At 65.6% G+C, this 56,196-nt stretch carries 54 protein-coding genes (2 of these 54 only partly in view); 21 read left to right on the forward strand and 33 right to left on the reverse strand.

Annotated features, from left to right (window positions below):
• On the reverse strand, positions 1 to 291 hold the 5' portion of the coding sequence (gene orn / locus FB548_RS10485; protein WP_142124734.1) for an oligoribonuclease. The gene continues 273 nt to the left of window position 1, outside the view; the window shows 291 of its 564 coding nt (coding positions 1–291); it begins with the start codon at positions 289 to 291; its stop codon lies beyond the left edge, outside the window.
• A gap of 100 nt (positions 292 to 391) precedes the next feature.
• Here orn and FB548_RS10490 point away from each other — a divergent pair, with 100 nt between their 5' ends.
• Positions 392 to 862: a DUF2721 domain-containing protein gene (locus tag FB548_RS10490; RefSeq protein ID WP_142124735.1), complete on the forward strand. Its 471-nt coding sequence runs from the start codon at positions 392 to 394 to the stop codon at positions 860 to 862.
• Here FB548_RS10490 and tadA read toward each other — a convergent pair.
• Positions 859 to 1,326, reverse strand: a complete 468-nt coding sequence (gene tadA / locus FB548_RS10495; RefSeq protein WP_255470498.1) for a tRNA adenosine(34) deaminase TadA — start codon at positions 1,324 to 1,326, stop codon at positions 859 to 861. The two genes, FB548_RS10490 and tadA, sit on opposite strands and share 4 nt — an antisense overlap.
• A gap of 224 nt (positions 1,327 to 1,550) precedes the next feature.
• Between tadA and FB548_RS10500 the strand changes: the two genes are divergently transcribed.
• Positions 1,551 to 2,417: a right-handed parallel beta-helix repeat-containing protein gene (locus FB548_RS10500; protein WP_185742083.1), complete on the forward strand. Its 867-nt coding sequence runs from the start codon at positions 1,551 to 1,553 to the stop codon at positions 2,415 to 2,417.
• Positions 2,418 to 2,486: 69 nt separating this feature from the next.
• Here the strand turns inward: FB548_RS10500 and guaA are convergent, their stop codons facing one another.
• The 3 genes from guaA to folD all read right to left on the reverse strand — a co-directional run bounded on the left by guaA (position 2,487) and on the right by folD (position 6,620).
• Positions 2,487 to 4,052, reverse strand: a complete 1,566-nt coding sequence (guaA, locus tag FB548_RS10505; protein WP_142124737.1) for a glutamine-hydrolyzing GMP synthase — start codon at positions 4,050 to 4,052, stop codon at positions 2,487 to 2,489.
• A gap of 60 nt (positions 4,053 to 4,112) precedes the next feature.
• Complete coding sequence (guaB, locus tag FB548_RS10510; RefSeq protein WP_142125045.1) at positions 4,113 to 5,570, reverse strand: IMP dehydrogenase; 1,458 nt, start codon at positions 5,568 to 5,570, stop codon at positions 4,113 to 4,115.
• A gap of 192 nt (positions 5,571 to 5,762) precedes the next feature.
• Entirely contained in the window at positions 5,763 to 6,620 is an 858-nt protein-coding gene (folD, locus tag FB548_RS10515) for a bifunctional methylenetetrahydrofolate dehydrogenase/methenyltetrahydrofolate cyclohydrolase FolD (RefSeq protein WP_255470499.1), read from the reverse strand.
• 136 nt (positions 6,621 to 6,756) lie between these two features.
• Between folD and FB548_RS10520 the strand changes: the two genes are divergently transcribed.
• On the forward strand, positions 6,757 to 7,053 hold the full coding sequence (locus FB548_RS10520; protein ID WP_142124739.1) for a DUF1244 domain-containing protein: 297 nt from the start codon (positions 6,757 to 6,759) through the stop codon (positions 7,051 to 7,053).
• Positions 7,046 to 7,840, forward strand: coding sequence for an alpha/beta hydrolase (locus FB548_RS10525; RefSeq protein ID WP_255470500.1), 795 nt, complete (start codon positions 7,046 to 7,048; stop codon positions 7,838 to 7,840). Before FB548_RS10520 ends, FB548_RS10525 begins: the two co-directional genes overlap by 8 nt.
• Positions 7,841 to 7,849: 9 nt before the next feature.
• Here the strand turns inward: FB548_RS10525 and FB548_RS10530 are convergent, their stop codons facing one another.
• The 3 genes from FB548_RS10530 to FB548_RS10540 form a co-directional block, all read right to left on the reverse strand.
• The gene (locus tag FB548_RS10530; RefSeq protein WP_142124740.1) at positions 7,850 to 9,691 is read right to left on the reverse strand and encodes a monovalent cation:proton antiporter-2 (CPA2) family protein; all 1,842 of its coding nucleotides are present in this window, start codon (positions 9,689 to 9,691) and stop codon (positions 7,850 to 7,852) included.
• A 31-nt stretch (positions 9,692 to 9,722) separates the two neighbouring features.
• Positions 9,723 to 10,028 (reverse strand): hypothetical protein, encoded by a 306-nt coding sequence (locus FB548_RS10535; protein ID WP_221625946.1) that lies wholly within the window; start codon positions 10,026 to 10,028, stop codon positions 9,723 to 9,725.
• A gap of 64 nt (positions 10,029 to 10,092) precedes the next feature.
• Positions 10,093 to 10,866, reverse strand: coding sequence for an SDR family oxidoreductase (locus FB548_RS10540; protein WP_142124742.1), 774 nt, complete (start codon positions 10,864 to 10,866; stop codon positions 10,093 to 10,095).
• 112 nt (positions 10,867 to 10,978) lie between these two features.
• On the opposite strand from FB548_RS10540, the gene FB548_RS10545 reads away from it, so the two are divergent.
• Positions 10,979 to 11,929 carry an AraC family transcriptional regulator gene (locus FB548_RS10545; RefSeq protein WP_142124743.1) on the forward strand — a complete coding sequence of 317 codons (951 nt, stop codon included), beginning with the start codon at positions 10,979 to 10,981 and terminating at the stop codon, positions 11,927 to 11,929.
• On the opposite strand, the gene moeB is transcribed toward FB548_RS10545, so the two are convergent.
• The 9 genes from moeB to ndk all read right to left on the reverse strand — a co-directional run bounded on the left by moeB (position 11,930) and on the right by ndk (position 21,062).
• Complete coding sequence (gene moeB, locus FB548_RS10550) at positions 11,930 to 13,066, reverse strand: molybdopterin-synthase adenylyltransferase MoeB (protein WP_142124744.1); 1,137 nt, start codon at positions 13,064 to 13,066, stop codon at positions 11,930 to 11,932.
• A gap of 36 nt (positions 13,067 to 13,102) precedes the next feature.
• On the reverse strand, positions 13,103 to 14,320 hold the full coding sequence (gene glp, locus FB548_RS10555; RefSeq protein WP_142124745.1) for a gephyrin-like molybdotransferase Glp: 1,218 nt from the start codon (positions 14,318 to 14,320) through the stop codon (positions 13,103 to 13,105).
• Positions 14,317 to 15,717: a ribosome biogenesis GTPase Der gene (der, locus tag FB548_RS10560; RefSeq protein WP_142124746.1), complete on the reverse strand. Its 1,401-nt coding sequence runs from the start codon at positions 15,715 to 15,717 to the stop codon at positions 14,317 to 14,319. The genes glp and der overlap by 4 nt, the downstream gene beginning before the upstream one ends.
• Before the next feature lie 181 nt (positions 15,718 to 15,898).
• Positions 15,899 to 17,086, reverse strand: a complete 1,188-nt coding sequence (gene bamB, locus FB548_RS10565) for an outer membrane protein assembly factor BamB (protein ID WP_142124747.1) — start codon at positions 17,084 to 17,086, stop codon at positions 15,899 to 15,901.
• Positions 17,083 to 17,718 carry a tetratricopeptide repeat protein gene (locus FB548_RS10570; protein ID WP_142124748.1) on the reverse strand — a complete coding sequence of 212 codons (636 nt, stop codon included), beginning with the start codon at positions 17,716 to 17,718 and terminating at the stop codon, positions 17,083 to 17,085. Before FB548_RS10570 ends, bamB begins: the two co-directional genes overlap by 4 nt.
• 61 nt (positions 17,719 to 17,779) lie before the next feature.
• The gene (locus tag FB548_RS10575) at positions 17,780 to 18,595 is read right to left on the reverse strand and encodes a helix-turn-helix domain-containing protein (RefSeq protein WP_142124749.1); all 816 of its coding nucleotides are present in this window, start codon (positions 18,593 to 18,595) and stop codon (positions 17,780 to 17,782) included.
• Complete coding sequence (gene pilW, locus FB548_RS10580; RefSeq protein WP_142125048.1) at positions 18,592 to 19,413, reverse strand: type IV pilus biogenesis/stability protein PilW; 822 nt, start codon at positions 19,411 to 19,413, stop codon at positions 18,592 to 18,594. Before pilW ends, FB548_RS10575 begins: the two co-directional genes overlap by 4 nt.
• Entirely contained in the window at positions 19,403 to 20,590 is a 1,188-nt protein-coding gene (rlmN, locus tag FB548_RS10585) for a 23S rRNA (adenine(2503)-C(2))-methyltransferase RlmN (protein WP_142125047.1), read from the reverse strand. The genes pilW and rlmN overlap by 11 nt, the downstream gene beginning before the upstream one ends.
• 46 nt (positions 20,591 to 20,636) lie before the next feature.
• Positions 20,637 to 21,062: a nucleoside-diphosphate kinase gene (gene ndk / locus FB548_RS10590; RefSeq protein ID WP_142124750.1), complete on the reverse strand. Its 426-nt coding sequence runs from the start codon at positions 21,060 to 21,062 to the stop codon at positions 20,637 to 20,639.
• Positions 21,063 to 21,281: 219 nt separating this feature from the next.
• On the opposite strand from ndk, the gene FB548_RS10595 reads away from it, so the two are divergent.
• Genes FB548_RS10595 through FB548_RS10605 form a run of 3 tightly spaced genes read left to right on the forward strand, consistent with a single transcriptional unit; the run spans position 21,282 to position 25,540 of the window.
• Positions 21,282 to 21,923, forward strand: coding sequence for a TetR family transcriptional regulator (locus FB548_RS10595; protein WP_142124751.1), 642 nt, complete (start codon positions 21,282 to 21,284; stop codon positions 21,921 to 21,923).
• Between the two features lie 15 nt (positions 21,924 to 21,938).
• Positions 21,939 to 24,311 (forward strand): 3-hydroxyacyl-CoA dehydrogenase/enoyl-CoA hydratase family protein, encoded by a 2,373-nt coding sequence (locus FB548_RS10600; RefSeq protein ID WP_142124752.1) that lies wholly within the window; start codon positions 21,939 to 21,941, stop codon positions 24,309 to 24,311.
• Between the two features lie 23 nt (positions 24,312 to 24,334).
• A complete protein-coding gene (locus FB548_RS10605) occupies positions 24,335 to 25,540 on the forward strand; it encodes an acetyl-CoA C-acyltransferase (protein ID WP_142124753.1) in 1,206 nt (401 codons plus the stop codon).
• Between the two features lie 70 nt (positions 25,541 to 25,610).
• Here the strand turns inward: FB548_RS10605 and FB548_RS10610 are convergent, their stop codons facing one another.
• From FB548_RS10610 to cmk, 10 genes are all read right to left on the reverse strand, one after another.
• Entirely contained in the window at positions 25,611 to 25,955 is a 345-nt protein-coding gene (locus tag FB548_RS10610; RefSeq protein WP_142124754.1) for a tRNA-binding protein, read from the reverse strand.
• Between the two features lie 5 nt (positions 25,956 to 25,960).
• On the reverse strand, positions 25,961 to 27,259 hold the full coding sequence (locus tag FB548_RS10615; protein ID WP_142124755.1) for an FAD-binding oxidoreductase: 1,299 nt from the start codon (positions 27,257 to 27,259) through the stop codon (positions 25,961 to 25,963).
• Between the two features lie 60 nt (positions 27,260 to 27,319).
• Positions 27,320 to 28,222, reverse strand: a complete 903-nt coding sequence (galU, locus tag FB548_RS10620) for a UTP--glucose-1-phosphate uridylyltransferase GalU (protein WP_142124756.1) — start codon at positions 28,220 to 28,222, stop codon at positions 27,320 to 27,322.
• Positions 28,219 to 30,132: a nucleoside-diphosphate sugar epimerase/dehydratase gene (locus tag FB548_RS10625; RefSeq protein ID WP_142124757.1), complete on the reverse strand. Its 1,914-nt coding sequence runs from the start codon at positions 30,130 to 30,132 to the stop codon at positions 28,219 to 28,221. Before FB548_RS10625 ends, galU begins: the two co-directional genes overlap by 4 nt.
• Before the next feature lie 18 nt (positions 30,133 to 30,150).
• Positions 30,151 to 31,125 (reverse strand): lipopolysaccharide biosynthesis protein, encoded by a 975-nt coding sequence (locus tag FB548_RS10630; protein WP_142125049.1) that lies wholly within the window; start codon positions 31,123 to 31,125, stop codon positions 30,151 to 30,153.
• A complete protein-coding gene (gene lapB / locus FB548_RS10635; protein ID WP_142124758.1) occupies positions 31,125 to 32,303 on the reverse strand; it encodes a lipopolysaccharide assembly protein LapB in 1,179 nt (392 codons plus the stop codon). The genes FB548_RS10630 and lapB overlap by 1 nt, the downstream gene beginning before the upstream one ends.
• 3 nt (positions 32,304 to 32,306) lie before the next feature.
• Complete coding sequence (locus FB548_RS10640; RefSeq protein ID WP_142124759.1) at positions 32,307 to 32,588, reverse strand: LapA family protein; 282 nt, start codon at positions 32,586 to 32,588, stop codon at positions 32,307 to 32,309.
• A gap of 71 nt (positions 32,589 to 32,659) precedes the next feature.
• On the reverse strand, positions 32,660 to 32,965 hold the full coding sequence (locus FB548_RS10645) for an integration host factor subunit beta (protein WP_142124760.1): 306 nt from the start codon (positions 32,963 to 32,965) through the stop codon (positions 32,660 to 32,662).
• Between the two features lie 97 nt (positions 32,966 to 33,062).
• Positions 33,063 to 34,754: a 30S ribosomal protein S1 gene (gene rpsA, locus FB548_RS10650; RefSeq protein ID WP_142124761.1), complete on the reverse strand. Its 1,692-nt coding sequence runs from the start codon at positions 34,752 to 34,754 to the stop codon at positions 33,063 to 33,065.
• 155 nt (positions 34,755 to 34,909) lie between these two features.
• Positions 34,910 to 35,587: a (d)CMP kinase gene (gene cmk / locus FB548_RS10655; RefSeq protein WP_142124762.1), complete on the reverse strand. Its 678-nt coding sequence runs from the start codon at positions 35,585 to 35,587 to the stop codon at positions 34,910 to 34,912.
• A 174-nt stretch (positions 35,588 to 35,761) separates the two neighbouring features.
• Here cmk and ykgO point away from each other — a divergent pair, with 174 nt between their 5' ends.
• The 8 genes from ykgO to FB548_RS10695 all read left to right on the forward strand — a co-directional run bounded on the left by ykgO (position 35,762) and on the right by FB548_RS10695 (position 42,537).
• Entirely contained in the window at positions 35,762 to 35,887 is a 126-nt protein-coding gene (gene ykgO / locus FB548_RS10660) for a type B 50S ribosomal protein L36 (protein ID WP_010342887.1), read from the forward strand.
• A 110-nt stretch (positions 35,888 to 35,997) separates the two neighbouring features.
• Positions 35,998 to 36,327 (forward strand): hypothetical protein, encoded by a 330-nt coding sequence (locus FB548_RS10665; RefSeq protein ID WP_142124763.1) that lies wholly within the window; start codon positions 35,998 to 36,000, stop codon positions 36,325 to 36,327.
• Between the two features lie 28 nt (positions 36,328 to 36,355).
• Complete coding sequence (locus FB548_RS10670; protein WP_142124764.1) at positions 36,356 to 37,387, forward strand: agmatine deiminase family protein; 1,032 nt, start codon at positions 36,356 to 36,358, stop codon at positions 37,385 to 37,387.
• 126 nt (positions 37,388 to 37,513) lie between these two features.
• The gene (locus tag FB548_RS10675) at positions 37,514 to 38,476 is read left to right on the forward strand and encodes an aldo/keto reductase (protein WP_142124765.1); all 963 of its coding nucleotides are present in this window, start codon (positions 37,514 to 37,516) and stop codon (positions 38,474 to 38,476) included.
• 4 nt (positions 38,477 to 38,480) lie between these two features.
• Positions 38,481 to 39,788, forward strand: coding sequence for an MFS transporter (locus tag FB548_RS10680; protein WP_142124766.1), 1,308 nt, complete (start codon positions 38,481 to 38,483; stop codon positions 39,786 to 39,788).
• An 84-nt stretch (positions 39,789 to 39,872) separates the two neighbouring features.
• On the forward strand, positions 39,873 to 40,757 hold the full coding sequence (locus tag FB548_RS10685; RefSeq protein ID WP_142124767.1) for a carbon-nitrogen hydrolase: 885 nt from the start codon (positions 39,873 to 39,875) through the stop codon (positions 40,755 to 40,757).
• A 9-nt stretch (positions 40,758 to 40,766) separates the two neighbouring features.
• The gene (locus tag FB548_RS10690; RefSeq protein WP_142124768.1) at positions 40,767 to 41,297 is read left to right on the forward strand and encodes a GNAT family N-acetyltransferase; all 531 of its coding nucleotides are present in this window, start codon (positions 40,767 to 40,769) and stop codon (positions 41,295 to 41,297) included.
• Positions 41,298 to 41,301: 4 nt separating this feature from the next.
• Positions 41,302 to 42,537, forward strand: a complete 1,236-nt coding sequence (locus FB548_RS10695; protein ID WP_142124769.1) for a TraB/GumN family protein — start codon at positions 41,302 to 41,304, stop codon at positions 42,535 to 42,537.
• Positions 42,538 to 42,594: 57 nt separating this feature from the next.
• Here FB548_RS10695 and FB548_RS10700 read toward each other — a convergent pair whose 3' ends face one another.
• Genes FB548_RS10700 through FB548_RS10710 form a run of 3 tightly spaced genes read right to left on the reverse strand, consistent with a single transcriptional unit; the run spans position 42,595 to position 50,350 of the window.
• Positions 42,595 to 45,705: an efflux RND transporter permease subunit gene (locus tag FB548_RS10700; protein WP_142124770.1), complete on the reverse strand. Its 3,111-nt coding sequence runs from the start codon at positions 45,703 to 45,705 to the stop codon at positions 42,595 to 42,597.
• Entirely contained in the window at positions 45,702 to 49,211 is a 3,510-nt protein-coding gene (locus FB548_RS10705; protein WP_142124771.1) for an efflux RND transporter permease subunit, read from the reverse strand. Before FB548_RS10705 ends, FB548_RS10700 begins: the two co-directional genes overlap by 4 nt.
• A complete protein-coding gene (locus FB548_RS10710) occupies positions 49,208 to 50,350 on the reverse strand; it encodes an efflux RND transporter periplasmic adaptor subunit (RefSeq protein WP_142124772.1) in 1,143 nt (380 codons plus the stop codon). The genes FB548_RS10705 and FB548_RS10710 overlap by 4 nt, the downstream gene beginning before the upstream one ends.
• A 370-nt stretch (positions 50,351 to 50,720) precedes the next feature.
• On the opposite strand from FB548_RS10710, the gene FB548_RS10715 reads away from it, so the two are divergent.
• Positions 50,721 to 51,119 carry a c-type cytochrome gene (locus FB548_RS10715; RefSeq protein ID WP_142125050.1) on the forward strand — a complete coding sequence of 133 codons (399 nt, stop codon included), beginning with the start codon at positions 50,721 to 50,723 and terminating at the stop codon, positions 51,117 to 51,119.
• 6 nt (positions 51,120 to 51,125) lie between these two features.
• Positions 51,126 to 51,584 (forward strand): cytochrome c, encoded by a 459-nt coding sequence (locus FB548_RS10720; RefSeq protein ID WP_142124773.1) that lies wholly within the window; start codon positions 51,126 to 51,128, stop codon positions 51,582 to 51,584.
• 158 nt (positions 51,585 to 51,742) lie between these two features.
• On the opposite strand, the gene FB548_RS10725 is transcribed toward FB548_RS10720, so the two are convergent.
• Both FB548_RS10725 and FB548_RS10730 read right to left on the reverse strand, forming a co-directional pair.
• Positions 51,743 to 53,398 carry a hypothetical protein gene (locus tag FB548_RS10725; protein ID WP_142124774.1) on the reverse strand — a complete coding sequence of 552 codons (1,656 nt, stop codon included), beginning with the start codon at positions 53,396 to 53,398 and terminating at the stop codon, positions 51,743 to 51,745.
• 15 nt (positions 53,399 to 53,413) lie between these two features.
• Entirely contained in the window at positions 53,414 to 54,010 is a 597-nt protein-coding gene (locus FB548_RS10730; RefSeq protein ID WP_142124775.1) for an NfuA family Fe-S biogenesis protein, read from the reverse strand.
• A gap of 92 nt (positions 54,011 to 54,102) precedes the next feature.
• Here FB548_RS10730 and FB548_RS10735 point away from each other — a divergent pair, with 92 nt between their 5' ends.
• The 3 genes from FB548_RS10735 to FB548_RS18990 all read left to right on the forward strand — a co-directional run bounded on the left by FB548_RS10735 (position 54,103) and on the right by FB548_RS18990 (position 55,276).
• Positions 54,103 to 54,450 (forward strand): 4a-hydroxytetrahydrobiopterin dehydratase, encoded by a 348-nt coding sequence (locus FB548_RS10735; protein WP_142124776.1) that lies wholly within the window; start codon positions 54,103 to 54,105, stop codon positions 54,448 to 54,450.
• The gene (locus tag FB548_RS10740) at positions 54,450 to 54,863 is read left to right on the forward strand and encodes an energy transducer TonB (protein WP_142124777.1); all 414 of its coding nucleotides are present in this window, start codon (positions 54,450 to 54,452) and stop codon (positions 54,861 to 54,863) included. Before FB548_RS10735 ends, FB548_RS10740 begins: the two co-directional genes overlap by 1 nt.
• Before the next feature lie 242 nt (positions 54,864 to 55,105).
• Positions 55,106 to 55,276, forward strand: a complete 171-nt coding sequence (locus FB548_RS18990) for a DUF1761 domain-containing protein (protein WP_255470524.1) — start codon at positions 55,106 to 55,108, stop codon at positions 55,274 to 55,276.
• Positions 55,277 to 55,285: 9 nt separating this feature from the next.
• On the opposite strand, the gene FB548_RS10750 is transcribed toward FB548_RS18990, so the two are convergent.
• Positions 55,286 to 56,196: the 3' portion of an RluA family pseudouridine synthase gene (locus FB548_RS10750; protein WP_142124779.1), read on the reverse strand. 88 nt of this gene lie beyond the right edge of the window; the window shows 911 of its 999 coding nt (coding positions 89–999); its start codon lies beyond the right edge, outside the window — the gene reads right to left on this strand; its stop codon occupies positions 55,286 to 55,288.

A 56,196-nucleotide genomic window follows, 5' to 3' on the forward strand; every position in this document is an offset into this window, starting at 1 on the left:
GTTGAGGAACGCAACCGTATGCGCCTCGGCCTGGCCCAGGGTCACCTGGCTTTCCACCACGCGCTTCCACAAGCCCGACCTGCCATGCTGGTTGCGGTTCCAGTCGTCCATCGCCTCCAGCACCGCGACCGGGTGCGCGATCGCGAACTCCGGCCCCTCGGCGAGTACGTTCAGGCGGGAATCGGTGACCACGGTGGCGATCTCCAGGATCGAATCGCGATCGGTGTCCAGACCGGTCATCTCCAGGTCGATCCAGATCAGGCGGTCGTTGTGCGTGTTTTGCGATGCCATGCAGCAGTCCGTGACGGAAAGAAGGCCCGGATATCCGCACCGGGGATGCGGGCATGCCGCATCATGTCATCATAACGCAGACCCTTCCCGCGACCGGCCCATGAATCCGACCACCGACCACACCGTGCTCACCGCGATGCTGGCGCCGGCGTTCTTCCTGACCGCGACCGCCTCACTGCTGCTGTCAGCCAACAACCGTCTCGCACGTATCATCGATCGGGCGCGCACGCTGCTGCGTGAGCTGGCCGAGATGGAAGAAGACGCGGGGCGTGAACTGCTGGAAAAGCGGATCGCGCTGCAGCGCCAGCGCAGCCTGATCATCCTGCGCGCGGGCCAGCTGCTTTATGGCGCGATCAGCTGCTTCGTCGGCACCAGCCTGGCGGTGGCGGTGGATACGTTCACCGGGCACAGGCTGGGCTCGCTGCCTACCTGGCTCGCAGCATTGGGCGTGGTGGCGATGCTGGCCGCAAGCCTGCTGCTGGCCCGTGAATCGACCCTGGCCGTCACCGCAATCAACGAAGAGATGGACCACCGCAAGGTGAAGCGGAAGATGCCGGTCTCATCGAACTAGACCAGCGGACGTCCTCGCTTGGCGCGAAAGTAGTTGGTCAGGCGGCGACCGGCTTCGTCGCCCAGCACGCCACCGACAACCTCGACGCGATGGTTGTGGCGCGGATCCGCGACCAGATCGAACACGCTGCCGCATGCGCCGGTCTTGGGATCGGAAGCGCCAAAGACCAGCCGCGCGACCCGCGCATGCACCAGCGCCATCGCGCACATGGCGCAGGGCTCGAGCGTGACGTACAGCGTGCAGCCGACCAGCCGGTGATTGCCCAGCGCCCCGCCTGCCTGCCGCATAGCCACGATTTCGGCGTGCGCGCTGGGATCATGGTCGGCGATGTTGCGGTTCCAGCCTTCGCCCAGTACCTGTCCATCGGCGCCGATGAGCACGGCGCCGACCGGGATCTCGTCGAATTCGCGCTCGGCGCGGTCGGCCAGCGCGAAGGCGTGGCGCATCCAGTATTCGTCATCCACGTCTTCGCGTCCTGATCGCCCGTCCCATGCCAGCTCAGGGATTGTCGCCTGCAGCTCCCTCGACGCACAACGGTGAGGTGCACGGGAACATGGCGCTCGTCACAGCGATTGAGACGACATTGAATAGAATCGTCGTGGGGACTCCGCCGATACCACCGACTCGCCTTTTCAAGTGGAGGGCTAGCGCGTGCCCCATTCCATCAATCGATCACAAGGATGCGCAAATGTTCAACAAGTTCATTGCAGTGCTCGCCCTGGCCACCTTCGGCGCCCCCGCCCTCGCGCAGGAGGGGGGTACGACCACGTGCTCCACCATCATCACATCCCTGCCATACACGATCACCGCGCCCGGCAACTACTGTCTGCGCAATGATGCTGTCATCCAGAGCCACTACGGCGTCCACATCGCCTCCAGTGACGTGGTACTCAACTGTCGGGGCCGTAGCATCCAGGCAGAGACGCTGTCGGCCGGCTCGGACGGTATCGCTGGCATGCCCGGACTGGAGAACGTGACCGTGCAGAATTGCGTGGTAAGGAACTTCGACCGTGGGATCACCGCGGGTTACGAGGGTCGCAATACCCAAGTCCTCAACAATCGCGTCGAGAACGTGCTGTCCAACGGCATTGCGGTCTGGGGTCACGACGCCCGCGTGGTAAACAACCGCGTGTCCAACATCCTCCCCGACACCGCCTACCAGGTTGTCGGGATCAGCCTGTTTCCCTTTTCGCCCGAAGTTTCAGCCACCGGCCAGGAAGCCATCAACAACACCATCGCGGGCCTGACGGCCGATTACATGCTGGTGGGCATGATGATCTCCGGCTCGACCAACCCTCGCCTGGTCAACAATCATGTCCTTGATCTGCGTCGCCGCACGGACACGAACGCCATCGGAATCTGGTTCACCGGCTGGGCGCAGGGCGCGTCCACCACGGGCGGCCAGTTGATCAACAATGCATTGATGATGCGCGAGCCCGGGGTCTCGGGACTCTCGGGCCAACCCGCACTTTGCAAGGGAAACACCTCGGTAGGCATCGCCGTGTCGGGCTTCGAGTCCTGCCTGGTGCGCGCAGACAACACCACCATCCAGTGACGCGTCAGACCGCCGGAAGAGATTCCGGCGGATTTCCTCGCGGCGGCGGCCATGCGCCGCCGCCATCCATCATTCCCACTCGATCGTCGCGGGCGGCTTGCCCGAGATGTCGTAGACCACGCGCGACACGCCACGCAGTTCGTTGATGATGCGATTGCTCACCGTGCCCAGGAAGTCGTACGGCAGGTGCGCCCAGTGCGCGGTCATGAAATCGATCGTCTCGACCGCGCGCAGCGCGATGACCCATTCGTACGCGCGCGCGTCGCCGACCACGCCCACCGACTTCACCGGCAGGAACACCGCGAAGGCCTGCGAGGTCCTGTCGTACAGGTCAGCCTTGCGCAGTTCGTCGATGAAGATGGCATCCGCCTTGGCCAGCAGCTCCGCGTACTCGGGTTTAACCTCGCCGAGAATGCGCACACCCAGGCCCGGACCCGGGAACGGATGGCGGTAGACCATCGTGCGCGGCAGGCCGAGCTCGACGCCAAGGCGGCGCACTTCGTCCTTGAACAGCTCGCGCAGCGGCTCCACCAGGCCCAGCTTCATGTGCTCGGGCAGGCCGCCGACGTTGTGGTGGCTCTTGATGACGTGCGCCTTGCCGGTCTTGCTGCCGGCCGACTCGATCACGTCCGGGTAGATCGTGCCCTGCGCCAGCCACTTGGCGTTCTTCAGCTTGTTCGATTCCTCTTCGAAAATCTCGACGAACAGGTTGCCGATGATCTTGCGCTTGGCTTCCGGGTCGGCAACCCCTTCCAGCGCCTTGAAATAGCGGTCCGCCGCGTTGACGCGCACGACCTTCACGCCCATGTGCTCGGCGAACATCGCCATCACCTGGTCGCCTTCCTGCCAGCGCAGCAGGCCTGTATCGACGAACACGCAGGTCAGCTGGTCGCCGATGGCCTTGTGCAGCAGTGCCGCAACCACAGAGGAATCGACACCACCGGACAGGCCAAGGATCACTTCATCGGAACCCACCTGCTCGCGCACGCGGGCGATCTGGTCCTCGATGATGTTGGCGGCCGTCCACAATGTCTTGCAACCGCAGATGTCGGCAACAAAGCGGCGCAGCAGCGTCTGGCCCTGCTTGGTGTGCGTCACTTCCGGATGGAACTGCACGCCGTACCAGTGCTTTTCTTCCAGCGCCATCGCCGCGACCGGGATACGGTCGGTGGTGGCGGTGATCGTCCAGCCCGGCGGCGCCTTCGCGACGTGATCGCCATGGCTCATCCACACATCGATGCGCGGCTCACCCTGGTGGTCGCTCAGGCCGCCCAGCAGCGCGTCGTGTGCAACCAGCTGCACTTCGGCGTGGCCGAATTCGCGCGCGTCCGCGGCCTCCGTCGCGCCGCCCAGCTGTGCGGCCAGCGTCTGCATGCCATAGCAGATGCCCAGGATCGGCAGGCCGCTGTCGAATACCTGCTGCGGCGCGGCGGGGGCGCCATGCTGGGTGGTCGATTCCGGGCCGCCCGACAGGATGATGCCCTTGGCGCCGAACTTCGCGATTTCGTCCGGGTCGTGGTCCCACGCCCAGATCTCGCAGTAGACGCCGATCTCGCGGATGCGGCGGGCGATCAGCTGCGTGTACTGCGCGCCGAAGTCTAGGATGAGGATCTTGTCGGTGTGGATATTCGTCATGGTGTCCTGCGGCTATAAACGAAGAAGGGAAACGCTGGCGTCTCCCTTCTCTGGCAACGATCAGCCCATCCGATAATTCGGTGGTTCCTTGGTGATCTGCACATCGTGCACGTGGCTCTCGCGCTGGCCGGCGCCCGTGATCACCACGAACCTCGGCTTGGCGCGCATCTCCTCGATGGTGGCGCAGCCCACGTAGCCCATCGTGGCGCGCAGGCCGCCGACGAGCTGGTGGATGATGCCGCCGACCGAACCGCGGTACGGCACGCGGCCCTCGATGCCTTCCGGCACCAGCTTGTCGGCATCGCTGGCGTCCTGGAAATAGCGGTCCTTCGACCCCTTCTCCATCGCGCCCAGGCTGCCCATGCCGCGGTAGCTCTTGTAGCTGCGGCCCTGGAACAGTTCGACTTCGCCCGGCGCTTCCTCGGTGCCGGCGAACAGGCCGCCGATCATCACCGTGGATGCGCCAGCGGCGATCGCCTTGCCGATGTCACCGGAGTAGCGGATGCCGCCGTCGGCGATCAGCGGGATGCGGTCCTGCAGGGCTTCGGCCACCATGTCGATGGCGGTGATCTGCGGCACGCCCACGCCCGCCACCATGCGGGTGGTGCAGATGGAGCCCGGGCCCACGCCCACTTTCACCGCGTCGGCGCCGGCGTCCATCAGCGCCAGTGCGGCATCGCCGGTGACGATGTTGCCGCCGATGATCTGCAGATGCGGGAAGCGCTTCTTGACCCAGCTGACGCGGTCGAGCACGCCCTGCGAGTGGCCGTGCGCGGTGTCGACGATGATGACGTCGACGCCCGCGGCCACCAGCGCTTCGACGCGCTGGTCGGTGTCGCCGCCAACGCCCACCGCGGCGCCGACGACCAGGCGACTGGCGCTGTCCTTGGCGGCGTTGGGATTGTCGGTCTTCTTCTGGATGTCCTTGACGGTGATCAGGCCGCGCAGGTCGAAGGCGTCGTTCACCACCAGCACCTTCTCGATGCGGTGCCTGTGCAGCAGCTGCAGCACTTCGTCGTCGCTGGCGCCTTCCTTCACCGTGACCAGGCGATCCTTCTTGGTCATGATGTGGCGCACCGGATCGTCGAGCTTCTTCTCGAAGCGCATGTCGCGGCTGGTGACGATGCCGACCAGCTGGCCACCGTCGACGACCGGCACGCCGGAGATGTTGCGCGCGCGGGTGAGCTTGAGCACTTCGGCAATCGTGGTTTCGGGCCCGACGGTGAAGGGCTCCTTGATCACGCCGGCTTCGAACTTCTTGACCTTGGCCACTTCAGCGGCCTGCTGTTCGACGGTCAGGTTCTTGTGCAGGATGCCGATGCCGCCCAACTGGGCCATGGCGATGGCCAGGCGCGCCTCGGTGACGGTGTCCATGGCGGCCGAAACGATCGGCAGCTTCAGTCGCAGGTCGCGCGTGAGGCGCGTTTCCAGGCTGACATCCTTGGGCAGGACGGTGGAATGGGCGGGGACGAGGGAAACGTCGTCGTACGTCAGTGCTTCAGCCTGGATGCGCAGCATCGGCGGGCCCGGATAGTTGGGGAAGCGCGGCATTATACCCTGATCGGCGGGGCTTCCGCCTGCTGCGGCAACTGGAACGATGCTTTCCCGTTGCCTGTCATGGGCACGTGGGAGCGACGTCAGTCGCGATAGGGCCACCGGTAAAGCCCCATCGCGACTGACATCGCTCCCACAAAGCCCCTCGGCCGCCTTTCAGGCGCGTGCTTCAGCCGCTTCCAGCGTGTTCTGCATCAGCGTGGCCACGGTCATCGGACCCACCCCGCCCGGCACGGGCGTAATCCAGCTGGCGCGCTCGACGGCCGCCTCGAAGCCGACATCGCCCACCAGTCGGCCATCGTCCAGCCGGTTGATGCCGACATCGATCACCACGGCCCCGGGCTTGACCCATTCGCCCGGAACAAGGCCAGGCTTGCCCGCGGCGACCACCAGGATGTCGGCATCGCCGACCCGGGCCTGCAGCACGTCGCGCGGGGTGAACTTGTGGCAGCTGGTGACGGTGCAGCCGGCGATCAGCAGTTCCAGCGCCATCGGGCGGCCGACGTGGTTGCTGACGCCGACGATGGTGGCGTTGCGGCCACGCACCGGCTGGTCGGTATACCCGAGCAGCGTCGTGATACCGCGCGGCGTGCACGGCCGCAGGCCGAACTGGCGCAGGGCCAGGTGGCCGACGTTGGCTGGATGGAACCCGTCCACGTCCTTGCGCGGGTCGATCCGTTCGATCAGGCGCGTGGCGTCCGGAATGCCCGGCAGCGGAAGCTGCACCAGGATGCCGTGGATCTTCGGATCCGCATTCAGCTGGTCGATCAGGCCCAGCAGCTGCGCCTCGGAGGTACCTTCCGGCATGTCGTAGTCGTAGGCGGCGATGCCTACCTTTTCCGCCGCGCGGCGCTTGTTGCGCACGTAAACGGTGGAAGCGGGATCTCCGCCCACCAGCACCACGGCCAGGCCGGGGCGCGCCTGGCCCGCGGCCACCCGCGCGTCCACCCGGACCTTCAGTTGGTCGAGCAGGTTTTCGGCGATGCGGCGGCCGTCCAGAATTCGGGCAGTCATGGGGAGGTGCGATGTAGAGTCGGTGCACATTGTCCCCGATTCCATCCCCATGTTGTAGGAGCTCCCCATGGGCGCGATGCTGTTCCCCTTCGCCTCAAAGGCATCGCGCCCAAGGGGCACCCTATGGAACAAGGCCATGACTGACACCACCGCACTGGAAGCCGCCGCGTTCCGGCGCCTGCTCAAGCACCTCAACACCGACCGCACCGATGTGCAGAACATCGACCTGATGATCCTGGCTGGCTTCTGCCGCAACTGCCTCGCGGACTGGTACCGCGAAGCGGCCGCAGAGTCGGGCATCGAGATGGACAAGGAAGAGGCGCGCGAGCGGGTCTACGGCATGCCGTTCGCCGACTGGAAGGCGCGACACCAGGCGGAGGCGACGCCGGAACAGCTGGCCGCGTTCAAGGCAGCGCAGGAACGCCATGGCTGAACATCGCGTCCGTCGCATGGCCCTATGGATCGCTGCGCTCGCGATCGCCGCCTATCTCGCCTTCTGTGCCCTGCTCTATCTGCAGCAGCGCCGCCTGATCTACTACCCAGAGTTCACCCGGGTCGCTCCGGAGCAGACGGACTTCGTCCTCGCGCGACCGGATGCGGTCCTGCGGGGCTGGGTGATCAATCCCGGCCGCAAAGATGCCGTGCTGTACTTCGGCGGCAATGCAGAGTCTGTGCAAGCCAACCGTGACGCCTTCGCCCGTTGGCTGCCGACGCATACCGTGTACCTGGTGGCCTACCGGGGATACGGCGCAAGCGACGGCGAGCCGTCGGAGGCCGCACTGCTCGCCGATGCCTTGGCGCTGCATGACGACGTCGCCAGGCGCCACCCCGCCGGCATGATCGCCGTCACGGGTCGCAGCCTGGGGAGCGGCATGGCGGTCCACTTGGCAGCCGAGCGCGACGTCGCCAACCTGATCCTGGTCACGCCATTCGACAGCCTGGTGGCGGTCGCCCAGTCGCATTACCCGATGTTCCCGGTCCGCCTGCTGCTGAAGGATCGCTACGATTCCGTCGCACGGCTGCCCGCATACAAAGGAAGGGTGCTGGTGCTGCGCGCCGGACAGGACGTGGTGGTGCCGTCGCCGCACACCGACCGCCTGCTGGCATCGTTCAAGGGGCCGGCGCAGGTGGTGGACTTTCCGCTCGCAGGCCATGACGACCTGTCGGCGGATCCCGCCTACTGGCCGGCGATCCGCGACTTTCTCACGCGCGCCGACTGATCCGGAACGCTATTCCTCTTCTTCCTCTCCGATGATCTCGGCGGCTTCCTCGTTCAGTGCCTTCGCCTCGCGCTTGGGCTTGGTGAACGGGGTCGGCGTGGGCTTGGTGGGTTTGGCGTTGCCGTAGAGCGCCGGGATGCCTGACCTGAGGTCGCCGCCCGCGATCTCCAGTTCGAGGCGCTCGGCATCCCGCCGACGGATTTCCAGTGCGATCGTCTCGGCATCTTCGCGCGACATGCCCACGCTCATCAACGCGGCCTGACCGAACTCCACCGCGGATTCGAACGTCTCCCGGATCTGGAAATCCACGCCTGCGGCGATCAGCGCCAGCGAGTGCTCGCGATCGAACGAGCGCACCAGCACCTGCGCCTGCGGGAACTCGTGCTTGACCAGTTCCACGATGCGGCTCGCCGCGTCCTTGTCGTCGATGCAGATCGCGATGGACTGCGCCGTCTGTGCGCCGCACGCGCGCAGCACATCCAGCCGCGTGCCGTCGCCGTAGTAGATCTTGAAGCCGAATTCCTCCGCGCTGCGGATCATTTCGATGTCGGTATCGATGATGGTGACGTCCACGTCGCGTGCCAGCAGCGACTGGCTCATCACCTGGCCGAAGCGGCCGAAGCCGATGATCAACACGCTGCCGCTGAGGCCTTTCGCTTCCTCGATACCTTCCATCGAGGGTTGCTCCGGATGGGTGAACCGGCGCATCAACAGCACGAACAGCGGCGTCAACGCCATCGACAGCACCACGATCGCGGTGAGGTTGGCATTGACGGTGGCATCGATGACGCCGGCCGCTGCGGCGGCAGCGAACAGCACGAAGGCGAACTCGCCGCCCTGCGCCATAAGCACCGCACGGTCGAGCGCTTCGGCATGCGAACTGCGGGTGACGCGCGCGACCATGTAGATGCAGGCGGCCTTCACCACCATCATCGCAAGCACTGCGCTGACGATGAGCGGCCAGTTGGCCGCCACCACGCCCAGGTCCAGCGCCATGCCCACGCCCAGGAAGAACAGTCCCAGCAGGATGCCGCGGAAGGGTTCGATGTCCGCCTCGATCTGGTGGCGGAACGTCGACTCGGAAAGCAGCACGCCCGCGAGGAACGCACCCATCGCCATCGACAGGCCGCCCAGTTGCATCAGCAGCGCCGCGCCCAGCACCACCAGCAGGGCCGCCGCCGTCATCACCTCCCGCGCCCTGGCCGCGGCGAGGATGCGGAAGAACGGATTCAGCAGCCAGATGCCGGCGGCGATCAAGCCCGCCAGCGATGCCACGCCGATGCCGATCGCCATCCAGCGCGAGCCCTCCTCAGGCTGCACCACCTGGGGAGACATGAAGGCCACCAGCACCAGCAATGGCACGATCAGCAAATCCTCGAACAGCAGGATCGACACCACCTTCTGGCCATGCGGCAACGCGACGTCGCCGCGCTCCGCCAGCAACTGCATGACCACCGCCGTCGAGGTCAGCACGAAGCCCATGCCACCGATGAACGAAACAGCCAACGGATAGCCAAAGGCCAGTCCCACGCCGGTCAGCAACACCGTACACACCGCGATCTGCAGCGTTCCCAGGCCGAAGATCTGCTTGCGCAGGCTCCACAGGTGGCTGGGCCGCATTTCCAGGCCGATCACGAACAGGAACATCACCACGCCGAGCTCGGCAACGTGCAGGATGGACTGCGGATCGGAGAACCACTTCAGGCCGAAAGGGCCGATCGCCAGACCGGCGGCAAGATAGCCCAACACCGATCCCAGGCCCAGGCGCCGGAAGATCGGTACGGTGACGACGGCGGCACCCAGCAGGGCGACGACACTGACCAGTTGGCTGGCACCGGATTCTGCACTCATGCGGGCAGTCTACCGGATGGACGCGCCTACCCTAACGACGCGGCGCCTTCATCGCCAGCCATGCACCTGCTCCCACAGGTATCGCGAAGATCAACAGCTGGATGGGCAACTCTTCTTGCAGCGAGTAACCGTGCGACATGCCCGTACGCAGGTTCCAGAGCACGGCGAGCAACCAGCCCAGGCTGAATAACACCGCCGCGGCACGACGTTTGGCCGGCCTGGCCAGCCACATGGCGAAGCCCGCGATCAGCAGGCCCACGACGATGAAGATCAAGGTCCGCACGGTGTAACCCTCCCCGGCAGGTGATTCGCGCGGGCCAGCCCCGCGCGCCAACATTACCGCAATCCATTACCAGACTTTCGATCCGGGAACGGGCCGCACAGCCCGCTCCCGGCCGCCCTCACTTGGTGGTGTAACCACCGTTGACGAGGATGGTCTGCCCGGTGATCCACCAACCATCGCTGACGAGGTGCCGGATGAAAGGCACCACGTCCTGGATGTCAGTCAATCCAGTCTTGCTGAAAGGCGACAGCGCTGCAGCAGTCTTGTGATACGCCACTGCATCCTCGCCCTCGGCCGGATAGAAGAACGGCGTATCCATTGGACCGGGGCCTACCGCGGTCACAGAAATGCCGCGTGCACCGAACTCCTTGGCCGCGGCACGGGTGAAGTGTTCCACCGGCGCCTTGGTGCCTGCGTACGATGCATAGAACGGCGTGAAAGCGCCGAGCAGCGAGGTCACCAGCGTGACCACCTTGCCGTTGTCGTTGACGTGCTTGCCGGCCTCCTTCAGGAAGAAAAACGCCGCCTTCGAGTTGACCGCCGCCATCTCGTCGTACTCGGCTTCCGAGATGTCGGTGATCGGCTTCTTCAGCACTTTGCCCACCGTGTTGATCGCGATGTCCGGCCGACCCACCATCGCGACCGTATCGGCGAAGAGCCGCTCGACGCCACCCGCGGTAGTCAGGTCGCCCTGCAACGCGACGGCGCGGGCACCGGCATCGCGGATCGCGGAAAGGGTCTTTTCGGCGTCGGCATGGCTCGCATCGCTGTTGTAGTGGATGGCGATGGCGACAGCACCTTGCGCAGCAAGGTCGCGGGCGATCAGGCCGCCGAGGTTCTTGGCGCCGCCGGCGATCAGGGCGACTTTGCCCCGGATGGAATGATCAGTCATGGGAATGCTCCTGGCTTGGGACGGAACCTCGCGGCGATGCCCAACAACAGGATGGGCAAGCGCCGCGAGGCGCGTCTAAGATGAGGTGAACGCACCCCGGCGGGCTTTCACGATGTCCCATCCGCTGTCAAATTCTCCGGCTTCAACTCACATTACTGAGCCGCACGCTGCCCTAGCGACCACTGCCGATCCGGAACCCGGCCAGACGCCGCAGTACCGCGTGCTGGCGCAGGCGCACTGGCCAGGCGTTGAGGTGCTGCTCTGCAAGGAAGACATCCGGCAACGCACGCTCTGGGCCATCGACGAGCCGCGCCATACCGTCATCGTCCATCTCGGCGGCACCATGCGCGAACTGGATACCGAGATCGATGGGGTCGGCGCCACCCACACGCCCCCCTCCCCGGGCGACATCTGGCTGGTCCCCGCCGGGAAACGCTATGCCAGCCAAGCGTCCGGCCAGATCATCACCTACGCAGAACTGCGCGTGTCTCCCGCCGCGGAGGTGGACGTGGGCACCGACCGGCGCGCCGCGATCGATGGCCTGATGCCGAGGCTCGGCCATCGCGACGAATTCCTGCATTACAGCGTTGCCCGCTTGGGGCGACTCAGCCAGCAGGACGACGACCTGTCGGCGATGATGGCCGAGCGCCTGCAGTTGCTGCTGCGCCAGCACCTGTATGACGTCTATCGGCTGCCCGCCACGCCAGCCACCGCGTCGATGGTGTTGTCGCCCCATATCGCACGACAGCTCAGCGACCACATCGAAAGCGCCCTGGGCGAACGCATCGCACTGTCCACGCTCGCGGCGCTCGCCGGCATGAGCGTGCACCAGTTGCTGATCGCATTCCGCCGCACCTTCGGGACCACGCCTGCGCAATACATCCTCGCGCAGCGGCTGCGCCGTGCGCGCTGGTACCTGCTCAACCGCAACGACGACATCACGGACATCGCCCTCGCCTGCGGCTTCGCCAGCCACAGCCATCTGAGTGCTGCCTTCAAGCGCGATGCCGGCATCACGCCCCGCCAGTTCCGCGACGGCCTGCGGATGCGTCCGCTGGATTGACTATCCGCTGCGGCAGAACGCCGCGTAATCGATGTAACCGGGGAACGGCCGGCCAGCGGCGCAGACCGGGCAGTCCGGATCGTGGCGCAGGCGGGTTTCGCGGAAGCGCATGGCGAGCGCATCGAAGTGCAGCAACCGGCCCGCCAGTGTTTCACCCGCACCCAGCAGCAGCTTGATCACTTCGGTGGCCTGCAACAGGCCGATCACGCCGGGCAGCACGCCCAGCACGCCGGCCTCGGCGCAGTTGGGTGCGAACTCCGGTGGAGGCGGTTCCGGGAACAGGCAGCGATAACACGGCTGCTTGCCACGATGGCGACCGGCGTCGAACACGCTCACCTGCCCTTCGAACCGCTGCACGGCGCCGTACACCAGTGGCTTGCGCAGCTTCACGCAGGCGTCGTTGAGCAGGTAGCGGGCCGGGAAGTTGTCGGCGCCATCCAGCACCACGTCCACGCCGTCGAGCAGCCGCTCGACGTTCTCTGCCGTGACGCGCTCCTCTACCGCTTCCACCTTCGTGAGCGGATTGAGTGCCGCCAGCGTCGCCTGTGCGGACGCGACCTTCGGCTCGCCGATACGGGCCTCGGTGTGCAGGATCTGGCGCTGCAGGTTGCTGCGGTCGACCACGTCATCGTCCGCGATGCGCAGGTGCCCGACACCGGCGGCGGCAAGGTAGAACGCCGCCGGCGATCCCAGTCCGCCCGCGCCGATCATCAGCACGCGTGCCTGCTGCAGGCGCTGCTGCCCTGCGACGCCGACTTCGGGCAGCAGCAGGTGGCGCGAATAACGTTCGTTGAAGTCGCGCGCTTCCTGGGACAGTGCCGGCACCACGATCACGCGACGCTCTTCGATCCAGCGCGAGGTTCCCCCGGCGACGGAAGCCAGGCGGGTATAGCCCGCCGCCGCCAGCACGCGCGCGGCTTCCAGCGATCGCCCGCCCTTCTGGCAGATCAGGATTATGTTGGCATCGCGGTCCGGCAGGTGTTCGGTGGGATCGCGCTCGAGCACACCCTTGGCGATGCCGCGTGCGCCTTCCGCCTGACCGGTGGCGCGCTCGTGGTCCTCACGGACGTCGATGAACACGCTGCCCTGCGCCAGCAGTGCGGCAACGTCCCGGGGTTCGATTTCACGGATGGCCATGCGGCGATTATCGCGCAAGTCGCCGTGCGGCCCGCCTCAGCAGCCGATCACGTCGACCACGTCGCCCGCGCGATACTCGCGTGCGCCCTCGGGAAGCACGATCAGCGCATTGCTGTCGGCCACCGCGCGCAGCTGGTGCGAGGCATCGGCGGCATTCGGCACCACCTGCAGCCGTCCGTCCGGCGTGCTGTCCAGCCAGCCGCGCAGGAATTCAAGGCGTTCGTGCGTCTTCCGCCAAGGGGTGGCAAGGACCGCCGTCCATGACGGGCGCGGCTCGCGTCGGCGCTGCAGCCCATCCAGCAGGTCCCGACCCAGCGCCAGGAACGTCGCCAGTACCGAGACCGGGTTGCCGGGAAGGCCGAGGAACAGCGCACGGTCCATCTCGCCGAACAGCACCGGCATGCCGGGCTTCATGCGCACTTTCCAGAAATGGATGCTGCCATGGATCGCGAGCAGGCCGGGAACGTGGTCCTTCTCGCCGGCCGACACGCCACCGCAGGTGATGACTACGTCGAACGCCGCCGCGGCATCGGTCAGCACGGACTTCATGCGCTCAGGATCGTCTGGCAGGGTCGGCCATGCCGTCGGTTCGAGGCCCTCCGCTCGCAGCAGGCCCATGAGCAGGTCGCGGTTGCTGTTGTAGATCTGGCCCGGCGCCAGCGGCAATCCGGGCTCCACCAGTTCGTCACCGGTGGTGAACACGGCCACGGTCGGGCGCTGCGTGACGGCCAGCGATGCGATACCCAGCGCCGCAGCCAGCGAAACGCGGGCCGGCGTCAGCCACTGTCCTTCCTCAAGGACACGGACGCCCGCCTGCACGTCCTCGCCGACACGGCGGACATCCGCACCCGGCGCGATGCCGGCAGGCACGCGGACCGCATCCGCCTCCTCGGCGCAATCTTCCTTGATGGCGATCGTATCGGTGCCGCGCGGCAACGGTGCACCGGTCGTGATGCGGACGCACTCACCGGCACCGACCTCCAGGTCCTGCAGTCGCCCCGCGAACTGCTGGCCTATCAGGCGCAGCGTGGTCGGACCCTCCTTCGACAAGCTGGCATGCGCAAACGCAAAGCCGTCCATGCGGCTGTTGTCGAACAGCGGGAGCGCGATGGGCGACATGATGTCCTCGGCCAGTACGCGACCGCTGGCACGCGTCACCGGAACCCGCTCCGCCTTCAGCATCCGGTTGCCGGCGACCCCGCGGACGATGTCGCGAGCGGAAGCGAAATCGATGCGGGTCGGGTAAGCCGTCACTTGCCGCGCTTGACGTGACGGATCAGGCGGCGCTTCTTGGCGATCTGCTTCTCGGTCAGCACGTTCTTCTTGCCTTCGTACGGGTTGCTGCCTTCGCGGAAGATGAAGCGTACCGGCGTGCCGACCAGCTTGAAGCGCTTGCGGAAGAAGTTCTCCAGGTACCGCTTGTACGATTCCGGCAGCACCTTCAAGCGCGTGCCATGGACGATGAAGGTCGGCGGATTGGCGCCGCCCGGGTGCACATAGCGCAGCTTGGAGACATGGCCGCGGATGCTCGGCGGCGGGTTGGTTTCGTACGCGACTTCCAGCGCCTTGTTGACCTCGCTGGTGCCGAACTCTTTCGTCGCCGACGCATGCGCGCGATGGATAGCCTTGAACAGTTCGCGCAGGCCGGAACCATGCAGCGCGGAAATGCGCACCACCTCGGCCCACTCGACGAATCCCAGCTTGCGGGCGAGCAAGGCTTCGGCCTGTTCGCGCTGGTAAGTGGTCAGTCCATCCCACTTGTTGATGCCCACCACGAGCGCACGGCCGGCGTCGAGCACGGCGCCCAGCACGCTGGCGTCCTGGTCGGTGACGCCTTCGGTCGCATCCAGCAGCAGCACGGCCACCTGGCATTGTTCGATGGCCTGCAGCGTCTTGACCACGCTGAACTTCTCGACGGCCTCCTCCACCTTACCCTTGCGTCGCAGGCCGGCGGTGTCGATCAGGCGGTACTGGCGACCGTCGCGCTCCATGTCCACGGCAATCGAGTCGCGCGTGGTGCCCGGCACTTCGGACGCGATCATGCGTTCTTCGCCCAGCAGGCGGTTGACCAGCGTGGACTTGCCCACGTTGGGACGGCCTACGAAGGCCACCCGCATGCGGTTCGGATCGTTGTCCAGACCGGCTGTCGCGCCTTCTTCGGGAAGCCGCTGGTGGACTTCCTCCAGCAGGTCGTCGATGCCCTGTCGGTGCGAAGCCGAGATCGTGATGACGTCGGAGAAGCCGTAGCGGGCGAAATCCGCGAGCGCGGTGGTCTCGTTGATGCCATCGATCTTGTTGATGACCAGCAGCGTCGGGCGCGCGGCCTTGCGCAGCCAGGCCAGGATCTCGTCGTCGAGCGCGGAAGCGCCCTCACGGCCATCGACGATGAACAACACCAGGTCGGCCTCTTCGGCCGCCGCACGCGCCTGGCGTGCCGTGGCTCCCGCCAGGCCCTCTTCCTCACCGGCGATGCCGCCGGTATCGACGACCAGGAAAGGGGCGTCCTCATCGAGGCGGCAGACGCCGTAGTTGCGATCACGCGTCACGCCGGGCTGGTCATGCACCAGAGCGTCACGACTGCGGGTCAGCGCATTGAACAGGGTGGATTTGCCGACGTTGGGACGACCCACCAGGGCGACGAGGGGCAACATGCAGAGGCAACCGGAAAGGAAAATGTTGCCGGAGGCGTGTCGCCGCGCGCGGGGCACGGCCGCTCCGGTCTGGCAACGGGCCGCCATGGTATCGGAATACGTCCCCTTCCGCGAAAAAGGGCCGCAATGCGGCCCTTTCCAGCAAGACCAGGAGTGGGCCGACCCACTCCTCCGGCTGGGGTTACTTGAACCCGAAGGCGGTCAGGCCGCCCTCCACATCCTGTACCAGCAGGATGCCGTCGGCGACGACAGGCTTGCCACGCAGGGCTTTGCCCCCCACGCGGGCGCGCGCCGCGACCTCGCCATTGTCTGTCTTCAGCCAATGCAGGTAGCCGTCGTAGTCACCGACCACGGCGTAATCGCCATGGATGGTAGGTGCGGTCAGCGAGCGTCGCGCCAGCGTGGTGTTGGACCACAAGGCGCTGCCGCTGTACTTGTCCAGCGCCCAAACGGTACCCGCCGGATCGGCCACCATGACCGCGCTGCTGGTGACCGCCAGGCCACCCGCGCCACCGTTGTCCCGCGTCCACAAAGGACGGCCCGAAGGGCCTTCCAACGCAACGGTCTCCATCTTGTAGCTGGTGGCATACAGGGTGGTGCCTTCCAGCACCGGAGCGCCATCCACATCGGCCATGCGCTCGAGTTCGCTGCGACCTTCCGGCGTACCTACCGCCTGCGTCCACATGGGACGACCATCGCCCGCCGACAGTGCGGTGACCGTGCCGTCATCGCTGCCTGCGAACACGACGCCCGGACCGACCACGACCGGCGCGTTGCCGCGAACGGTCAGGCTGGGAAGCTCGTTGGTCCAGAACCAGCGGCGCTCGCCGTTTGCGGCGCTCAATGCGGTGACGCGGCCGTCATTGCTGCGCACGAAAACCAGATCCGTTCCAATCGACGGCGCCGCGATGACTTCGTTCGGCACCTTCACCTGCCATTTCTCGGCACCAGTGGCGGCATCAAGGGCGATGACTTGACCGTCCAGCGTGCCCACCACCACGAGCCCCTGGCCCGCGCCCGGCCCACCCGACAGTCGCAAATCGGACTTGTACTGCCACACCTGCTTGCCCGTCTGGAGATCGAAGGCACGCACGCCGCCTTCGACTGCAGCGGCATACACGCGGCCCCCTTCCACCACAGGCGCTTGCTGGATGCCCAGTCGATCCTCGCCTTTGCCGGCGTTCGCGCTCCAGAGCTTGGACACAGACACAGACTGCGTGATGTCGACCAGTTCCGCTGGATCGGTGGGCTTCTCGTCCGGCTTGTCGTCGCCGTCGAACCAGCCCTTTACCGTACTGCAGCCCCCCAGGGCGGCGATCAGGAGTGCTGCCGTCAGGAGACGGACGGGAAAACCATGGGTAAGCTTCATGCGGCGTCTCCGCTCTTGGGCGGCGTGCCGCCGGCGTGGATGAGTTTCAGCTCCACGAGCCGACGCTGGGGGGATACCACATCGAGCGTCGTCAACGCGCGCGTATAGGCATCCTGTGCTTCCTTCAACTTGCCGGCAGCCAGCAGCGCGTCGCCACGGACTTCCAGGCTGGATGCATCATCGGCCTTGTCCAGCAACTTCAACGCTTCATCGTGCTTGCCGGTATCGATCAGCAGGCGCGCCAGGCGCAGGTTCACAAGCGGCCGCAGCGAATCGACAGGCGTCAGGCCGCGCAATGTGGCGATGGCGGCATCACGCTCACCCGCCTGGATCTGCGCCTTGGCCAGTTGGAGACCGGCCACATCGGCGTACAGCTCGTCTTCCTTCATGAGCGAATCCACGGCGCCCTTGGCCTGCTTCAGGTCGCCCTTCGACAGATCCTCGACAGCCGCTTGGTACGCCTGGTACGCCTGTTCCTTCTTGCCCGCTTGGCTCTTCTGCCACCACTGCCAGCCGAAGATGACACCCAGCCCCAGGATCACGCCCCCCAGAAGACCGGCACCATTGTTACGGAGCCAGCTACGGACGCGTTCGCTTTGTTCGTGCTCGTCGAGCAGATCATCAATCGCCATGCGCTCTCTTGCCCCGTCGAGGCGGGGTCTTGGTCTTTGTTGGACAAACCCGTCGCGCGGGTCAGTCTCCGACCGGCGCTAAGGAACCCTCAGAGGATACCGTAAAGCGTGCGACATTCGCTCGCTGGTACGGCGCCAAGCTCACCGTACTACCGGCATGCTGAACCTCGACCGCCGTGGCATCACCCAGTTTGACGCGCCCCACCTCGCCCTTCGCATACCTGCGTTCTTCGCCCGCCCGGACGAGCGCATGCTCTACTTTGCGGCCATCGGGATCATTGACCTCGACCCAGCTGTCTCCCTTGAACGTGAGCGTCAGCCAGGATGTCGTCGCACGCGGAATTGGCGCCATTGAAGCGACATAGGGCGTTGCCTGCGGCCTACCGACCGGGCGGGTGCCTTCCGCCGTGTCTGGCGAATATTGCACGCTCGGGACGATGTCTAACGATGCCGTCGCAGCATCCGGCGCAGGGCCCGATGCTGGCCGCAAGGCCATCCATACCGGGGTTGCGATGACGAGCGTCAGCACCACGTAAACCGCGCGCCGCTTGAGGCTCTCGAAGAAGTACTGGAAACGCGGTGTATGACTATGACTGACCAGTTCTGCCGGCTTCGACACCACCGCCTCCGCCTGCTGCAGGAACGGTTCGACGTCCACCTTCAGCAGGCGGCCATAACTGCGCAGCTGACCGCGCACGAACACTGCCCCGCCCGACTGGTCCCACTGCCCGCCTTCGAGGGCGTGCAACACCTTCAAGGGCATCTTGAGGCGCTGACTGACCTCCTGCAAAGACAGGCCGGCCTGCTCACGCGCCACCTTCAGCGCCTCGCCGCACCCCTGCGACGGCGCCACTCCCCCACCTACCGTGTCCATCATGGCCCTGCATTTCCCCCAGAGTTGACGTCCTGCGCGTCGGGGAACTCCGCCCGAATCCGCTGAACATATCGACTGGCAGCGGCCTTGTCGCCGAGTCTATCCTCGATTTGTGATGCGAGTTTCAACACCACGGCACTGGCGGGTCCCGAAGCCAGCCTGCGCTCGATGAAGGCACGTGCCGACAGGTAGTGCTGCCGGTTGAATTCGAGCTCCGCCATCGCGCCAAGGGCGGTTGTATTGGATGGGTCGCGCGACAGCGCCAGACGCAGATCGCGTTCGGCCCGCTCGGTCTGTCCGGTGGCTAGGGCGCAACTGCCGGCATTCGCCATGGCCAACGCTGGCGTCGTGTAGCCAGGCGCCCGCACGGCACGGTCGAACCAAACCAGCGATTCGGCCGCCGCCCCGTTACTGCACAACCATGTGCCGTAATTGTTCTGGGCCCCACCCTGTCCGGGCGCCAGCTCTGCGGCACGCCGATACAGCTGGCCCGCCTCCTGCACCCGCCCGCGCCGATCTTCGATCACCGCCAGGAGCGTTGTTGCATCCACCGAGACGGGATCCAGTTTCAGAGCAGCGCGCGCATCCTTCTCCGCTGCATCGAGCTCTCCGGCATGCAGACGCTGCGTGGCACGAGCGAGCATCGTCTGCACAGACTGGCGGCGCTTGACCTCGGGACTGTCCTTGACCGAGTACTCAGGCGCTATCTGCTGCCCGGAGAGATGCTCCATCTTGCCCTTGGGGCGTACAAAGGTCAGGCGGCTGCAGGCGGTGCCCAGCAGAATGGGGATCAGCAGCAGGCAAAGCGCCTTATGCCGCATCGTCAATGCCCTGTTGCTGCAATTGCCGACGGAACTCAGCCTGCCGGCGCGTGCGGTCCATGACCTGCCCTTTCAATTGACCGCAGGCCGCATCGATGTCGTCACCGCGCGTGCGGCGGACCATGGTCAGCACCTGCGCGTCGAGGAGCAACTTCTGGAACGCACGGATTTCTTCTTCCGGCGAACGCTCGTAGCGCGTGCCGGGGAAAGGATTGAACGGAATGAGATTGACCTTGCCGGCATCCTTCAACTGCGCGGCGTTGCTGAACTTGCGCATCAGCTGGGCCAGCTGGCGCGCATGTTCGGGCTGATCGTTGATGCCCTTCATCAGCGTGTATTCGAAGGTCACCGAGTCACGCTTCTTGTTGGCGCGCAGGTAGCGCACGCACGACGCCATCAGTTCGGCGATCGGATACTTCTTGTTGAGTGGCACCAGTTGTTCGCGCAGCGCGTCATTCGGCGCATGCAGCGAGACGGCCAGCGACACATCGGTTTCGGTGGACAGCCGGTCGATCATCGGCACCAGGCCGGACGTAGACAAGGTGACGCGCTTGCTGGCCAGGCCGTAGCCAAGATCGTCGCGCATGATGTTCATCGCACGCACGACGTTGTCGAAATTCAGTAGCGGCTCGCCCATGCCCATCATCACCACGTTGGTGAGGCGGCGGTTCTGCGCAGGCACGTTGCCCAGGTGGCGCGCCGTCACCCACACCTGGCCGATGATCTCGGCGGTGGTCAGGTTGCGGTTGAAGCCCTGCGTGGCGGTCGAACAGAACGTGCAGTTGAGGCCACAGCCCACCTGCGACGACACGCACAGCGTGCCGCGGCTCTTGTCGGGGATGTACACGGTTTCGACGGCATTCTTGCCATCGACGCCCATGCCGAGCAGCCACTTGTGGGTGCCGTCGGTGGAGGGCTTGTCGAACACCACCTGCGGAACAACGACTTCGGCATGTTCCTGCAGTTTCGCTCGCAGGTTCTTGCCGAGGTCCGTCATCAGCTCGAAGTCGGTGACGTAGCGATGGTGGATCCACTTCATCACCTGATGAGCACGGAACTTCTGCTCACCCAGCTTCTCGATGAAGAAATGCTCCAGGCCCTCGCGATCCAGGTCCAGCAGGTTCTGTTTCGCAGGCACGGATGCACCGATGGCCACGGACGGTGCGTCCGTGGCCATTTTCAGTTCGATCGGTGGCAGTTCGTGGCTGCTCATCACTGTTCGCTCAGCGCGAGAACACTTCGGTGGCCGCGAAGAAGTACGCGATCTCGATGTTCGCGTTCTCGACCGAATCCGAACCGTGCGCGGCATTGGCGTCGATCGAATCGGCGAAGTCGGCACGGATCGTGCCCGGTGCGGCGTCCTTGGGGTTGGTGGCGCCGAGGATGTCGCGATGCTTCAGCACGGCGTTCTCGCCTTCCAGCACCTGGATCACCACCGGGCCGGAGATCATGAATTCAACCAGCGCATTGAAGAACGGACGTTCGCGATGCACGGCGTAAAAACCTTCGGCCTCACGGCGCGACAGGTGCTTCATCTTCGAGGCGACGATCTTCAGGCCGTTCTTTTCGAAGCGGGCATAGATCTCACCGACGACGTTCTTGGCGACGGCATCGGGCTTGACGATTGACAGGGTGCGCTCCAGCGCCATGGGGATTTTCTCCGTTGGGCGGGCCACTAAAGACCCAAGATTAACATGAAAAACCCGCGTCGAAACGCGGGCTTAGACCAGAAAGCGTAGAGAGATTCTAACGTATACGGCATCGCGATGCAGCAGGGATGCGGCAAATTGCTGCCCCGCAACATGACAGCGGCAGGAGCACAGCGGAGAATGAATCAAACAAGCGTTTGATTCAGTCCCGGAGACACCATGGCCAACACCACGCATTTCTCCACCAAGGAGCGCATCCTGGGGGCAGCCGAAGAGCTGTTCGCACAGCATGGATTCGCCGGCACTTCGCTGCGCCAGGTCACTAGTCGGGCCGACGTGAACATCGCGGCCGTCAACTACCACTTCGGCAGCAAGGAAAACCTGGTCAATGAGGTCTTCCGGCGCCGCATGGACGACATGACGGCCGCCCGCCTGTCCCTGCTCGAGAAGGCGCTGGCCGACCGCCCGGGCCAGCTGGAACCGATCCTGGCCGCCTTCGTCGAGCCTGCCCTTGCCCTGGCCCAGGACCGTCACGGCGGCGGCGCCTTCGTCCGGGTCATCGCCCGCGCCTACGCAGAAAAGAACGACGGGCTGCGCAAGTTCCTGTCCGACCATTACGGTCACGTGCTGCGCGAGTTCGGCAAGGCGATCGCCGCCTGCGTGCCGGGTCTCAGCAAGGAAGAACTCTACTGGCGGCTGGACTTCTTCTCCGGCGCCCTGACCTACGCCATGGCCGACTTCGGCCTGATCAAGCGCCCCACGGGCGTCACGGAGACGGCGCATCGTGAGCGCGCCGCCCGCGAACTGATCCGCTTCGCCGAGGCCGGCCTGCGCGCCGACCACGTCAAACAACCCCTGTAATCGCAAGGATTCCTCATGTCCAACCAACTGCTTGTACGCAAGGCGGCCGTCCTGGGCGCCGGTGTGATGGGGGCGCAGATCGCCGCGCACCTGACCAACGCCGGGGTCGACACCGTGCTGTTCGACCTGCCCGCCAAGGAGGGCCACCCCGACGGCATCGTGCTGAAGGCCATCGCTGGCCTGGCCAAGCTGAGCCCCGCCCCGCTGGCCAGCAAGTCGCTGGCGGAAGCCATCACCCCGGCCAACTATGAAACCGGGCTGGAGCACCTGAAGGGCTGCGACCTGATCATCGAAGCCATCGCCGAACGGATGGACTGGAAGCAGGACCTGTACAAGAAGATCGCGCCGTTCGTGGCCGACCATGCCGTGCTGGCGAGCAACACTTCTGGCTTGGGAATCAACAAGTTGGCAGAAGTTCTTCCGGAACAGCTTCGCCATCGTTTCTGTGGCGTGCACTTCTTCAACCCGCCGCGTTACATGCATCTGGCTGAACTGATCCCGGCCAAGACCACCGATGCCTCGGTGCTCGAAGGCCTGGAAGGTTTCCTGACGACCACGCTGGGCAAGGGCGTGGTGTATGCGAAGGACACCCCCAACTTCATCGGCAACCGGATCGGCGTGTTCTCGATCCTGGCGACCGCGCATCACACGGCCGAGTTCAAGCTGGGCTTCGACGAAGTGGACGCCGTCACCGGTCCGCTGATCGGGCGGCCGAAGTCGGCCACCTACCGCACTTCCGACGTGGTCGGCCTGGACACCATGGCCCACGTCATCAAGACCATGGGCGATACCCTGCCCGACGACCCGTGGCATGCCTACTTCAAATCGCCGAAGTGGCTGGAGGCCCTGATCGCCAAGGGCGCGCTGGGCCAGAAGACCGGTGCCGGCATCTTCCGCAAGGTGGGCAAGGACATCGTGGTGCTCGACCTGGCCAAGCAGGATTACCGTCCGGCCGACCGCGTCGCCGCGCCGGAAGTGGTCGAAATCCTGAAGATCAGGAACCCTGCCGAGAAGTTCGCCAAGCTGCGTGAAAGCCAGCACCCGCAGGCGCAGTTCCTGTGGGCGGTGTTCCGGGACCTGTTCCACTACAGCGCTTATCACCTGTCCGATATCGCCGACACCGCACGCGACGTCGACCTGGCCATCCGCTGGGGCTACGGCTGGTCGCTGGGCCCGTTCGAGACCTGGCAGGCGGCGGGGTGGAAGCAGGTCGCACAATGGATCGCCGACGACATCGTCGCCGGCAAGACCATGAGCAGCGCGCCGCTGCCGAACTGGGTGTTCGATGGCCGTGAGGGCGTGCACGCTCCCGAGGGCAGCTACAGCCCCGCGCGCAATGCGAAGCTGCCGCGCTCGGCCCTGCCCGTCTACCAGCGTCAGCGCTTTCCGGATCCCCTGCTGGGTGAAACCTTCTCCCAGGGCGAGACCGTCTACGAGAACGACGGCGTGCGCCTGTGGACCGACGGCGACGGCATCGGTGTGGTCAGTTTCAAGACCAAGATGCACACCGTGTCCGACGCCGTGCTGGAAGGCGTGCAGCAGGCGATCACCATCGCCGAGCAGAAGTTCAAGGGCCTGGTGATCTGGCAGCCGAAGGAGCCCTTCTCGGCCGGCGCCGACCTGGCGGGTGCGCTGGGCGCGCTGCAGGCCGGCAAGATCGCCGAGTTCGAAGCGATGGTGGCCAACTTCCAGGCGACCAGCCAGGCCATCAAGTACTCGCTGGTGCCGGTCGTGGCAGCCGTACGTGGCCTCGCCCTGGGCGGTGGCTGCGAGTTCCAGATGCACAGTGCACGCACCGTCGCGCACCTCGAAAGCTACATCGGCCTGGTCGAAGCGGGCGTCGGCCTGCTGCCGGCCGGTGGTGGCCTGAAGGAACTTGCAGTACGCGCTTCGCAAGCCGCGGGGCCGGGTGGCGATGTGTTCGCCGAGCTGAAGAAGACCTTCGAGACGATCGCAATGGCCAAGGTCTCCGCCTCCGCCGTTGAGGCCAAGGAACTGGGCCTGATGCGCGCGGGCGACAAGGTCGCCTTCAACGCCTACGAGCTGCTTCACATCGCCAAGCAGGAAGCGCTGGCGCTGGCCGAGACCGGCTACCGCCCGCCCCTGCCTGCCCGCCGCATCCAGGTGGCCGGCGACGTCGGCATCGCCACTTTCAAGATGATGCTGGTCAACATGCTGGAAGGCCGCTTCATCAGCGAGTACGACTACGAGATCGCTGTGCGCATCGCCACCGTGTTGTGCGGTGGCGAGGTCGATCGCGGCGCCCTGGTCGACGAAGAGTGGCTGCTGAAGCTGGAGCGCAAGCACTTCGTTGAACTGGCCCAGCAGGAAAAGACCCAGGCGCGCATTGCGCACATGCTGAAGACCGGCAAGCCCCTGCGTAACTAAGCGACGGACAAGGACACATCGAAATGAGCAAGCAGATCCAAGAAGCCTACATCGTCGCCGCCACCCGCACGCCGGTTGGCAAGGCGCCGAAGGGCGTATTCCGCAACACCCGTCCGGACGACATGCTGGCGCACGTACTGAAGTCCGTCGTCGCGCAGGCGCCGGGCATCGACCTCGGCCGCATCGATGACGCCATCATCGGCTGCGCCATGCCCGAGGGCGAGCAAGGCATGAACGTGGCGCGCATCGGCCTGCTGCTGGCGGGCCTGCCGAACACGATCGCCGCGCAGACCATCAACCGCTTCTGCTCGTCCGGCCTGCAGGCCGTGGCGATGGCGGCCGACCAGATCCGTCTGGGCAACGCCGACCTGATGCTGGCCGGCGGCACCGAGAGCATGAGCATGGTGCCGATGATGGGCAACAAGATCGCCATGGCGCCGAGCGTGTTCGACAACGACCACGTTGCGATCGCCTACGGCATGGGCATCACCGCCGAGAAGGTGGCCGAGGAATGGAAGATCTCGCGCGAGGACCAGGACGCCTTCGCAGTCGCCTCGCACCAGAAGGCCCTCGCCGCGCAGGCCGCGGGCGAGTTCAAGGACGAGATCAGTCCCTACGAAGTGATCTCGCGCCAGCCCGACCTGGCCGGCAACACCGTTCGCCTGAAGAAACTGCTGGTCGAACAGGATGAAGGCCCGCGTGCGGACACGTCGCTGGAAGGCTTGGCCAAGCTGCGGACCGTGTTCCGCAATCCGCAGTTCGGCGGCACCGTCACTGCCGGTACCTCGTCGCAGATGAGCGATGGCGCCGCCGGCGTGTTGCTGGCGTCGGAGCAGGCGATCAAGGATTACGGCCTGACACCGCTGGCCCGTTTCGTCAGCTTCTCGGTCGCCGGCGTGCGTCCTGAAGTGATGGGCATCGGCCCGATCGCCGCGATTCCGAAGGCCCTGAAGCAGGCCGGCCTGACCAAGGACCAGCTGGACTGGATCGAGCTCAACGAAGCTTTCGCCGCGCAGGCGCTGGCGGTGATCCGCGACAGCGACCTTGATCCTTCGAAGATCAATCCCCTGGGCGGCGCCATCGCGCTCGGCCATCCGCTGGGCGCCACCGGTGCGATCCGCACCGCCACCATCGTCCACGGCATGCGCCGTCGCCAGCAGAAGTACGGCATGGTCACCATGTGCATCGGCACCGGCATGGGTGCGGCGGGCATCTTCGAGTCGCTCTGACTGTTTGCCCTTCCGTGTCGAACGAAAAAGGCGCCCCAAGGCGCCTTTTTCGTCGTTGCGGTGCCTTCACTCACGCCATCCGCGTACCATTCGGCACCGGGCGCTCCACAGTGGTGATGACCACGCCGGCGTCTGTGTGGAAGCCGGTCAGCAGGAACTCCGACAGGAATCCGCCGATCTGCTTCGGCGGGAAATTGATGACGCCGACGATCTGCCGCCCGACCAGATCCTCCGCCGAATAGAGACTGACGATCTGCGCGCTGGTCTTCCTGGTGCCATGCGGCCCGAAGTCCACCCAGAGCTTCCACGCCGGTTTGCGCGCCTGCGGTAAGGCCTCGACCTTCATCACCGTCCCCACGCATAACGCGACCCGTTCGAAGTCGGACCATTGGATGACGTCTTGCGTTGCCGTCATGTCGGTCACCTGCGCTCCATCCTGTCTTTCCATGCGTCCTTGAACTCGGCCCACCAGTAGCCGAGCTGCGCGCCCAAGAAGCCCGCCGGCTTCAAGGCCGACACCAGGCCATAGTCAGAAAACTCACGCCACCGCGGGTCTTCATGGGCGATGGCACTAGCGATGATCTCGCCGGCGAACGTGGTGGGCGCCACGCCATGCCCCCCGAAGGCCTGCGCAAGCCATAGTCCGTCCTCCACGCGCCCCACCTGCGGCATCTGGTGGCGGGCATAGCTCATCAACCCCGACCACGCGTAGTCGATGCGGACGCCTTCGAGCTGGGGAAACACCTTCAACATGTCGCGATACAGCAGCCTACGGACCGCTCCGGCAGACCGGTCGACTACAGAGATGCGTCCTCCCCACAACAACCGCGTGTCGGGCAGCGGGCGGTAGTAATCGAACGCGAACCGCGTGTCGTAGACCGCGGCCTGCGTCGTGAGCGCGTCCTGCATCCGCGCATGCAACGGTTCAGTCACCATCACGTAGGTGGCGATAGGCAACACACCTGCGTCGACGCGGCGGTGCAGACCCGCAAGATAGCCGCCGCACGCCAGCACCACATGGCGTGCGCTGACCTGCCCCTGCGGTGTAATCACGCGCCAACCCGCGCCGTCCCGCACCAGCGCTGTCGCCGGCGAACGCGCGAACAGCGAAACCCCCTGCTCCTGTGCCACGCGGGCGATGCCGCGCGCGTACTTCAGCGGATGAAAGTGGAAGGCGTCGGGCTCGAACAGGCCATCGTGGTAACGATGCGTCTGGATCTGGCTTCGCAGCGTTTCCTGCGGCATCCATCGCCAGTCCTGACCGTAATGATCCGCCAGCAGACGTTGCCGGTTCCGCAGCACCTCCGGATCCTTGAACCAGTTGGCCCAAATGATGCCGGCGTGCGTGTCGTCGCAGGCGATGGCGTGGCGTGTGATGCGTTGCCGGATCAGGTCGACAGCCTCCGTCGTGCCGTCATAAAGCGCCTTGGCACGCGGGGCACCCAGCTCACGCAGTAGCGCATCTTCGCCTCGGGAGAATCCCCCGAACACGAAGCCGCCATTGCGTCCGGAGGCGCCATACCCGGCCACCTCCGCCTCGAGCACCACGACATCCCGAACACCCCGCTCCGACAACCCCAGCGCGGTATTGAGCCCGGCGAACCCGCCGCCGATGATGCAGACCGATCCTTCGACGCCCCCCTTCAGCACAGGCGATGCCGGGGCCGGGCCGGCGGTATCGAGATAGTAGCCGGCTCCGGATATGTCGGCTGCAGACATGGCATCCATCGAATGGTGCGGGACCAGCTGATCGAATCAGGTCTTCGGTGATGCGGAAACTTACTCGAGTTCGTGCACGCCCAGCTCGTTCAACGCGTCCTGCATCATGATGCGGGCGGCATCACTGAGCTTCTCGTGGTCGAGTGCGTAGCGGATGGTCGCTTCGATGAGGCCGATGTGCGTACCGCAGTCGAAGCGGGTGCCCTTGAAGCGATAGGCATGTACCGGTTTTTCGGACAGCAGCGCTGCGATGGCATCCGTCAGCTGGATCTCCCCGCCGGCGCCGGGTACCGTGTTTTCGAGAAGGGCGAAAATGCGCGAGTCGAGTACATAGCGGCCAACGACCGCCAGATTGCTCGGTGCAACTTCAGGCTTCGGTTTCTCCACGATCGCGCGGATGCGCCCTTCCCGGCCGGTGAAGGCGTCGGTGGCAACGATGCCATAGCTGCCCGTCTGGTCTTGCGGCACATCCTGCACCGCGATCATGCTGGCGCCTGTCGTTTCGGCGGCATCGGCCATCTGCTTCAGTGCACCGGGCCCACGGTTCCAGATCAGGTCGTCGGGCAGCAGGACCGCGAAGGGTTCGTCGCCCACGATCGGCTTCGCGCACAACACGGCATGGCCCAGTCCAAGCGCCTCGGCCTGGGTCACGAACACCGCGCGCACATGGCTCGGCAGCACATTGCGCACCAGTTCGAGCTGCTCCTGCTTGCCCGCCCGCTCGAGCTTCTGCTCGAGCTCGTACGCCTTGTCGAAATAGTCCGCCACCGCATGCTTGTAGCGGTTGGTGACGAAAATCAGGGTGTCGCAGCCGGCCTCCACCGCCTCGTCGACCGCGTACTGGATCAGCGGCCGATCGATGATCGGCAGCATCTCCTTCGGTACGGTCTTGGTGGCGGGCAGGAAGCGGGTTCCTAGACCTGCGACGGGAAAAACGGCTTTGCGGATTCGGGCGGCGCTCATCGGGTCCTGCGGGCATCGCGGCCGGGGAATACCACGATGTTAGCCGAAGAATCGTCCTGTTCGTTTGACAACGGTGCAAACTCGGGAACCGCGATCCGCAACACCTCTCCCAACTCATTCGTATCGTACCGGGCGTGCGCTGCCCGCATGCGCTGCAGCGCAAGTTCGATGAATTCAGGCGCCACCTCGCGCGCAAGCGCTTTCATGATCTTGGAGTGAGATGTGGGTTGGTAGCGCTCCTCTGCATGGAAAAGCGTTTCATGCAGCTTCTCGCCAGGGCGAAGACCGGTGTAAACGATGGCGATGTCGCGTCCCGGCTGCCTGCCCGCCAATCGGATCATCTGCTCCGCCAGCAGCCGGATCGGCACTGGATCGCCCATGTCCAACGTGTAGATGGAGGCATGCGCTGCACCTGACGCGGCTTGCAGGATCAACTGGCACGCTTCGGGAATGGTCATGAAGTAGCGCGTCACGTCCGGATCAGTGACAGTGACCGGACCACCTTTGCGGATCTGCTCTCTGAAGAGAGGCACCACGCTACCCGCGGAATCAAGGACGTTGCCGAAGCGCACCGTGACGTATCGTGTTCCAGAGCGCGCATCATCAAGTGCCTGGCAGGCCATTTCCGCAAGCCGCTTGGTCGCACCAAGCACATTGACAGGATCCACGGCCTTGTCCGTGGAAATCAGGACGAAGGTCGCAACACCGGCTTCACGGCAGGCCCGCGCCACCGTCTCGGTCGCCAGAACGTTGTTGCCGATAGCTTCACGCAGGTGTCCTTCCAGCAACGGCACCTGCTTGTAAGCCGCGGCATGAAACACTGCATCCGGGTTCGCGATCCTCAACGCATGTTCAATGACCGCCGGATCTCCGCAGTTGCCGAGTATCGGAAGGACCTCGAGATCCGGGAAGGCGCGGCGAAGGTCACCCTGGATCGTGATGAGTGCCAGTTCGTCGATCTCAACCAGCGCTATCCGCTGGGCACCATGACGAGCGCATTGCCGGCAGAGCTCCGAACCGATGGACCCGCCTGCGCCGGTCACCATCACGGTCCGCCCCCCAAGCCAGCCCCGGATGAGCTTCCAGTCCGGTGTGACCGATTTCCTGCCGAGCAAGTCCTCGATCGCGACCTCCTTCAGGTCACCCGGCATGGACTGCCCCTCGAGCACATTGACCAGCCGCGGCACCATGCGGAATGGCAGTCCGGTGCTTTCGCAGATTGCTACCACGCGCTGCATGGCGGACGCATCCAGGGACGGCATGGCAATGACCAGCATCCGGGCCGCCGTCTCCCGCGCGACTGCCGCAGCGTTCTCCAAGCCGCCAAGAACAGGAATGCCCTGCAGCTTTGATCCGTGCAGTCGCGACGCGTCGTCCAGGAACGCGACAGGCTGGTATACGCCAGTCCGTCGAAGTTCCCTCACCAGGGCTTCCCCTGCCCGCCCAGCGCCCAGGATCAGGACCCGCGATGCGCTCTCGTTGCTGCGGTTGACCTGACTGTCCTTCCAGGCCCGATAAGCAAGCCGAGGCAACCCAAGCAGACCCACCAGGGCAAACGGATAGAATCCCAACACAGCGCGCGGCGTTGAACCGAATCGATTGTAGAAGAACAGACCAAGCACGACGCCAAGGAAACCCAAGGCGCACGCCTTCACGATGTTCCAGAGATCTGGAAGACTGGCGAAGCGCCAGAGGCCGCGGTACAGCCCCATCCACCAGAACACGGCACCCTGTGCCACGAGCACAATGGCGATCTCGTTCGACCAAAAGGGAAACGCCGGTGCGTGGGCCAGCATTGCATAGCGAAGGCGGTGCAGTACCTGCCAGCAGAGCCACACCATTGCCAGGTCATGGGCCGCCACGAGAAGACGTGGAATAAACCCGCTAAATCGATCCCGCCACGATTCCATCAGATCCCTCTCCCGGTGCTACCCGCCACGCCATCCTCGGCGCAATACAAACCACAGCGCCCAACCCGATCCGTAGACCGCGATTGCCGCACCCAACGTTGCCGTCGACCCAGCGTCCGGCAGGCAATATGTTAACAATAAGGTAACGCCGCCAAACATCATGTAAATCACGGTTACAGCGGCGTGCCCGAATCGACGCGCGCCGATCTGATAAAGATGGCCCACATGAGGCGTCCACCATCGTTCGCCACGGAGCATGCGCCCCAGCAACGTGAAGCCTGCGTCGACAAGGAATGCGCATAGAGGCAACAGCAACAGGGGGGCGCTCACCGGTGGCAGTACCAGGTAGGCGGCGGTGGCAAGCCCGGCCAACGCATAGCCCAATGCACCGCTACCCACATCTCCCAGGAAGATCCGGGCCCTGGGGAAGTTGAAGGGGAGGAAGCCGATACATGCCGCGAGCAGCGCGAAGGCAAGCCAGTGCCACCCCCCCATTAACAGACCGGCATAGGCCAGCGCCACCAATGCAGCCTGACTGGTCGCCAGACCATTGATGCCATCCATGAAGTTCCAGACGTTGACCAGCACCATGGCCGTACCAAAGGCCAGGATAGCCGGTAGCACTTGGCCGCTTTGCCCTCCAGCTCCAGCAGCCAAGGCCAGCGCCGCAACGGCCTGGACCAAGAGCCGCAACCAGGGCGACAACGGCCGATGGTCGTCCCACCACCCTACTCCGGCCACGATCAACAGCCCCGGCAGGAACCCCCACCACAACAGGTCCATCGCCCCTGCACCCAATGCCAGATAAAGGCCGGCCGCGGCAAGTACCGTCACGATCGCGATGCCGCCGCCGCGTGGCGTGGCGACGTCATGGCTGCGCCGTTCACCGGGCTGATCGAGAAGGTTGCCACGCAACGCATATCGACGCGCCAGCCAAGTTCCCGCGGCGGTACCTGCCGTCAGCAGCAACAGCCAGACGGGCAAACTCGGCATCAGACGACCGCGTAGTTCAACAGTGGCTTGATCGTGCCCCACTCCTTGCAACTCGGGCATTGCCAATGGTGCGTCCTGGCGCCGAAGCCGCACTGGGTGCACCGGTAGCTCGGATTCCGCACCAGCAGTTGATCGGTGATGTGCTTGAGATCATGCAGCGTGGCCGACGCGTCCGCACCTTCCGCCAACGTGAGGTCGATCAGTGCCGCTTCGCCGCGCACCGACGGCCGGTCCTTGAGCTGACGTGCAAGGTAGGCCCGTGCGGCGGCAACGCCGTCCTGCCGTTCGACCAGGCGCGTCAATGCCAGCACCGGGGCGATTCCCCGGTAGTGCTCGCACATCTCCGACAGGAATGCCCGCGCTCCGGACAGATCACCCACTTGCTCGTAGCCTGCCAGCAGGCTTGGCAACACCTCGGGAAGGTAGTCGGGGTCATGTCGTGCCGCGCGTTCGAACGCGCGAATTGCGGCTTCGGAATTGCCGGCATCAGACTCGATGCGGCCTTCGATGATGCCGGCACGTACGCTGCCCGCATCAGCCTGATAGGCGCGCGCCACCGCTGCGCGCGCCGCATCGACGCTGTTCGCCGTCCGGTGCCGCTCGGCCAGTTCGCATTCGAACTGGGCGATCAGTTTACCCATCGGTTCGGTCGTGACCTCTTCATAGCGTCGCGCATTGTCGATCGCTTTCTCCCAGTCGCGCTCGGCCTGGTAGATGCCAATGAGGTGCTTGAGCGCCTGCGGAGCACGTTGATCGATGCGTGCGAGATCGGTGAATACGGTTTCTGCGCGATCCAGCAGTCCGGAACGCATGTAGTCCTCGCCAAGCGCCAGCAAGGCTTGTACGCGCTGCGCATCACTAAGGTCGGCTCGTTGCACGAGCCCCTGATGCAGGCGGATGGCGCGATCCACCTCGCCACGACGGCGGAACAGGTGGCCCAGGGCGACCTGCGTTTCGAAGGTTTCCTTGTCGAGTTCCGCGATATGGAGGAACAGCTCGATCGCCTTGTCCGGCTGCTCATTGAGCAGATAGTTCAGGCCACGGAAATAGGTGCTCGACAGCCGGCTGACCTGCGTGTCGCCGTGACGTTGGCCGCCACGGCGACCGATGATCCAGCCGCTCAATGCAGCCAGTGGCAGGAACAGGAAAAACCAGAACCACTCGGTGAGGAAGGCCATGGGTCAGACGCCACCATCGAAGGTCGAGGTGCCTCCGTTTGATGCCGGGGCCTGGGCGCGATTCGCCTTGCGGAGTTTCGCGTAGAGCGGCCACACCAGTGTGGCCACCACGATGAGGCCGCCGATCACCACACCCAGCAACAGGGACAGCATGATGCCGACGCCGGATGACGTCTGGAACTCGGTGAAGAGCAGCTTCAACGTTATCGGCTGCGTATTCAACACGCCGATGATGAGTCCGTAGGCCAGGAACAGCAGCGCAACGACCAGGCGGAACATGTTCATCAGGCGACTCCTTGCAGGACGGCGCCTAGCTTAACGGAGTCGGCGCGGAACGACACGCACCCGACGAGGCGCTACTCCCCCGCCTCTTCGATGGGCGTCACGTCGCTGACGCGTTCGCGCAGCTCCTTGCCCGGTTTGAAGTGAGGAACGTGCTTGGCCGGCAACGCGACCGACTCGCCGGTCTTCGGATTGCGGCCCATCCTGGGCGGACGGTAATGCAGCGAAAAACTGCCAAACCCGCGGATCTCGATACGGTCACCCTGTGCGAGGGCGCCGCCCATCATCTCCAGCAATGCCTTGACGGCCAGGTCCACGTCCTCGGCCTTGAGGTGCGGCTGGCGGCGGCTGAGGATCTCGATGAGTTCGGATTTGGTCATCGCATGCGGAATTCGGACGGATGAACCCGCGCCGGCCCGGGTACTCCGGGCCGGCGGGGAACGGTACTGCTAGCAATACTGCAACGGCGCGAGCCGCTTACTCGGACTTGCCGCCATCCAGCTGTGCACGCAGCAGCGCGCCCAGGCTGGTGGTGCCGGTGGAAGCTTCGGCAGCGGACTTGTTGTACTCGGCCAGCGCCTCGGCGGTTTCGGCTTCGTCCTTGGCCTTGATCGACAGCTGCAGCGTGCGGCCCTTGCGGTCCATGCCGATGAACTTGGCTTCGACCTTGTCGCCGACCTTCAGGTGCTGACTTGCGTCGTCCACGCGGTCGTAGCTGATGTCGCGCGCCATCACGTAGCCTTCGATGCCATCGGCCAGTTCGACCGTGGCGCCCTTGGCGTCCACTTCCTTCACTGTGCCTTCGACCTTCGAGCCCTTCGGATGGGTCGCCATGTACTGGCCGAACGGATCCTGCTCCAGCTGCTTCACGCCCAGACTGATGCGCTCGCGCTCCGGATCGACCGCCAGCACCACGGCTTCCAGCGTGTCGCCCTTCTTGAAGTTGCGCACGATGTCTTCGCCGGTGGTGTTCCAGCTGATGTCGGACAAGTGGATCAGGCCGTCGATGCCACCGTCCAGGCCGATGAAAATGCCGAAGTCGGTGATCGACTTGATCTGGCCGGACACCTTATCGTTCTTCTTGTGGGTAGCAGCGAAGGTTTCCCACGGATTGGCGGCGACCTGCTTCATACCCAGCGAGATGCGGCGACGCTCTTCGTCCACGTCCAGCACCATCACTTCGACTTCGTCACCGACCTGCACGACCTTGGACGGATTGACGTTCTTGTTGGTCCAGTCCATCTCGGAGACGTGCACCAGGCCTTCGACGCCCGGCTCGATCTCGACGAACGCGCCGTAATCGGTGACGTTGGAGACCTTGCCGAACACGCGGCTGTTGGCCGGGTAACGGCGGGCGATGTTGTCCCACGGATCCTCGCCCAGTTGCTTCAGGCCCAGCGAGACGCGGTTGCGCTCACGGTCGTACTTCAGCACGCGGACATCCAGCTCCTGGCCGACTTCCACGACTTCGGACGGATGGCGCACGCGCTTCCAGGCCATGTCGGTGATGTGCAGCAGGCCGTCGATGCCGCCCAGGTCGACGAACGCGCCGTAGTCGGTGAGGTTCTTGACCACACCCTTCAGCACCACGCCTTCCTGCAGCTTGTCCATCAACTGCTCGCGCTCTTCCGAATGCTCGCTCTCGACCACCGCACGGCGGGAGACGACGACATTGTTGCGCTTGCGGTCCAGTTTGATGAGCTTGAACTCCAGCTCCTTGCCTTCCAGGTAGCCCGGATCGCGCACGGGGCGCACATCGACCAGCGAGCCCGGCAGGAATGCGCGGACGTCCTTGATGTCGACGGTGAAGCCACCCTTGACCTTGCCGCTGATGCGGCCGGTGATGGTTTCGTTCTTCTCCAGGGCTTCTTCCAGCTCGTCCCACACCATGGCGCGCTTGGCTTTCTCGCGCGAGAGGACGGTTTCACCGAAGCCGTTCTCGAGGGAGTCGAGTGCGACCTTGACTTCGTCGCCCACGCCCACGTCGATTTCACCGGCGTCGTTCCGGAACTGTTCGATCGGCACGATGCCTTCGGACTTCAGGCCCGCGTTGATCACCACCACGTCGTTGCGGACTTCCACGACGACGCCGGTGACGATCGCGCCCGGCTTCAGCTTGGCCAGATGGGTCTGGCTCTGTTCAAACAGTTCGGCAAATGATTCGGTCATTGAAAAATACTCGGTTGATGACACAGACCGGGCGCACCTGAGGATGCACCGCGATCCACCCGTTGTCGGCCGGCGCGGGATTGCTTGTGGCCGTGAGTGTTGTGGTTGTTGAACCGCACGGAGGATTCCGGGCGGACCTTCTGCTGGGCGGGAGCCTAGTCCGCGCGCGCCGGCACCAAAGCCAGCACGCGTTCGACGACGGCATCGATGCCAAGGCCGGTGGTGTCGATGAGGACGGCGTCTTCGGCCGGCCGCAGGGGCGCCACCGCACGCTGGGCGTCACGGGCGTCACGGGCGAGGATCTCGCGCAGCAGACCGTCGATTGTGACCGAAACCCCTTTGTCTTTCAACTGCTTATAGCGCCTTTCCGCCCGCTCGTCGGCACTGGCGGTCAGGAATACCTTGTAAGGAGCATCCGGGAAGATGACGGTCCCCATGTCCCGCCCATCGGCCACCAGGCCCGGCGGCCGGCGAAAAGCCCGCTGGCGCTCCTTCAGAGCGGACCGCACCTCGGGAATGGCCGCAATGGCGGACGCGAGGGCACCCGTGGTTTCCAGGCGCAGTTCGTCTGTGGCGTCCAGATCGTCCACGATGACCCGGAGGCCTTGCTCGGTTTCGCGGAAACTGACGCTGGTATCGAAGGCACACCGGACCAGGGCGGCAGGATCGGAGATATCCAGATCGGCCCAGCTTGCCGCAACGCCAACCGCGCGGTACAGCGCCCCCGAATCGAGGTAGTGCCAGCCCAATCGACCGGCCGCCAACCGGCTCACCGTGCCCTTGCCTGCCCCGGAAGGGCCATCGATGGTCAGGACGGGTGAGGTATCGGACATGGGGTCTCCTGAGGGGTTTTGGGCGGCATTATGATGTCGGCTGTCCTCGCCGGGGACACCTTCGGCGGCGCGCTTACGCAGGGCTTAGTGCAACCGCTTGATATGCCAGCGGAATTGCCGTTAGAATAGCCGGCTTCGTTCCACCCCATACTCTTTTACGCCGAGGTTCATCTCATGAAGGTCCTGTCCTCCCTGAAGTCGGCGAAGGCCCGTCACCGCGACTGCAAGGTGGTCCGCCGCCGCGGCAAGGTCTTCGTGATCTGCAAGTCCAACCCGCGTTTCAAGGCGCGCCAGCGCTGAGGAACGGCACTGCCGGCCCCAAGCCGGCAATGCGCTGAAAGCCGCCTCCGGGCGGTTTTTTGTTGTCCTGCATTTGTTATAAAAGGCAGATCACCCAGGGGAATCCCACCATGAGCCGTCGCGCCCTCGCACTTCCGTTGATCGCCCTGCTCGGCCTTGCCGGCCCGGCCTCCGCAGACACTTTGCTGATAGAGCGCGCCCAGGAAACGCCCGCGGCAGCGGCCCCAGTGCGTGGACAGACGGCAGCCGATGTCGAAGCCCGCTTCGGCGCTCCGCAACAGAAGCTAGAGCCACGTGGCGGCCAGAAGCGGCAATGGCCGGTGATCCATCGCTGGGTCTATCCCGGTTTCACCGTCTACTTCGAGAAAAGCCGCGTCATCGACGTGGTGCTGAACAAGGCTACCGCCGAAGAAATCGGCCCCAAGCCCCCCATCCGCTGACTGGCGCCCCGCGCGCCCCTGTAATCCGATGACCGATGCCTATCGCTTCCCCGCGGAGTGGGAACCCCAGTCCGCGATCCTGATCGCTTGGCCGCACGCCGAGACGGACTGGGCCGACCGCCTGGCCGATGTGGAGGAAACCTACGTCGCCCTGGTGGCCGCCATCACCCGCTTCCAGCCGGTGGTGATCTGCGTCGCCGACGACGACCTGCAGACCTATGCCGAAGCGCGACTGCGCTCGGCGCGGGTGGACATGGAGCGCGTGCGCTTCGTTCCCGCCGAATACGACGACACCTGGCTGCGCGACTCCGGACCGATCACGCTACGTGATGGCGAGCGGTTCAAATTGCTGGACTTCCGTTTCACGGGCTGGGGCGGCAAGTACGAAGCCACGCGCGACGACCGCCTGGTCGGCGAGCTCTCGGGTATGCAGCTATTTCATAACTACTTCGTCCAAAGCATTGATTTTGCTTTGGAAGGTGGCGCCATTGAGACCGATGGGACGGGCACCCTGCTGACGACGTGGCAGTGCCTGCACGAGCGACACCCCGACGCCTCGCGCGAAGAGCTGACCGACAAGCTGGCGCGCTGGCTGAAGCAGGGACGCGTGTTGTGGCTGGACCATGGCTACCTGGAAGGCGACGATACCGACGCCCATATCGATACCCTCGCCCGCTTCGCGCCCGGCGATGCCATCGTCTACCAGGCGTGCGACGACGCCTCGGATGCCCACTACCTCGAATTGCTAGCCATGGCCGCCGACATCGCGGCGCTGCGGACGGCCGATGGACGCCCGTACCGCGCGTTCCCGCTGCCATGGGCGCAGCCGGTGATCGATAACGGCCGCCGATTGGCAGCGTCGTACGCGAACTACCTGATCATCAATGGCGCCGTGCTGATACCGGCCTACGGCGATCCCGCCGACGGCCAGGCGGCCGCGGTGCTGGCACAGGCCTACCCGGATCGCGAGATCGTGCAGGTGCCGTGCCGCGCGCTGATCTGGCAGAACGGCAGCCTGCACTGCATAACCATGCAATTGCCGGCGGGGCTGCTCGGCTGAATTCGTCATCGGCGCCACGGCTCGTGGCACAGTGACATCAGTTGGGCGCAGATTGAACGCTTCGTTTACATCTCGCATCACACGATCCCGGATAACCACCGTTTCCCATTTATCTAGGAGACGGCCGTGTATTCACGACGCAAGTTCCTGACGACCACTGCGCTGGCCACGGCCGGCCTTGGCCTGGCCGCCTGCAGAGACGCGGCGCAGGCGGGCGGGGTTGGCTTGGCGCCCGTTGCTCCAGCGCTCGAAGCCGTTTCCGGTACGTTGAACACCCGCCTCATCCCGTCGACCGGCGAGCGGGTTCCCGTCATCGGCATGGGCACGTCCGGCAGTTTCGAAGTCGGCCAGAGCGCGGCCGAACTCGATCCATTGCGTGAAGTGCTGAAGCGGTTCTTTGCCGCAGGCGCCACGCTCATCGATACGGCACCCACCTACAGCGTCGCCGAAGATGTCATGGGTGCGCTGCTCGCCGAACAAGCCCTTACCGGCAAGGCGTGGCTGGCCACCAAACTGTCCGGCGTGACCGGGCGCGAGGCCGGCATGGCCCAGTTCGAAGACACGCTGCGCAGGCTGAAGACCGACAAGGTGGCGCTGCTGCAGGTTCACAACCTGGGCGACCTGAAGACCCAGATGGCCGTGGCACGCGAACTGAAGGCACAGGGCAAGGTGAAGTACGTCGGCGTGACGCATTACGTCGAACGGGCGCAGGAACAACTCGCCGACATCGTGCAGGCGGAGAAGCCCGACTTCCTACAGATCAACTATTCGGTCGTCAGCCGCGGTGCGGAGAAGCGCGTACTGCCGCTGGCACAGGACCTGGGCGTAGCGGTGCTGATCAACCGCGCATTCGAGGACGGCAAGCTGTTCGCACAGGTCAAGGACAAGCCATTGCCGCCCGCGTTGTCGGAAGCCGGCGCTTCGTCGTGGGCGCAGGCCTTCCTGAAATTCGCCCTCAGCCATTCTGCGGTCACCGCCGTCATCCCGGCCACGGGCAAGCCCGATCGCCAGAGCGACAACCTGAAAGCCGGCTCGGGTCCTGACCTGACGCCGGCACAACGCGACGCCCTGATTGCCGCGGTGGTCTGAGCCGATGCCATCGCCCCCTCCGTCAAGCGTGGCCGGCTGGCTCGGCCGCCTGTTCAATGTCCGTCAACACGAAGCGCCGGTGGTCGGCGCCGGACTGGCGATGTTCTTCCTGCTGTTCGCGGGCTATTTCATGCTCCGCCCGATCCGCGAAACGATGGGCGTCACTGGCGGCGTTGACAATCTGCAGTGGCTGTTCACCGGCACCTTCGCCGCCACCCTGATCGTGCTGCCGCTGTACGGCTGGATCGCGTCGAAGGTCCCTCGCCGACGCATCGTGCCATGGGTGTTCGGCATGGTGGTAGCCAGCCTGCTCGGCTACGGTGCGGCGATGCTGGCACGTCCGGATGATGTCTGGCTGGCACGCACGTTCTACATCTGGGTGTCGGTCATCAACCTGCTGATGATCTCGCTGGCCTGGAGTGTGCTGGCCGACGTGATGGAAAGCCACGAGGCCAAGCGCCTGTTCGCGTTGGTCGCCGCGGGCGCCAGCCTGGGCGGCCTGGCAGGTCCGCTGCTGACCACGCTGCTGGTCAAGCCGTTGGGGCACGGCGGCCTGATGGTGTTTTCGGCTTTGCTGATCGGCGCCAGCGCCGCTACGGCGACCTGGCTGCATCACTGGCGCGACCGCCATCCGCTGCCTGCGGGTGCGAGCTCGACCGAACAACGGCAACGGCCGCTGGGAGGAAATCCCTTCGCGGGCGCGACAGCGGTGTTCCGTTCGCCCTACCTGCTGGGCATCGCCTTCTTCGTGCTGCTACTGGCGACGGTGACGACCTTCCTGTATTTCGAACAGGCCAAGCTGGTCGCCGAACGCTTCACAGACAAGGAGGAGCAGACGCAGGTCTTCGGCCTCATCGACACTGTCGTGCAGGCGTTGGCCATCCTCAGCCAGTTGTTCATCACCGGCCGCATTGCGCAGAAGCTGGGCGTCGGCGTGCTGCTGGTTGCGGTGCCCGTGGTGGTCTCCGCCGGTTTCCTGTGGCTTGCGCTGGCCCCGGTGTTCGCCGTCTTCGTGGTGGTGATGGTGGTGCGGCGCGCGGGCGAGTACGCCTTCGTGCGCCCGGGGCGCGAGATGCTCTATACCGTGGTGCCCGCAGAACAGAAGTACAAGGCGAAGAACTTCATCGACACGGTGGTCTACCGCGGCGGCGATGCGCTCAGCGGCTGGGTCAAGCGGGCGCTGGACGTGCTGGCGGAGCATCCCGCGGCAGCGATGTTCATCGGCACCGGCGTGGCAGCAGTGTGGGCGATTACAGGCATGACGCTGGGCAGACGACAGAGGCGGATGGAGGCGACGCACAACGCCTCCTGAGCCCGCGCGTTCACTCCCCGGACGCCTGCCGCCACGGTGGACGCGGTACCATGCGCCCCTCCCCTGTCCGTCCCTGCCCGCACGATGAGCCGCACCACCCTGCCCGTTGCCCTTATCCAGGAAAAGAACCACGGCGATGCCGATGCCAACCTGTCGGTGATCGAGGCGCGCGTGGCCGAGGCCGCCAAGCGTGGGGCCCGTCTGGTGCTGTTGCAGGAACTGCACAACGGTGCCTACTTCTGCCAGCACGAATCCGTGCATGAATTCGACTTGGCCGAGCCGATCCCTGGCCCCAGCACCGAGCGCCTGGGCAAGCTGGCGAACCAGCACGGCTTGGTGCTGGTGTCTTCACTTTTCGAGCGCCGCGCCGCCGGGCTGTACCACAACACCGCCGTGGTCTACGAGAAGGATGGCAGCATCGCGGGAAAGTACCGCAAGATGCACATCCCCGACGATCCGGGCTTCTACGAGAAGTTCTACTTCACGCCGGGCGACATGGGGTTCACCCCCATCGATACCTCCGTCGGCCGTCTCGGCGTGCTGGTGTGCTGGGACCAGTGGTACCCCGAAGCCGCTCGCCTGATGGCGCTCGCCGGTGCCGACCTGCTGCTGTATCCCACCGCGATCGGCTGGGACCCGGACGACGAACAAGCCGAAAAGAACCGCCAGCGCGATGCCTGGATACTGAGCCACCGCGGCCACGCCGTCGCCAACGGCCTGCCGGTGCTGAGTTGCAACCGCGTCGGCCACGAGCCTTCGCCGCTCGGCGCATCGGGCATCCAGTTCTGGGGCAACAGCCACGTGCTGGGTCCGCAGGGCGAGTTCATCGCCGAAGCCGGCACCGAGGAAACCATCCTGATGGCGGACATCAACCTGCAGCGCAGCGAGCATGTCCGTCGCATCTGGCCGTTCCTGCGCGACCGCCGCATCGACGCGTACGGCGACCTGCTCAAGCGCTACATCGACTGAGGCCCGGGCGTGCCGCTGATCGTCCGTGATGCCACGCCGGCCGATGTGCCGGCCATCGCCTCCCTCTACGCGGATGAAGTCCGCGACCACGTCAACACCTACGAGTACGACGTGCCGGACGAGGCCGAAATGGCGCGCCGCATGCAGGCAGTACTCGACGCCGGCTACCCGTACCTGGTGGCCGACCTGGAAGGAGAGTTCGTCGGTTACGCCTACGCCAGCAGCTATCGCGCCCGCGCGGGCTACCGCAAGACCGTGGAGAACTCGGTCTACGTGGTCTCCGGCCGGCAGGGCCAGGGCATCGGCGCGACGCTGATGCAGGCGCTGATCGACGCCTGCGAGACGCGCGGCTATCGCCAGATGATCGCCGTGATCGGCGAACCCACCAATACCGCCTCCATCCGCCTGCACGAGAAGTTCGGGTTCACCCTGGTCGGCATCTTCCGCGGCATCGCCTGGAAGCACGACCGCTGGCTGGACACCGTGCAGATGCAGCGCACCCTCGGTGCCGGCACCACTGCGCCCCCGCAAGACGAATGACACGATGACCGAATCCAACACCCCTCCCGCCGATCCGTTGCACGGACAACCCCACGAGATCGTCGAGCGGGATGGCGTGCGCTACACCCTGCTCGGCACCGCCCACGTCTCGCGCGCCAGCGTCGATGCCGTGCGAGCGGCCGTGGCCAGTGGCGACTATGACAGCGTGGCGGTGGAACTGGATCCGGGTCGCCTGCAGTCACTGACCGATCCTGACACCCTTACGCGGCTCGACCTGGTGAAGGTGATACGCGAAGGCAAGACGCACCTGTTCGCCGCCAACCTCGCGCTGGCTGCCTATCAGCGGCGGCTGGCGGAACAACTCGGCGTCGAGCCAGGCGAAGAACTGAAGGCCGGCGCATTGGATGCACAGGCGCGCGGGCTGCCCGTCCACCTGATCGATCGCGAAGTGGGTCTGACCTTCAAGCGCGCGCTGCAATCGCTGGGCTGGTGGCAGCGCACCAAGGTGGGCGCCGGCATCCTCGCCAGCATGTTCGGGGACGAAGAAGTCGGGGACGACGAAATCGAGAAGCTCAAGCAAGGCGACATGATGGAATCGAGCTTCGGTGAGTTCGCCGCCGAAAGCCCGCAGCTGTACCAGGCGATCATCGCCGAGCGCGACCAGTACATGGCGTCGGCACTGCGCCAGGTTGCCGCCGGCAAGCCGACCGGCGCCACATCGCCGTACCGCGTGCTCGCCGTGGTCGGTGCGGGGCACCTGCCCGGCCTGACCCGCCACCTGAAGGACGATACCGCCGATCCGGCCGAGCTTCGACGCGCGCTCGAACTCGTCAAGCCCAAGTCGCGCGTGCCGTGGATGGAACTGGTGATCGGCGTGTTCCTGGTGGGCGGATTCGCCTGGGGATTCTGGCAGGGCGGCGTGGACGTCGGCTCGGACCTGTTACTGCAGTGGATACTGGCCACCGGCGTGCTGGGCGCCATCGGATGCGCGATCGCGGGCGGGCATCCGCTCAGCATTCTCGCGGCCTTCATTTCATCGCCTCTCACGCCGCTGCATCCCGCACTTGCATCGGGTACCGTCAGCGCCTTCGTGGAAGCGACGTTGCGCAAGCCCACCTATGCCGACTTCATGGCGTTGCGCGACGATGTCCAGACAATGCGTGGCTGGTGGAAGAACCGAGTGGCGCGCGTGCTGCTGAACTTCTTCCTCACCAGCCTGGGCACCGCCATCGGCGTGTGGACAGGGGGACTGAGGATGCTCGGCAAACTTGTCGGCTGAGCTGTACCTGAGAAAGAACGAGCCGGGCAATGCCCGGCTCTTTGCTTTCCGTCTTCTTCACTCCACGTGCATGGCTGCCACGCTTGCCGCCGCAGGCGCATCGCCACGACGCTGCTTGGCCCGGCTGATCGCTCGCGAAGTGCCACTGCGCATGTCGTCCAGGATCGCGTAGATCGTCGGCAAGAACAGCAGGCTGACCACCGTCGAGAACGCCAGGCCACCGGCGATGGCGCGCGCCATCGGGGCGTAAGCCGGGCCGTCGCCCGCCATCTGAGTGTTCGCCATCGCGATGGGCACCATCGCCAGGATCGCCGTGCCCATCGTCATCAGGATGGGCCGCAGCCGCTCGCGACTGCCTTCCACCAGCGCGTCCGTGCGCGACATGCCGCGTCGCCGCAGGTTGTTGATGTGTTCGACCATCACGATGCCGTTGTTCACCACCACGCCCATCAGCACCAGGATGCCGATGAAGGACATGATGCCGAACGTGGTGCCCGTAAGCGCGAACAGCCAGAACACACCGAACACCGAGAACAGCACGCCGCTCATGATGGCGGCCGGGAACAGCAGCGATTCGAAGACCGCGGCCATGACGATGTAGATCATCACCAGCGCGATCAGCAGATTGAACATCATCTGCCCCATCGCCTCGTCGTCTTCCTGGAAGGCACTACCATCGAACGAATAGCTGTAGCCCGCGGGGAACGACATGCCCTCCAGCGCTTCTTCCATGGCCTTGCGCGCGTCCGGCACGGTGACCTTCTCGGCCAGGTTGGCCTGCACGGTCAACGTGGTCTGGCGGTTGGTGCGCTGGATCTGCGTGGCCGACGGCGTGATGCCCACGTCGACCAGGCTCAGCAGCGGCACCGTACGGCCATCCGGCGAACGCACCATGAAACCGGCCAGGTCTTCGGTGCCGTAGTCTTCGGCGCCTGCGAAACGCACCCACACCGGCACCTCGGTCTCGCCACGACGGAACTCGCGCAGCGGCGCACCACGCAGGGCCAGGCCCACGAAGCTCGCCACCTGCTGGGAGGTGAAACCAAAGGCGGCGGCGCGCTCGCGGTCGACGCGCACGTTCAACTCGCTGTTCTGGTCGCCCACGTCCACGCGCACGTCACGCAGTTCCTTGCGCTTGGCGAGGATCGGGATCAGGTCGTCTGCGATCTCCGCGAGGGTCTGGGTCGAATCACCAACCAGCTGGAACGACACGCTCTGGCCGGGTTGGCCACCGCCACCCTGATTGCCACCGTCGCCACCGATGCCGATGTTGGCGCGGGCCGACTTCGGCAGGTCCTTGCGCAACTGCTCGACGATCGGCTTGGTCTCGCTGGCCTTTTCGGTGTCGAACTTGACCTGGGTTCCACCCCAACCTTGCTCGCTGAAGTACGAATAGATCTGGCTGATCCGGTACTTCTTGCGGTTCGCGTCCAGGAACTGTTCGACCTTGAGGATCTCGGCCGACATCTGCTCCTTGGTGTAGGCGCCCTTCCACTGGTAGTACAGCTCCGCCTCGCCTCCGCCGTCGTTGCCGAACATGTCGAACTTGGTCATCTTCATGGGCACGAGGCTGACCACGATGATGAGCAGGATGCCCAGCACGCTCCAGCCGCGGTGTTCCAGCGTCCAGCGCAGGAAGCCCGCGTAGCGCTTCTGCATGCGCGGGATGATGCCGGTCTCACTCCGCACCTGCGGTGGTGTCTTCAACCGGGCCGAGATCATCGGGATCAGGCTGACCGCGACCAGCCACGAGGCCAGCAGCGAAACCGAGATGGTGATCGCGATCTGGCCCAGGTAGATGCTCAGGAAGTTGCGCTCGCCAAACAGGTTGGGCACGAACACGATGCAGTGGCACAGCGTGCCCGCCGACAGCGCGATCGCCACATGGCGGGTGCCGACAATCGACGCCCAGGTGGGGTTGCCCGGGTATTTCTCGCGTTCCTGGTAGATGCTCTCGACCACGACGACCGCGTTGTCGACCAGCATGCCGATGGCCAGCAGCAGGCCCATCATCGACAGGATGTTCAGCGTCACGCCGGCGAAGTACATGAAGCCCAGCGTCATCACGAAGCAGATCGGAATCGCCAGGGTCACCATCGACACCGACGGCCAGTGGCGCAGGAAGAACCACAGCACCACGATCGACAGCACCAGGCCGATCGCACCTGCTTCCGCCAGTTCCAGCAACGAGGAGGTGACGTTGTCGCCCTGGTTCTCGATGATCTTGACCTGGATGTCGTTCATCTCCGGCTGTGCGCGGATCGATTCGACCTCGGCCAGCGCCTTGCTGGACACATCGACCAGGTTGGCGTTGCGTTCCTTGAAGATGTCCAGGCCGACGGCGGGCTGGCCGTCCAGGCGGCGGCCGTAGTCCATCCGGGCCGGCTTCAGGCGGACGTCGGCGATGTCGCCAAGCCGCACGTTGCCCGAACCGACAATCAGGTCGCGCAGCTGCTGCAAGTCGGTCAGCTCGCCGACGGGCTGCACGCGCAGGCGCTGCGGGCCGTCGCTGATAACACCGGCGGAGATGGAGAAATTGACCGCCTGCAGCCGTGCCGTCAGATCGTTGAGGCTCAGGTTGTGTGCGGTCAGGCGATCCTGGTTGATCGCGATCTCCACTTCATTCGGCGGTGCGCCCGACACGTCCACGCGGGCCACACCCGGGATGCGTTCGATGCGGCGCTTGAACTCGCGTTCGATCATGTCGTACGCGCCGGTCAGGTCGGTCTTGCTGGCCAGGCGTACGCGCAGCACCGGCTGATCGGTGGTCGAGAACTTGAAGACGAAATAGCGCTGCAGATCGTCCGGCAACTCATCGCGGATCGCGTCCAGGCGTTCGCGCGCCTCGGACGCGGCGATGGCGACGTCGCGGTCCCAGTCCGAGAACTGGATGAAGATCTGCGCGCCGTCGGCCTTCGCGTTCGACTCCATCCGCTTGATGCCGGCCATCGTCGACAGCGCTTCCTCGGCCGGCCGCAGCACCGTGCGCTCCACTTCTTCCGGGGTCGAGCCGGTATACGGCAACGATACGAAGATGAAGGGGGGCGAGACCTCGGGGAAGGCTTCCAGTGGCAGCCGGATGGCCGCGATCAGGCCGATCACGAACAGCGAGATGAAGAACATCACCGCTGTCACGGGCCGCTTGATGCTGAACTCGGCGACGCTCATGCAGGTTCGCCCTCCCCGACCGGTGGCAGTGCCGCGCCCTTGCGAGCGCGGCGTCCGCGCTCTAGGTAGTACTCATCGGCGCGGCGGTCCAGCAGGTCGTAGACGACCGGGATCACCAGCAGTGTCAGCAGCGTCGAGATCAGCAGGCCGCCGATCACAGTGATCGCCATCGGCGAGCGCACTTCGGCACCCTCGCCCATCGCGATCGCCAGCGGCAGGAAGCCGAACAGCGTGCACAGCGTCGTCATGATGATCGGCCGCAGTCGCGAACGGGCACCCTCCACCAGCGCCTCGCGCTTGGCCACGCCGGCCTCGCGCAACTGGTTGACCTTGTCGATCAGGATGATGGCGTTCTTGGTCACCAGGCCCACCAGCAGGATCAGGCCGATGAACACCACCACCGAGACCGCCGAACCGGTCAGGAACAGCGCGCCCACGGCACCGACCAGCGCCAGCGGAATGGTGAACAGGATGACGAAGGGATGCAGCAGCGATTCGAACTGCGACGCCATCACCAGATACACCAGGAAGATCGCCAGACCGAACGCGAACATCAGCGAGTTGACCGATTCGGCCAGTTCTTCGCCCTGGCCACCGATGTGCATGCCGATGCCGGCGCCCAGCGGGTTCTCGGACACTAGCTTCTGCACTTCCTGCACTGCGCCGCCCAGGTCGATGTCGCGCAGGTTGGCCGAGACGATCGCCACGCGCACCTGGTCGGCGCGGTGGATCTCGCTGGGCCCCGTGGTGGCGACCACATCGGCCACGGCCGACAGCGTCACCGGCCGAGCGCTGCCCGGATTGACGATCAGCTGACGGATGCTTTCCAGCGAAGCGCGATCGGTTTCGCGGGCGCGCACCAGCACGTCGATCTTGCGGTCACGGAAGCTGTAGCGCGTGGCCACTTCGCCGCGCACCTTCTTGACCACCACGTCGGCGATCTGGCGCGTAGTCAGGCCCAGCGCACCGGCGCGTTCCTGGTCGAAGCGGATCTGGATTTCCGGGAAGCCCTGCTCCACCGTCGACTTGACGTCGGCATAGTGCGGATTGGCACGCAGCATCGCCGCCAGCTTCTGGCCTGCCTGTTCGATGCCGGCCAGGTCCTGGCCGCGCAGCTCGACTTCCAGCGGCGCCGAGAAGCTGAGCAGCTCCGGACGGCTGAAATCGACCTGGGCACCGGGATGGTCCTTCATGGACGCGCGCAAGGCCTCGGTTTCGCGGCTTTCAACGTCCTCGCTGCCGCCATTGGCCATGACCACGGTCAGCTTGCCGATGTTCTCGCCGCTCTCGGTGGGATTGGCATCAAGACGGGTACCACTGCCGCTCACGCCGTACAGAGCATGGATGCCCTCGTCCTTGGCGTGCTTGAGCTGCAGCTCGCGGACCAAAGCGTCGGTGCGCGCCAGCGGCGTGCCTGGCGGCAGCTTGACCGTCATCTCGAAGCGGTCCTGCGCCAGCTGCGGGATCAGGTCCGCACCCAGCAACGGTACCAGCAGCATCGCGCCGACGAACGCGGCGGCGGCGAAGCCCAGCACCAGCCAGGGACGGCGCAGCGACGCGGGCAGCAGGCGCATGTAGCCGGCTTCGGCACGGTTGTACGGCGCCATCGCCAGGTCGCTGAACTTGCGCATGACCGGGCCGACCACGGCGGCCAGCCCACGCCAGGCGCGGACCACCAGCCATGCGATGCCGAAGAAGAAGCCGCGGATCGCAGCGCCCACTCCACGACCGGTGGCCGCCAGCGGCTTCTGCCAGCGCGAATCGGGACGCCACTGCGGATGCGCCGGTTCGTCAGGGAATGCCAGCGGGGGGCGCCCCTTCAACGAACTCAGCATCGGGATCAGCGTCATCGACACCACCAGCGAAATGCCGATGGCGATCGCCACCGTCAATGCCTGGTCGCGGAACAGCTGGCCGGCGATGCCCTGCACGAACACCAGCGGCAGGAACACGGCGATCGTGGTCAGCGTGGACGCAACCACCGCCATGCTGACTTCACGGGTGCCGACCATCGCCGCCTCGAGGATGCCCAGGCCACGTTCGCGCGCCTTGGCGATGCTCTCCAGCACCACGATCGAGTCGTCGACCACCAGGCCCGTCGCCAACGCCAGGCCGCCCAGCGACATCACGTTGAGGCTCAGGTCCAGCTCGCCCATGAAGAAGAACGTGGTGATGATCGAGACCGGCAGCGACAGGCTGATGACGAACGTGCTCCAGCCATCGCGCAGGAACAGGAAGATGATCAGGATCGCCAGCACGCCGCCGATCATGGCGTCCTTCTGCACGTCCCAGATGGCGTGTTCGATGAACAGCGACTGGTCGTCGATGACGGTCAGTTCGACATCCGGTGGGGTCTGGTTTTTGATCTGCTCGAGCTTGGCCTTCAGCGCCTGCGCCGTCGCCACCGTATTGGCGTCGCCTTCCTTGTAGATCGCCAGTTCGACGGCTTCGCGGCCGCCCAGGCGGATGATCGCCTCGCGTTCCTTGAAGCCCTGGCGCACGTCGGCGACATCCTTCAGGCGGACCGGCATGCCGCCGGCGACCGTCGAACTGCCGCCAGACGATGCATTCTGCACGGAGGCGGCCGCCGCCATCGCTTCGGCCGAGCCGGTCGAAGCCGCGATGGCGGCCATCTGCGCCGCCGCCGATGCCGCGGCGTTGTCGCCACCACTCTGGGTGGTGACCAGCATCTCGCGGATTTCGTTGACCGTGGCGAACTGGTTGACGGTGCGCACCAGGTAGCGCTGCGAACCTTCTTCCAGCCGACCGCCGGAGATGTTGATGTTCTCCTGCTGCAGGCGCTGGATGACGGTGTCGATCGGCAGGTTCAGCTGGGCGAGTTTCTGCTGGTCGATGTCGACCTGGATCTCGTCCTCGAGACCGCCGCCGACCTTGACCGCCGCCACGCCGTCTACGGGCTCAAGCTTCTTCTTCAGGTCGTCATCCGCGTAACGGCGCAGCTCGGTCAGCAGCCGCACGGCGTCCGCATCGTTCTTCGGCTCCTGCTTGTTGCCCAGGGCCAGGCGCAATATCGGCTCGGTCGACGGATTGAAGCGCAGCAGCACCGGTGCTTTCGCCTCCAGCGGCAGCTGCAGTACTTCCATCTTGTCGCGGACTTCCAGGCTGGCCTGGTCCATGTCCGTGCCCCAGGCGAACTCCAGCACCACGTCGCTCTGGCCAGTACGCGACACGGACTTCAGTTTGCGCAGGTTCTTCACCACGCCGACGGCCTCTTCCACCGGCTCGCTGATGAGGGTTTCGATTTCGGAAGGCGCGGCGCCGGTGTACTCGGTGCGCACGGTCAGCGTGGGATAGCTCAGGTCGGGCAGCAGGTTGACCTTCAGCGAGAACAGCGCGATCACGCCGAACAGGAACATCGTGATCCAGAACATCGCCACGGTGACGCGGCGGCGGGTGGAGAACTCGACCAGTCCTCCTCCCATGCTGTCGTCGCCGCCGGTGTCGCGGGGTTCGTGCTCCCCGGGAACGTGGCCGGGCGCGCTCATTGCTTGTTTCCGGCAGTCTTGGCGTCCTCGGCCTTGGCCGCCACCTTGGCGGGCTCGGCGCCGATCACCTGCACCGCGCTGCCTTCACGCAACGCCACCTTGCCGGCGGTCACCACCTGGTCACCAGGCTTCAAGCCTTCGCGCACTTCGATCCACTCGCCGTCCACGTAGCCGACCTTGACCGGCACGCGTACCGCCTTGCCGTCGCGCACCGCGAACACGGCCGGGTCGCCGTCGTCGAGCAGGGAGACGCGCGGCACCACCAACGCATCGGCACGCTGGTCGTAGTCGATCCTGATGCGGCCGAACATGCCGGGCTGCAGCACGCCGTCGCTGCCGAAGGAGCAGACCACGCGGAACGTACCGCTGCCGGAATCGACGACCGGCGAAATGCGATCCACCGCGCCCTGGAACACCTTGCCCGGCATCGCATCGACGGCCAGCGCCACCGGCAGGCCCGCCTTCAACTTGGAGAGCTCGCGCTCGGAGACGTTCAAGGTGGCTTCCAGGCGCGATTCGTCGACGATGCGGATGATCGGCGTGTTGATCTGCACGAAGTTGCCGGTCTTGATGGAACGCGAAGCCACCACGCCGGAAATCGGCGCGGTCACGGTGGTGTAGGACAGCTCGAGCGCGGCCATGCGGTACATGGCGCGGGCGTTGTCCAGGTCGTACTTGATCTGGTCGACGTCGTTGGCGCTGATCATCTGCTGGCCCACCAGCTGCTGCGCTCGGCGGTAGTTGTTCTCCAGCTTGCGCATCTGCGCTTCGGCCTGGGCCACCTGCAGCCGCAGGCGGTCCGGGTCCAGCCGGACCAGCGCCTGGCCGGCGCGGACCACCTGTCCCTCCTCCACCATCACCGCCAGTGCCACACCGGAGGTCTTGGCGACCACCTGCGACTCGCCCAGCGCTTCAAGGGCCGCCGTGCCGCTGTAGCTGGCGGCCACCGGGCGACGGCTGGCCTTGACCACCTCGACGGGGACGGCATCGGGCTCTTTGGGTGCCTCGCCATTCTTGGCCTGGGCCTCGGGCGTGGGGCCGCCCCCCTTGCAGGCGGACAGGACCAGCAGGCTGCAGAGAACAGGTACCAGCGCCAGGCGCAGGTAGGAATGACCGGAATCGGGGCGGGGTCGGGACATGGGGCGGTACCGTGGTGGTGGTGTTGTGGTGGTGTTGTATCAAGGTATATCACCCCTGAACGACTTCCATGCGCCGAAGGTCATGGTGACTTGCGTCCGGGCCTGTGTCCGGAGAACGACACTCGCCTCTGCAGGAAGCGGCGTGCGGAAGCGCACATGCGCTTCCGCCAAGGTTGCTGGCCGCATGCACCCTCTCTGGCCAACGTGGGAACGTCGGCATCGGCGGCAACCATTCGGCGGCACGCGACTTTAAGCCATCCGCGCGGACGCACCGCGCCTGTGCGCGACATTCGGTCGCAGGCTATACTTGCGTTCAGCCAAGCGCTGCGGTGGTACGTGGCGCGCGCAACCTGAGAGTTTCCCGAGAATGATGCGACTGCTGCCGCTCGCCGCTTGCCTTGCCTTGGCCGCCCTCCCGCTGGCCGCCCTGACCGCCCAACAGGACATCCCGGCCACACCGGCCCCGGTCGAAGCCGCGGTGCCTGTCGCCGCTCCCGCTGCCGCGCCCGCACCGCTGGTCGGCAATGCCGACACCGGCCGCACACTCACTTATACCTGCCAGGGTTGCCACGGCATCGTGGGTTACAAGAACGCCTACCCCAACTTCCACGTGCCCCGCATCGGCGGCCAGTCGGCCGACTATCTGGCCAATGCGCTGACCGAGTACCGCAACGGCAACCGCAAGCACCCCACGATGCAGGCCCAGTCGCAGAGTTTCTCCGACCAGGACATCGCCGACATCGCCGCTTTCCTTTCCACCGTCAAGTAAGCCCACATGCCCAACGCCAAGCACGCCCAGCGTCTAGCCATCGCCCTGTTCGCTGCCCTCGCCCTGGTGGCATGCTCGAAGGTGGAAACGACGGAAACCGCCGCCGAGAATCCCGGCCACGCCAGTGGCGAGCACGGTTCCAGTTCCTCCGCCGGCCTGCCCAAGGGCCACATCGCCAAGGGCGAAGAACTGGCCAAGGCCAAGGGCCAGGCCACCGGCCAGAGCTGCGTGGACTGCCATGGTGCCGAAGGCAACGCGCCGATCGACGACACGTATCCCAAGCTGGGTGGCCAGTACGCCGACTATCTGGGGCACGCGCTGCAGGCTTACCGCAGCGGTGATCGCCAGCACGCCCTGATGACCCCGCAGGCCGCCAGCCTCAGCGACCAGGACATTTCCGACCTCGCCGCCTATTTCGGTTCGCGGCCCTTGCAACTCCGCGACCTGCACGGCGTGCACGAGTAAGCCTTCGCTCCCTCGTCGGGAATGCAGAAACGGAGCCGCAAGGCTCCGTTTTCTTTGGGGACAAGAAAACGATCAGGTGCGGGAGCGACGCGAGTCGCGATAGCAGGTCGCGACGCCTCTTCGCGATTTGTGTCGCCCCCACCCGATCATCCGCACCATCAACTGTCGGTCGGGATCGGGGTGCGCTTGACCGGAATCTCCGGCGGCGGGCGCGCTTTCGGTGGATCGGGGAACAGACTGCCAAGGCCGCAACCGCCGCCCAGCTGCAGCACCGACACCGTGCACTTGAGCTTCATGTTCGTGCCGGGGATCGAGATCTCCATTTCGCGCACATTGCGACGCACCCATTCCGCAAGCAGGGACTCGTTCGGCACCCAGTACTTGTCGAACGTGGTCGGTTCGTAGTCGTAGGGGGGACGCTGCAACCATGTGCCCGCCTCTGCCAGTTGCTCACGCGTCCACTGGTCGTTTTCGCCGCCGGGCGCACCGCGCTGAGCGGTGGCATCGCCCGCGCCGCCCGGCACCCGCAGGCTGCCGTCGGCGTTGTAGAGGCCTGGCGCGTCGCGGCCATCCGCCGCACTGTCGCCTGCTGCATTGCGGGTCGAGTTTCCCCAGTCGTCGGCGCGTGCAGGCGTGTTCCATCCGCCGGATTTCGTCGCGGCCGCCGGGCCGGGCGTGGTGGATGCGCGGGAGGGCGTGCCGCGAGACGTTGCAGGCGAAGCAGACGGGTTCGGCGCCGTTGTCCTCGCCGGTGTCGATGCGGTCGTCGCGGCGCCCGTCGTGGCAGGAACCGGTGCGGCGGTGGCGGTGGCAGGTCTCGGCGCCGGCTCGCGGATCTCGGCTTGCCGCATGCTGCGTTCCCGCGTGGCGATGGGAACAGGAGCCACCTCGCGCGCAGGCACCGGCACGCTGCGCACCTGGGGTGCCGGCGCCATCACCTCGCGCTCGCGCACCTGCACGTCACGCGTCGCCACGGCAGGCAGGTCCACGCTGCGCACAGGCGCTGCCCGGCGCACGACCGGCGCAGCGAGCGGTGTCGGGATCTCGCGCACCGGTACGCCTGGCTCGCGCAGGGCCGGCAGGGTGACATCGGGTTGCCGGGGTGTCGGCGGTGGCAGCACGAACGCGCGGGTGGGTTCCGGCACCTCGGTGACCTGCAAGGGCTGGTGCGCAAGTTCGGGCTGTGGAACATCGCGGGACTGGATCTGCGGCATCTCCACCGCAACGTCGGGCAGCACCGCGTCGGACGGTGGCGGCGAAGCCTCGGACGGCGCGGGCCGTGTTGGGGTCGCCGTGGTCGCCGCCTGCACTGCGGGGTCCGCCTGCGCCGCTTGCTGCGAACCCGGTTCGACCGCCTGCGTCTCGCCTCCCGCTTCCTCTGGGCTGCCGTCGCCGATGATCTCCAGCCGAACGCGGCTGGTGTCGCCGGCTTGCTGCGGCGGTGGCGGAATCTGGACCAGTGCCACCCACATCAGGAACAGGAAGAACAGCAGGTGCACGGCACTGCTGGTGACGCCTGCGAACCAGCGCATCCAGCGCTCTTCGCGTGGTGGCGGTCCCCACCCTTGGTAGAACAGCGAGCGGAATGCGCGCCATCTACCCAACGAAGTGGGCACGGCATCGGGTGGCCGAGGTGTGCGGGCCACCAGCAGCGCGACGACCGCATCGGCCTTCTCGCGCGTGATCCGGCCCAGCTTCTCAGGCAGCGCGCGCAACCACAAACCCCAGCCGAACGGCAGGCCGGTGTGGCGTTCAACGATGGGGGCTGCCTTGCGCGACAGCAGCTGCGCGATGACGTCGGTGGCGTTCGTCACCGGCGCTTGGCTCCGTCAGGCGGCGTTGCCGCGTGGGATGTACGGCGCTTCGCCGGTCCCGTGATCGGTCGCGTCGCGCACCGCGGTCACGCCGGGCACACGGGCCATCAGCGTTTTCTCGATGCCCTGCTTGAGGGTGACATCGGCCATGCCGCACCCGTGGCAGCCACCGCCGAAGCGCAGCCAGACCACGCCATCGCCGCCCACTTCCTCCACCGCCACACGCCCCTTGTGGGACGCCAGCTGCGGGTTGATCTCGTTGTCCACCACCCAGCGCACGCGTTCGACCACCGAAGCGGAATCGCCGGGCGCCTCGCCCTTGATGCGCGGCGCCTTGATGGTGAGCTGCGTGCTTGCACCCTTCATCACGTAATCGATCTCGGCGCCATCCAGCCAGTGCACGCTGCCGGCGTCGACGTAGAGCGTGAAACCGTCGCAGTCGACGGCCCATTCATCGCCGGCCAGGTCGCGCGGCTCGGAGAACTCCAGCCGTGCGTCGGCCTGCGCCGTGCCGGGATGAACCGCACTCAGGCGCACGCCAAGGCCGGGCAGCGCCTCGCGTTCGATCAGCTTGCGGAAGTGCGCCTGCGCGCTGTCGGAAATCTGGATCATGCGGGTATTCTAGCCCCCTGCCCGACAGGCATTCACATTCACCGGCCCGTCGTCGGTCTTTGTTCATACTGGCCGCAACGCAGGAGAATCCCATGTCCGACCTTGTCCCTCTCGCCCGCGCGCACTGCGTGCCGTTGCGCGGCAGCGAGCACCGCCTGCCCCCTGCCCGCGTCGCCGAACTGCTGCCCCAGGTGCCGGGCTGGGAGCTGGTGGAAGAAGGCCATGCCCTGTCGCGGACGTTCCCGTTCGACAACTATTACGAAACCATGGCGTTCGTGAATGCGCTCGCCTTCATCGCGCACGCCGAGGACCATCACCCCGACCTGGGCGTGCATTACAACCGCGCCGTCGTGCGCTACTCCACGCATGATGTCGGCGGCCTGAGCGAGAACGACTTCATCTGCGCGGCCAAGGCCAGCGCCCTGTTGGGAGAGTCCTGATGAACCTGCGCAACGCCCGCCTCTGCTTCCTGGTTCCGCTCACCGCGCTCGTGCTGGCGGCATGCGCGAAACAGGAAGAAGCGCCCATGCCCACCATTCCGCCCACCGAACTTGCGGCGACCGACACGCCGCCCCCGGCGTATCCGCCCGAAGCCGAATGCAACAGCGAGGGCGGCACCACCGTGCTGCGCGTGACCATCGAGAAGGATGGCGTGCCATCGCGCGTTTCGCAGGCACAGGGCAGCGGCAACGCCGCCCTCGACAAGGCGGCGCTCGAAGCCGTGCAGACCTGGAAGTTCCGCGCCGCCACGCGCAACGGAAAGCCGGTCAGCCACACCATCACCGTGCCGGTGACGTTTCCGCCCGTGCTGGAAAAGCCGACCCGCTGCTTCGCCCAGGGCACCTCGGGCTGACGCAGGCCGTTGGGTCGTGACGATGGAAGGGATCAATGGCTGGGCGGTGCTGGCGGCAGCGGCCTGCAGCTTCCTGCCGGGCGGCATCTGGTATGGACCGCTGTTCGGCAAGACGTGGAATAAGGCGGCGGGCATGGACCCGCAGAAACAGGGGCATCCGGCGAAGATCTTTGGCGGCGCGTTCGTGTTTTCCCTGCTCGCAGCCGGCGTGTTCGCATCCTTAGATCGGACCGCAGCCGGCGCTGACAACCGCACTCTGCCGGGGCGCGCTGGTCGGCTTCTGCTTCGTGGCGGCGAGCTTCGGCATCAACTATCTGTTCGCGCAGCGTGGTGCGCGACTCTGGTTGATCGACGCCGGCTACCACACGCTGCAGTTCACCCTGTTCGGCCTCGTCCTCGGCCTCTGGCACTGACGCGGTCGGTCAGCCAAGCCGTTCCAGTGCCTCGGCAAGATCGTCGGACAACGGGGCACTGAGCACATACGGCGTCCTGCCGCCGTCCAGCGCGAACTGCAACGACGCGGCATGCAGGAACAGGCGCTTCAGGCCGGCCTGCTCGCGCAGGCGCTTGTTGACGGCCGGGTCACCGTACTTGTCGTCGCCCGCCACCGGATGACCGATGTGCTGCGCGTGCACGCGGATCTGATGGGTGCGGCCGGTCTCGATGCGTACTTCGCAGAACGAATGCCCTCCCCGCCTCTCCAGCACGCGGAAGTGGCTCAACGACGCCTTGCCGTCGCGATGCACCTGCACGTGCCGCTCACCACCCTGGCGCAGGCCGATGTGCAGCGGCGCGTCCACGCTCATCACACCATCGGGCATGCGGCCGACCAGCAGCGTCAGGTAGCGCTTCTCGATGGCACGGGTACCGTCCTCGCTGTCCTCGCGCAGCAATGCTTGCAGTTCGGACAGGGCCGACCGTTTCTTGGCCATCACCAGCAGGCCGGAGGTATCGCGGTCCAGTCGGTGCACCAGTTCCAGCGCCTGGTTCGGCCGCAGCGCGCGCATCGTCTCGATGGCACCGTGGCTGATGCCGCTGCCGCCGTGGCTGGCCACGCCCGTGGGTTTATTGATGACCAGCAGCCGCTCGTCCTCGAAGACGATGGCGGCTTCCATCCGCTTCAGGAAGCCAGCCGGCGGCGCGGCCTTTTCTCCAGCGTCACTGAGACTGACGGGTGGAATGCGGACCTCGTCCCCGCCCTCCAGCTTGCGCTCGGCCTTGGCCCGACCTCCGTTCACCCGCACCTGTCCACTGCGCACCAGCTTGTAGACCAGGCTGCGGGGCGCACCCTTCAGCTGGCCGAGCAGGAAGTTGTCCAGCCGCTGCCCACCGC

The organism is Pseudoxanthomonas sp. 3HH-4, assembly GCF_006716465.1.
GTDB lineage: Bacteria > Pseudomonadota > Gammaproteobacteria > Xanthomonadales > Xanthomonadaceae > Pseudoxanthomonas_A.

What these genes read in the sequence shown, in the direction of transcription:
- rpsA (WP_142124761.1), bottom strand. Translation starts at nt 34,754, where the DNA reads ATGACCGAATCATTTGCCGAACTGTTTGAACAGAGCCAGACCCATCTG.
- FB548_RS10685 (WP_142124767.1), top strand. Translation starts at nt 39,873, where the DNA reads ATGAGCCGCACCACCCTGCCCGTTGCCCTTATCCAGGAAAAGAACCAC.
- FB548_RS10490 (WP_142124735.1), top strand. Translation starts at nt 392, where the DNA reads ATGAATCCGACCACCGACCACACCGTGCTCACCGCGATGCTGGCGCCG.
- FB548_RS10715 (WP_142125050.1), top strand. Translation starts at nt 50,721, where the DNA reads ATGCGACTGCTGCCGCTCGCCGCTTGCCTTGCCTTGGCCGCCCTCCCG.
- ndk (WP_142124750.1), bottom strand. Translation starts at nt 21,062, where the DNA reads ATGGCGCTGGAGCGCACCCTGTCAATCGTCAAGCCCGATGCCGTCGCC.
- FB548_RS10705 (WP_142124771.1), bottom strand. Translation starts at nt 49,211, where the DNA reads ATGAGCGCGCCCGGCCACGTTCCCGGGGAGCACGAACCCCGCGACACC.
- FB548_RS10720 (WP_142124773.1), top strand. Translation starts at nt 51,126, where the DNA reads ATGCCCAACGCCAAGCACGCCCAGCGTCTAGCCATCGCCCTGTTCGCT.
- FB548_RS10600 (WP_142124752.1), top strand. Translation starts at nt 21,939, where the DNA reads ATGTCCAACCAACTGCTTGTACGCAAGGCGGCCGTCCTGGGCGCCGGT.
- FB548_RS10730 (WP_142124775.1), bottom strand. Translation starts at nt 54,010, where the DNA reads ATGATCCAGATTTCCGACAGCGCGCAGGCGCACTTCCGCAAGCTGATC.
- FB548_RS10570 (WP_142124748.1), bottom strand. Translation starts at nt 17,718, where the DNA reads ATGGCGATTGATGATCTGCTCGACGAGCACGAACAAAGCGAACGCGTC.
- galU (WP_142124756.1), bottom strand. Translation starts at nt 28,222, where the DNA reads ATGAGCGCCGCCCGAATCCGCAAAGCCGTTTTTCCCGTCGCAGGTCTA.
- FB548_RS10575 (WP_142124749.1), bottom strand. Translation starts at nt 18,595, where the DNA reads ATGATGGACACGGTAGGTGGGGGAGTGGCGCCGTCGCAGGGGTGCGGC.
- bamB (WP_142124747.1), bottom strand. Translation starts at nt 17,086, where the DNA reads ATGAAGCTTACCCATGGTTTTCCCGTCCGTCTCCTGACGGCAGCACTC.
- FB548_RS10625 (WP_142124757.1), bottom strand. Translation starts at nt 30,132, where the DNA reads ATGGAATCGTGGCGGGATCGATTTAGCGGGTTTATTCCACGTCTTCTC.
- cmk (WP_142124762.1), bottom strand. Translation starts at nt 35,587, where the DNA reads ATGTCCGATACCTCACCCGTCCTGACCATCGATGGCCCTTCCGGGGCA.
- FB548_RS10535 (WP_221625946.1), bottom strand. Translation starts at nt 10,028, where the DNA reads ATGTTGGCGCGCGGGGCTGGCCCGCGCGAATCACCTGCCGGGGAGGGT.
- lapB (WP_142124758.1), bottom strand. Translation starts at nt 32,303, where the DNA reads ATGGCCTTCCTCACCGAGTGGTTCTGGTTTTTCCTGTTCCTGCCACTG.
- FB548_RS10520 (WP_142124739.1), top strand. Translation starts at nt 6,757, where the DNA reads ATGACTGACACCACCGCACTGGAAGCCGCCGCGTTCCGGCGCCTGCTC.
- FB548_RS10735 (WP_142124776.1), top strand. Translation starts at nt 54,103, where the DNA reads ATGTCCGACCTTGTCCCTCTCGCCCGCGCGCACTGCGTGCCGTTGCGC.
- FB548_RS10595 (WP_142124751.1), top strand. Translation starts at nt 21,282, where the DNA reads ATGGCCAACACCACGCATTTCTCCACCAAGGAGCGCATCCTGGGGGCA.
- moeB (WP_142124744.1), bottom strand. Translation starts at nt 13,066, where the DNA reads ATGGCCATCCGTGAAATCGAACCCCGGGACGTTGCCGCACTGCTGGCG.
- FB548_RS10545 (WP_142124743.1), top strand. Translation starts at nt 10,979, where the DNA reads ATGTCCCATCCGCTGTCAAATTCTCCGGCTTCAACTCACATTACTGAG.
- FB548_RS10680 (WP_142124766.1), top strand. Translation starts at nt 38,481, where the DNA reads ATGCCATCGCCCCCTCCGTCAAGCGTGGCCGGCTGGCTCGGCCGCCTG.
- pilW (WP_142125048.1), bottom strand. Translation starts at nt 19,413, where the DNA reads ATGCGGCATAAGGCGCTTTGCCTGCTGCTGATCCCCATTCTGCTGGGC.
- FB548_RS10630 (WP_142125049.1), bottom strand. Translation starts at nt 31,125, where the DNA reads ATGCCGAGTTTGCCCGTCTGGCTGTTGCTGCTGACGGCAGGTACCGCC.
- FB548_RS10645 (WP_142124760.1), bottom strand. Translation starts at nt 32,965, where the DNA reads ATGACCAAATCCGAACTCATCGAGATCCTCAGCCGCCGCCAGCCGCAC.
- FB548_RS10610 (WP_142124754.1), bottom strand. Translation starts at nt 25,955, where the DNA reads ATGACGGCAACGCAAGACGTCATCCAATGGTCCGACTTCGAACGGGTC.
- FB548_RS10740 (WP_142124777.1), top strand. Translation starts at nt 54,450, where the DNA reads ATGAACCTGCGCAACGCCCGCCTCTGCTTCCTGGTTCCGCTCACCGCG.
- FB548_RS10605 (WP_142124753.1), top strand. Translation starts at nt 24,335, where the DNA reads ATGAGCAAGCAGATCCAAGAAGCCTACATCGTCGCCGCCACCCGCACG.
- der (WP_142124746.1), bottom strand. Translation starts at nt 15,717, where the DNA reads ATGTTGCCCCTCGTCGCCCTGGTGGGTCGTCCCAACGTCGGCAAATCC.
- FB548_RS10525 (WP_255470500.1), top strand. Translation starts at nt 7,046, where the DNA reads ATGGCTGAACATCGCGTCCGTCGCATGGCCCTATGGATCGCTGCGCTC.
- guaB (WP_142125045.1), bottom strand. Translation starts at nt 5,570, where the DNA reads ATGCTGCGCATCCAGGCTGAAGCACTGACGTACGACGACGTTTCCCTC.
- FB548_RS10615 (WP_142124755.1), bottom strand. Translation starts at nt 27,259, where the DNA reads ATGTCTGCAGCCGACATATCCGGAGCCGGCTACTATCTCGATACCGCC.
- FB548_RS10530 (WP_142124740.1), bottom strand. Translation starts at nt 9,691, where the DNA reads ATGAGTGCAGAATCCGGTGCCAGCCAACTGGTCAGTGTCGTCGCCCTG.
- FB548_RS10710 (WP_142124772.1), bottom strand. Translation starts at nt 50,350, where the DNA reads ATGTCCCGACCCCGCCCCGATTCCGGTCATTCCTACCTGCGCCTGGCG.
- folD (WP_255470499.1), bottom strand. Translation starts at nt 6,620, where the DNA reads ATGACTGCCCGAATTCTGGACGGCCGCCGCATCGCCGAAAACCTGCTC.
- rlmN (WP_142125047.1), bottom strand. Translation starts at nt 20,590, where the DNA reads ATGGCCACGGACGCACCGTCCGTGGCCATCGGTGCATCCGTGCCTGCG.
- FB548_RS10540 (WP_142124742.1), bottom strand. Translation starts at nt 10,866, where the DNA reads ATGACTGATCATTCCATCCGGGGCAAAGTCGCCCTGATCGCCGGCGGC.
- FB548_RS10665 (WP_142124763.1), top strand. Translation starts at nt 35,998, where the DNA reads ATGAGCCGTCGCGCCCTCGCACTTCCGTTGATCGCCCTGCTCGGCCTT.
- FB548_RS10670 (WP_142124764.1), top strand. Translation starts at nt 36,356, where the DNA reads ATGACCGATGCCTATCGCTTCCCCGCGGAGTGGGAACCCCAGTCCGCG.
- FB548_RS10695 (WP_142124769.1), top strand. Translation starts at nt 41,302, where the DNA reads ATGACCGAATCCAACACCCCTCCCGCCGATCCGTTGCACGGACAACCC.
- ykgO (WP_010342887.1), top strand. Translation starts at nt 35,762, where the DNA reads ATGAAGGTCCTGTCCTCCCTGAAGTCGGCGAAGGCCCGTCACCGCGAC.
- guaA (WP_142124737.1), bottom strand. Translation starts at nt 4,052, where the DNA reads ATGACGAATATCCACACCGACAAGATCCTCATCCTAGACTTCGGCGCG.
- FB548_RS10700 (WP_142124770.1), bottom strand. Translation starts at nt 45,705, where the DNA reads ATGAGCGTCGCCGAGTTCAGCATCAAGCGGCCCGTGACAGCGGTGATG.
- FB548_RS10500 (WP_185742083.1), top strand. Translation starts at nt 1,551, where the DNA reads ATGTTCAACAAGTTCATTGCAGTGCTCGCCCTGGCCACCTTCGGCGCC.
- FB548_RS10640 (WP_142124759.1), bottom strand. Translation starts at nt 32,588, where the DNA reads ATGAACATGTTCCGCCTGGTCGTTGCGCTGCTGTTCCTGGCCTACGGA.